Raw genomic sequence first — 57,671 nt, 5'->3', positions numbered from 1 at the left:
GACGGAATCATCGGGAAGCAATTGGCAAGATTGGCAACGCGGCAATCGAAAATGACCGGCTTCTTGACGGCGATCATTTCTGCAATCTTGTCGTCCAGTTCCTTCGGATCGTCGCAATACATGCCGACCGCGCCATAGGCTTCCGCCAGCTTGACGAAATCGGGCATGGCTTCCGTATAGGAGTTGGACAGGCGGTTGCCGTGCAGCAGCTGCTGCCATTGGCGCACCATGCCCATATACTGGTTGTTGAGGATGAAGATCTTCACCGGCAGACCGTACTGGATGGCGCAGGACATTTCCTGAATGCACATCTGGATCGAGGCGTCACCAGCAATATCGATGACCAGCGCGTCCGGATGCGCGACCTGAACGCCGATGGCCGCCGGCAGGCCGTAACCCATGGTGCCGAGACCGCCAGAGGTCATCCAGTGGTTCGGCTCCTCGAAACCGAAGAACTGCGCGGCCCACATCTGATGCTGACCAACTTCCGTGGTGATGTAGGTGTCGCGTCCCTTCGACGCCTCATAAAGCCGCTGCAACGCATATTGCGGCATGATGACATCGTTGGAGTTCTTGTAGGCGAAGGAATTGCGGGCGCGCCAGCGCTCGATCTGCGCCCACCAGTCGGCCGTCTGCGCCTTCTCAACCTTCTTCGGCAGAGCACGCCACAGGCGAACCATATCTTCCAGAACATGGCTGACATCGCCGATAATCGGCACGTCGACGCGAACCGTCTTGTTGATCGAGGACGGGTCGATATCTATATGGATCTTCTTGGAATTCGGCGAAAACGCATTGATGCGGCCGGTAATTCGGTCATCGAAACGCGCGCCGACGCAGACCAGAACGTCGCAATCATGCATCGTCATATTGGCTTCGTAGGAACCGTGCATGCCCAGCATGCCGAGCCAGTTCTTGCCGGAAGCCGGATAGGCGCCGAGGCCCATCAGCGTCGAGGTGATCGGGAAACCGGTCAGCTCGACCAGTTCGCGCAGCAGCCGGGTTGCCTCCGGACCGGAATTGATGACGCCGCCGCCGGTATAGAAAACCGGCTTCTTCGCCTTCGACATCAGATCAATGGCGGCATGAATGGCGTTAAGATCGCCCTGAACCTTCGGCTTGTAGCTCTCGTGCTGGGTGGCGGCGGAGGGCGGCGTGTAGGTGCCGGTGGCGAACTGGATGTCCTTCGGAATATCGACGACGACAGGACCGGGACGACCCGTCTGCGCGATGCGGAAGGCTTCATGGATGATGCCCGCCAGTTCGTTGACGTCCTTGACCAGCCAATTGTGCTTGGTGCAGGGGCGCGTGATACCGACGGTATCGCATTCCTGAAACGCATCGGAACCGATGAGCGTGGTTGGAACCTGGCCGGACAGGCAGACGAGCGGAATGGAATCCATCAGCGCATCCTGCAGCGGGGTGACCGCATTGGTCGCGCCGGGGCCGGAGGTGACGAGCATGACGCCGACCTTGCCGGTGGAACGGGCATAACCTTCGGCGGCATGGCCAGCGCCCTGCTCGTGGCGCACGAGGATATGCTGGATGTCTTCCTGCTGGAAAATCTCGTCATAGATCGGAAGCACGGCACCGCCAGGATAACCGAAGATGTGCTCGACGCCATTGTCCTTCAGCGCCTGCAGAACGATCTCCGCACCTGTCATGCGATTGCTGTTTTCCGTATTGTCCTTATCCGTCATTGCCTGTTTCCATCCCGCTTTGGCTTTGGATATCGAGGAGCCCGAGGGCCTGTTTGAAGACATAAAAAAAGGCCCCTAGAGGAGCCTCGTTCAGCGCATGGGTGCTTTCGCCGGATGGTTACACCATCCTGCCCATGCGCCGTCCCACCACGATAAGTACGTTAAGATTTTTCATGGGCCGGAGTGTTAGCCACAAAAGCCCCAGCCGTCAACGCATATTGCAGGAAAAAATCGCCGTCGCCTTCTTTTATTACCTGAAAGGCTGCTTGCGCGAAATTTTCGAACGCAGCCGATACACATGTTGTTAAGCATAATCTTTTAATATCGAGAACGCAGATACTGCCCGAACCACCGCGATCATCCGCATGTACCGGGAAAAAATGTGAGTAACGACACGTTTCATAGTGCGTCCCGCATGGACGAAAACGAACGGCGATCCGGCCAGCAGCCGGCGAACCGCATGCTGGGCCGCGTCATCGCCTGTAACGGTGCGCATGCCACCATCGCCGCCGAAACGGAACCCGGCACCACCGATGTCTCGCAGCTCTGGTCCGTCGGACGCCTGATCTCCATCGAAATGGGTACGAGCCGTGTCGCAGCGCTGGTCTTTTCCATGCGCACCGGCGAGGACTACTGGGCGGCGGACAGGCCGAACAGGCTGCTGGTCGAGGTCGAACTGGTTGGCGAAGTCTATCGCACCGAGGATGGCAGCGAGCGCTTTTCCACCGGCATCTCCCGTTACCCCTATCTGGGTGCGGTGGCGCATCGCATCCGCACCAGCGATCTTGCCAAGATTTACGACAGCGGCAAGCGCGACGCCTGCACGATCGGCAGGCTGACGCAGGACGACACGATCAACGCCACCATCAGCATTCCCCAGATGCTCGCCAAACATTTCGCCGTCGTCGGCTCGACGGGCGTGGGCAAGACCACCGCCGTCTCGCTGCTTCTGAACAAGGCGATCGAGACCGACCCGAAGCTGCGTGTCCTCATTCTCGATCCGCATAATGAATTCGCGGCCGCCTTTCCCGATCATTCGGTCGTCATCGACACCGATACGCTGGATCTTCCCTTCTGGCTGATGCGCCTTGAGGAATTTGCGGAAGTGATTTTCCGCGGCCGCAAACCCGTACCGGAAGAAATGGATGTCCTTCGCGACCTCGTTCCGGAAGCGAAAAAGGCATTTCGCGGCACCGATGGTTCCGCCGTGCGCCGCACGTCCGACAAGAGCGCGATCACGCCGGATACGCCGGTGCCCTATCGCATGGCCGATCTCCTCGCCCTCATCGACGAGCGTATCGGCCGGCTGGAAGGGCGTGGCGAAAAACCAGCGCTGCGCTCGCTGAAAGGCCGCATTCTCTCGGCCATCAACGACACGCGCTACAATTTCATGTTCTCCAGCAATACGATCAGCGACACCATCCTGGAGACGGTCGCGCATATTTTCCGCATTCCGGGGGAAGGCAAGCCGATTTCGGTATTCCAGCTCTCCGGCATCCCCTCCGAAGTGGTGAATTCGGTGGTCTCCGTCCTGTGCCGCATGTCCTTCGAACTGGCGGTGCTGGCGCGCGGCTCGCTGCATATGCTTGTCGTCTGCGAGGAAGCGCACCGTTATGTACCTGCCGATCCCGAGCGCGGCTTTTTCCCCACCCGGCAATCCATTGCCCAGATCGCCAAGGAAGGCCGTAAATACGGCATTTCGCTCGGCGTCATCAGCCAGCGGCCAAGCGAGCTGGACCAGACCATCCTGTCGCAATGTTCGACTGTTTTCGCCATGCGGCTGTCGAACGAGATCGACCAGAAGATCATTCTCTCCGCCGTACCGAACGCATCGACCTCGACCACCAGCTTTCTGTCTTCCATCGGCAATGGCGAGGCCATCGCCTTCGGCGAGGCCGTCAGTGTACCGATGCGCATGCGTTTCGACCGCGTGGCCACGGCCAAATTGCCGAAAGCGAGCGGCACCATCAGCCATACGAACCATGAAACCCCGGACACGGTCGATCTGAACAACATCGTCACCCGCATGCGCGCCACGGCCAAGCCTGTCATCACCGGCTTCCAGCAAAGCGTCGAAGCAGCCTTTTCCGATCTACCGGAGCCGGCAGCCGCACCACGCGAGACGGACGACATCGACCGCTGGAAGCGGGAACTGGGAACGGCCGCACCGGAGGGATACGAGCCCTACCGCCCGGACATGCTGCCTGGCCGCACGCTCTCCCCATCGCCAAATCCGGCGACACCCGATGCCGCCTCCGGCGCCGTCAACGAATTGCGCAAGGCGAGTTTCCAGATGCAGGCACAGAATGGCCCACCGCCCGGCGATGCACGTCCTTCGCTCCGCGAAAGCCTGCTGAAGAAACCGCTCGGCAGTCTCTACCGGAAAGATTGATGGGCGCTCTCACGGCTGGATACGTGTCCAGTCGTCCCCCATCTGGTTGCGAAACCAGGTCATCTGCCGTTTGGCATATTGACGTGTCGCGGCCGCCGATTTTTCGATCACCTCCGCCTCGCCGATGCGCCCGGCCAGCATATCGGCAATCTGGGCAACGCCGATCGCCTTCATTGCGGTGGCATCGGATGCGAGGTTGAGCGCGAGAAGCGCCTGCACCTCCTCCACCGCCCCGCTATCCATCATCATCTCGAAACGCCGGTTGATGCGGTCATGCAGCACCGGCCTTTCCGGCAGGACGACGAATTTTTGCGCCCGGTCGGGATCGACGATCATCGGGCCGCTGGCGCGCTGAAAATCCCGGATCGACTTTCCGGTCGCGTTGAGCACCTCCAGCGCCCGGACGATACGCTGGCCGTCTCCCGGCTGCAGCATATCCGCCATGGCCGGATCGTGCCGTGCGAGTTCGGCATGGAGCGCAGCCGCCCCCTCCCCGATCAGCCGGGCGCGCAGCCCATCGCGGATGTCATCGGGAATGGCGGGCATATCGGAAAGCCCACCCGTCAGCGCCTTGAAATAAAGCCCCGTACCGCCGACGATGACGGGCAAACGCCCCTGCCCGCGCAAATCCGCAAGCAGGGCGGAAATCTCCCGCAGCCATTCGCCGGTTGAATAGAGACTGCTCGCCGGCACATGGCCATAGAGAAGATGCGGCACGCCCTCCATTTCGTCTTCTGACGGCCGCGCGGTCAGCACCCGCAGCGTGTCGTAAACCTGCATACTGTCGGCATTGATGACGACGCCGTCCCGCTCCCGCGCCAGACGAAGCGCAAGCGCGGACTTGCCGCTTGCCGTCGGGCCGGTTATCAGGATCGCATCAAAATTCTCATCAAGGTTTTTCATCATGGCTCTCGTTGCCACGCTTATCGCCAATCCGTCAAATCCTGTTCTGACACCGGCCCTCGGCGAGGCGGCCGCAAAGGCCGTCAACGCATCGGGCCTTTATTGGCTGGCTGATGGCATCGCCTGCGATATCGCCCTGCCTTCCGGCACCGCAGCCGAACAGGCGCGGAGCGCCATTGCAGCCACGCTTGCCGGCCAGCCAGTCGATATCGTCATCCAGGAACAGGATCAGCGCCGCAAGAAACTGCTGATCGCCGATATGGATTCGACCATGATCGGCCAGGAATGCATTGACGAGCTGGCCGCCGAAGTCGGGTTGAAGGAAAAAGTTTCCGCTATTACCGCCCGCGCCATGAATGGCGAGATCGCCTTCGAACCCGCATTGCGGGAACGTGTGGCGCTGCTGAAGGGCCTGCCTGTCTCGGTTATCGACGATGTCATCGAAAAGCGCATCACGCTTACCCCCGGCGGCAGGGAGTTGATCGCCACCATGAAGGCCAAGGGCTATTACACCGCCCTCGTTTCCGGCGGCTTCACCGTCTTCACCGGCCGCGTCGCCGCCATGCTGGGTTTCGATGAGGACCGCGCCAATCTGCTCGGCGAAGCCAATGGCGAACTTGACGGCACCGTTGCCGAACCCATCCTTGGCAAGCAGGCCAAGGTGGATGCGCTGAACGATATTGCCGCAAAGCTCGGCATCTCGCCGGAAGAGGCGATGGCGGTCGGCGATGGCGCCAACGATCTCGGCATGCTGCATCTGGCCGGCGCCGGCGTTGCCCTGCACGCCAAGCCGGCAGTGGCCGCCGAGGCGCAGATGCGCATAGACCATGGCGACCTGACCGCGCTTCTTTACATCCAGGGCTATCGCAAGACGGATTTTGTCACTCCATGATCATCCGAGAGACGCCACGACTCATTCTGCGCGAGTGGAAGGAGAGCGACCGTGACCTGTTCCGCGAAATCAACGCCGACGAAAAGGTCATGGAGTTTTTCCCCTTCCGCCGCAGCCATGCGGAAGCGGACGCCGTGCTGGAAACCATCAACGGCATGATCCGCGGCAGCGGCTATGGCTTTTATGCCATGGAGCTGCGTGAAACCTGCGAAGTCATGGGCTTCTGCGGTATCTCCCCGGTCATGAACCTCGATCCGCCCTTCCCGGTCGGCACCATGGAGATCGGCTGGCGGCTCGCCACCCGCTTCTGGGGCCACGGCTATGTCACGGAAGCGGCGCAGTCGCTGCTCGTCATGGCCTTCGATGAAAAGGAGACGCCGGAAATCGTCTCCTTCGCCGTCCACGACAACCACCGTTCGACGGCGGTGATGGAGCGCATCGGCCTAAAGCGCGATCCTTCCCGCGACTTCGACCATCCGCGCGTGCCGGAAGACACACATCCGCATCTGCGGCCGCACGTCACCTATGCGCTAACGCTGGAGGAATGGCGGGCGCGATAAGACACCTGCCCGCCAGTTCCCAAGGTCATTTCACGGCGGCATTGCCGCCATCGGCGAACAGAGCGGCACCGGCGACGAAGCTCGCCATGGGGCTCGCGAGGAAAAGCGCTGCCCGCGCAATTTCCGGCGGCTCAGCGATACGTTTCATCGCGTGCAGGCCGGCGGCCCATTCCTTCTGGGCGTCGTCTCCCGCAGCAGCTGTATCGACCCCGCCGGGCAGCAGCGCATTGGCGCGAATGCCATTGATCGCATAGTCGGCGGTAATGCCTTTCACCAGCCCCATCAACCCCGCCTTGGCCGCGCCATAAGCCGCCATGCCCGGTATGCCGGCGCTGGTGCCGACAAAGCTCGAGGTAAAGACGATGGAACCGCCACCCCGCATCAACATCGGCGGAATCTGGTAACGCGCGCCAAGAAAGGCGGAGGTGAGATTGACATTGAGCGCATGATCCCATTCCGCAGTCGAAATCTCCGCCAGCGGTTTCATGGCCCCCACCGCTCCGGCATTGTTGACGGCAATATCGAGGCCACCGAAGACGCTTATGGCCGCATCCGCCAACCGGGCATGGGTTTCGGCAATACCGGCATCGCCGGCAACCGTGTGGACGCAACCGCCGGCCTCACGAATGTCTGCGGCAACCTCATGCAGGGCCTTTTCGCCGCGCGCATTGATGACAACGGCCGCACCTTCGGCGGCAAACAGCATTGCCGTCGCCCGACCGATGCCGGATGACGCGCCGGTGATGATGGCAACCTTGTTTTCGAGTAATTTCATATTCTTGGCCTCCGTTCGATGGAGACCAAGAATTAGAGAGCGGCCGGGATCACAACCACCCGATTCCTGCCTGACCGGGCGGAAAACGCCTTATTCCAGCGGCAGCGCCACGACGCGCAGATTGCCCTGCGCATCGGCCACCATCATATGCGCATTCTTGCGGCCTTCGGATTTCAGGCCGTTGACGCGCACCAGCACGTCGCCCGGCACTTCCATGAAGTCCTGCCCGACCTCGACGATGATATCGCCGGCCTTCATTCCCTTCTGCTCGGCGGGCGAACCCGGATCGACGCTCGCCACCAGCACGCCTTCGACGCTTTCGGCAATGCCCTTTTCGGTGCGCAACTCGTTGCTCAGCACCACGAGATTCATGCCGAGCACGCTTTGCGGCGCCTCGCGCACTTCCGGCGTCTGGTCCTGCGCCTGATCGTCGGCGCCGCCATCATCTTCCGGGGCAACCACACCGCCATCGCCGTCTTCACTCTGCTGATCTTCGGCCGGGGCCTTTTCGTCGGTCGTATCCTGCAATTGCCCAAGCTTGACCTTGACGGTTTCCTCCTTGCCGTCTCGCAGGATTACCACATCGACCTCCTTGCCGACCGGGCTTTCCGCCACGATCCGCAAGAGGTCGCGCATTTCATGAATATCCTTGCCGTCGAATTTCAGCACGAGATCGCCGGCCTGGATCGGGCCGTTCTCTACCGGTCCGCCCTTGGCGACGCCGGAAATCAGCGCACCCTTGGCGCTGTCCATGCCGAGGCTTGCCGCCACATCGTCGGTGACGGGCTGGACACGAACGCCGAGCCAGCCCCGGCGCGTCTCCCCGAACTCGATGAGCTGCTGGACGATATTTTGGGCAAGCTCCGTCGGCACGGCGAAACCGATGCCGATCGAACCGCCGCTCGGGGAAATGATCGCCGTATTGATACCGATAACCTCACCCTTCATGTTGAAAAGCGGACCGCCGGAATTGCCCTTGTTGATGGCCGCATCCGTCTGGATGAAATTGTCATAGGGACCGGCATTGATGTTACGCCCGCGCGCGGAAATGACACCCACTGTCAGCGAGCCGCCAAGCCCGAAGGGGTTGCCGATGGCCATCACCCAGTCGCCGATGCGCATGCTGCGCGAATCGCCGAACTTGACGGCCTTCAGCGGCGTTTTCGGCTCCACCTTCAACACCGAAAGGTCGGTCTTGGTATCGGTGCCGACCAGCGTCGCCTTGAGCTTCGAGCCGTTCGGGAAAATCACCTCGATAGCGTCGGCACCCTCGATGACGTGGTTGTTGGTGACAACGTAGCCGGCCGGATCGATGACAAAACCCGAGCCCAGTGAACTCACCTTTTCGCCACCCTCGGGCTTCTGGCTGTCGAAGTAGTCCTTGAAGAATTCCTGGAACGGTGAACCTTCCGGCAGCTTTGGCGGAACGGGCCCTTTGCCCTCGGTCTTGACGTTCTGCGACGTGGAAATATTCACGACCGCATCGAGAAGCGGCTCGGCGAGATCTGCCACCGATTCCGGCCCATGGCTCTGCGCTCTCGCAGCAACCGGTGCCGTCAGGCTGCCTGCCACAAGCGCGATGCCCGCGACTGCGGCGATGCTGCTGCGAAAAGGCGAAAGAAGGGTCACGGCCATAAGCGTCCTCGCGTTTCAAATAGTCTTGCCCTGCATATATCGGCAAAGCATAAGGCGGAATGATGAAGTGTAAAAATACCTTTTCGTGAACAGGCGGGGGACGCCTTGCCCTTAGCCACAGCATTGGCACGAAAACGGACCAAAAAGAAAGGGCCGGTAAAACCGGCCCCTCCAAAATCATTTTTTCCGCTATCAGTTCGCCGGCGCTGGCGCAGGGGCAGCCGGAGCGGCAGGGGCCGCACCGTCGATATTGTTGAAATAACGGAAGAAGGTCGAGTCCGGGGACAGAACCAGCGTCGTGCCGTTGCCGTTCAGCGCATTGGCATAGGCGGACATGGAGCGATAGAACTCGAAGAAGTTCGGATCGCGCTGGAAAGCCTCGCCGAACACCTTGTTGCGCTCCGCATCGCCTTCACCGCGCAGCACTTCGGACTGACGGCGGGCGTCGGATTCCAGCTCGACGACCTGACGGTCGGCGATGGCGCGGCGGCGCTGCGCCTCTTCGTTACCGCGGGCGCGGATCAGTTCGGCCTCGGCCAGACGTTCCGACTTCATGCGCTCGAAGGTCTGCTGCGAGACTTCCTGCGTCAGGTCGGTACGGCGGATGCGGACATCGACGATGCTGATACCGAGCGATTCCGCATCGGGACGCAGATCGTCACGCACTTCCTGCATCATCGATGCACGTGCGTCCGAAAGCGCCGATTCGAAGCCGCGCAGACCGTAGACCCGGCGCAGCGAGGCGTCGAGACGGGTACGCAGACGCGATTCCGCCGACATCTGGTCACCTGAGACCGTCTGCCGGAAGCGGCGCGCATCCGTGATGCGATAGACCACGAAGGCATCGACCTCGTAGAACTTGCCGCCGGAAACCTGAACGCGAATATTGTCGTGATCGAAGCGCAGCGCCCGGTTCTCGATATATTGTACCCGGTCGGCATCCATGAAGGCGAAGGGCAGCTTGAAATAGAGGCCCGGCGCGGTTTTCACATCCTGGATTTCACCGAAGCGGACAACGATGGCCTGCTGGCGCTCGTTGACGACGAAGATCGACGAGTAACCGAGGAAAAGCACGACGGCGAGGCCGACGAGAATGGCAGAAAGACGGTTACCCATATCAGTTGCCTCCCTGCTGTGCTGCGCCCGGATTGTTGCGCATGATCTCGTTCAGAGGCAGATAAGGCACCACGCCCTGTTTTTCGTCGATGATGATCTTGTTGGAACCCTTCAGGACCTGCTCCATCGTTTCCAGGAACATGCGCTGGCGGGTCACGTCCGGCGCGGTGCGATACTGGTCATAGATGGAGACGAAGCGCTGCGCCTCACCCTGCGCCTCGTTAACGACGCGCGACTTGTACGCATTCGCTTCTTCGAGGATCTGCGCGGCCTGACCGCGAGCGGCGCCGAGCTTCTGGTTGGCGTACTGGTTGGCTTCCTGAACGAAGCGGTCTTCGTCCTGTTCGGCACGCTGCACTTCATCGAAGGCATCGGCCACTTCGCGCGGCGGCGCCGCATCTTCGATCGCCACGGCATTGATGGAAATGCCGGCGCCATAACCGTCCATGGTGGACTGGATGATGGTGCGCACATCCGCCGCAATCGCCTGACGGTTATCGCGGAAAATGTCCTGTGCCGGACGACGGCCGACGACTTCGCGCATGGCGCTTTCGGAAACCTGCTGCAGGGTTTCGGCCGGGCTGTCGACGTTGAAGAGATAGGATTTCGGATCGGAAACCGTATAGAGCACCGAGAACTGCACGTTGACGATGTTCTGGTCGCCGGTCAGCATCACGCCGCTAGACGAAGACGATGAGGCGCGCGAGCCGATATTCTGCTGCTGCTCGGTGACCTTGACGATTTCAACCGTCTCGATCGGCCACAGATGGAAATGCAGACCGGGCATCGAGATTTCGTCCTTCGGGCGGCCGAAACGCAGTTCCACGCCGCGCTCGTCCGGCTGGACGGTATAGATGGACTGGATGCCGAGGAAAACCAGCACGACGAGAACCACGATGGCAACTGCGCCGCCGTTGAAGCCGCCGGGCAGCACATTCTTGAAACGGTCCTGGCTGCGCCGGATGATCTCTTCCAGATCGGGCGGGCCGCCATTGCCGCCGCCACCGCCGCGAGGCCGGTTAGGCCCCTGCCCCCATGGGCCGCCACCGCCGCCCTGGTTGTTTCCTCCACCGCCGCCGCCCCAAGGGCCGCCGCCGCCATTCTGATTGCTCCAGGGCATCAATACCTCTTTATAAAAGCCTCTCCCGGTTCCGTTCGAAAGCGATTGCTCGCGTGCGGCGGGAATATCGACCCGTTATAGGAAGGAGAAGCGTCCGTTTCAACGCAGAGGTGGTAACTAAATACCCAATCAGGGTAAATAGTTCACTTTGACGCGGCTCTTCGCACATAAGTGGTAAACAGAACCGGATAATTGTCCTTTTCCCCTGCGGGAGCAGGGATTTCCTCGGTTTTCTCAAAAACGGCAGGATCGATTTCCGGAAAAAAAGTGTCGCCATCGAGCTTTACCGCGACATGGGTGACGGAAAGTTGATCGGCGAAGGGCATGGCCTGACGGTAAATCTCGCCGCCACCGGCCACGAAGACCTCATTCACACCCAGTTCCGCAGCCTTGCTTGCGGCGAGCTTCAAAGCCTCCTCCAGCGAGGAGACGACATCCACGCCTTGCGGCCGGTAATCGGCATTGCGGCTGACGATTATATGCGGGCGGCCCGGCAATGGACGCTCGCCGACGGATAAAAATGTCTTGCGGCCCATGATGAGCGGTTTGCCCATCGTCATCGCCTTGAAGCGTTTGAGGTCAGTGGAGAGTTTCCACGGCATGTCGAGGTCGCGGCCGATGACGCCGTTTTCGGACACCGCGACGATGATGGTGACACGCGGCTCGCTCATACCGCGATCGGCGCCTTGATGCTTGAATCGGCCTCGTAGTTTTCCAGCGTAAAGTCTTCGAACTTAAAGGCGAAAAGGTCCTTCACATCCGGGTTGAGGCGCATCGTCGGCAGGGCCTTGGGCGTGCGGGTCATCTGCAGCTTCGCCTGCTCGAAATGATTGGCATAGATATGCGCATCGCCGAGCGTATGGACGAAATCGCCCGGCTTCAGGCCGGTGACCTGCGCCACCATCAACGTCAGCAGCGCATAGGAGGCGATGTTGAACGGCACGCCGAGGAAAATGTCGGCCGAGCGCTGATAGAGCTGGCAGGACAGCTTTCCATCGGAAACATAGAACTGGAACAGGCAATGGCAGGGCGGCAGCGCCATCTCGTCCACCAGCGCCGGGTTCCAGGCCGAAACGATGTGACGGCGGGAGTTCGGATTGGTTTTCAGGCCCTCGATCAAAAGCGCGATCTGGTCGACATGGCGACCGTCCGGTGCGGGCCACGAGCGCCACTGCGCACCATAGACCGGACCGAGATCGCCGTTCTCGTCGGCCCACTCATCCCAGATGGAAACGCCGTTTTCCTTGAGATAGGCGATATTGGTATCGCCCTTCAGGAACCACAGCAGTTCATGAATGATGGAGCGCAGATGCAGCTTCTTGGTGGTGAGAACCGGAAAGCCTTCGGAAAGGTCGAAACGCATCTGGTAACCGAACACCGAGCGCGTGCCCGTACCGGTGCGGTCTCCGCGGTCGGAGCCGGTTTCCATCACATGCCGGAGAAGATCGAGATATTGTTTCATGCGTTCTGCCGCCGATTCCCTGATATCAGGGCAATATAATAGCACAGGGCGGCAGAACCAATCATCTAATACGGGCTTATCCCCGTTAAATCAAAGCGACTGGAGCTTGCCCAGTTCCTTGGCGACCAGATAATAAAAGGTCACGCGCGATTTGGAGCGGTCCGCAGCCATGGCCTTGGCAACGGCATCGATTGCCTGATCGGCGGTACCGTCGGTCACGCCGAGCTTCTTGCCGCACCAGCTCGCCTTCACACGTGCAAGCTCTTCCGGATCGGAAGCGGACACCAGCGAGGAATCCCGGTTGCGCAGGGCGATGCCGAGATGTTTGACGATCTTGCCGACCACCGCTTCGTCGGCTGCTGCGTCGTATTTCTTCACATCTGCGAGATAGTCAGTCATGTCCACTCCTTCGTGTGTCCCCGGCCCGGTGTTGCTTCTGATGACCGGTTGCATGGACAATGGGACAGCAATCCCTCGTCGTCAAGAATTGTCTAAAGTGCGGGCCGCAATCACGAAACCTTTTCATGGAATTGTCATCACCCCCCTTTTCTCAGGCGGTCGAAACGCCTATATGAGCCTTGCCGGGGCAACCCGGCTATGGCGATAAACGGTCGGTGTAATAAACCTATTGGACCCGGGGGCGGTACCCGGCGCCTCCACCAAAAACCGGCGGACTTTCATGAAACGAAGGCCGGCTTTTGATGGGGGCGAAATAGGATCGACAAGGGCGTAAAGATCGAACTTTTGCTCGGCATGATACCGCCGTTATCGGGTCACAAGTGTAGTTGCAAACGACAACAACGCTAAGGAATATGCTCTCGCTGCCTAATGGCGGTGCGGGAATTCCGCTCTAAAGTCCTCACGGCTAGCCCCGTGAGGCGGGGTTCGGAGGTACCTGGCAACAGAAACCTCCACCTTCTCCATTTTGCCTGAATTGGTTATATGATAGCTGACTCGCAATCGGCATCGGCTTTTCCGTTGCTGCCGTTCAGGACATTGCGTATACTTGGTCAACGCGTGAGCGTCAGGATCGGAAATGATCCCGGCTCAAGGATTACGCGAAGATTCAAAGTGTTACAGCGTCCTTGGCGCGCAAGCCGCGCCGTGCATTAAAAGACGTTCGAATAAGGGAAAGACAGGACCGCATGGGGCAGGATCATATCCGTTACGACATTCTCGCACAGGATGCCCTTCGCGGCGTTATTCGTAAGGTTTTGGGTGAAGTGGCCGCAACCGGTCGTCTGCCCGGCGACCACCACTTTTTCATCACCTTCCTGACCGGCGCGCCGGGCGTGCGGATTTCCCAGCACCTCAAGGCGAAATATGCCGAGCAGATGACCATCGTTATCCAGCATCAGTTCTGGGACCTGAAAGTAACCGAAACCGGCTTCGAAATCGGCTTGTCCTTCTCGGATACGCCGGAAAAGCTGGTGATCCCCTATAACGCCATTCGCGGTTTCTACGATCCTTCCGTCAATTTCGAGCTCGAATTCGACGTGCCTCTGGCCGAAGAGGAAGAAATCGAAGACGCAGAGATCACCGCTTATCCCGTTTCCCATGAGGCCAAGCCCGCTGCCGCTTCCGAGACGCCCAAATCCGGAGAGGAAAAGAAGGAAGGCTCGGTCGTTTCGCTGGATGCCTTCCGCAAGAAGCAATAACGGCTTTTACGCAGCGCTTACGAAACCCGAGGAGACATATCCCCATGGCGGCCGATATCGTCAATCTGCGTCAGTTTCGCAAACAGAAAGCCCGTAGCGAAAAAGAAAAGCAGGCGGAACAGAACCGCCTGTCCTTCGGCCGCACCAAGACCGAAAAAAATCTTACCTCGGCCCTGAACGAAAAGGCCGAAAAGGCGCTCGATCAGGGGCGGCTCGAAAAAAACGATGACGGGACCGGCAAAGACTGACGGGCCAGCCGGACGCCGCGGATTTCGGGACTATCGGAAAAGAATCGCAAAACAGGGACTTGCCGGGGAGACATGATTCAGACCTCCAACCGGTTTCACCGGAGACCGATCTGATGATCCGCAAGCACTCCGCGACGTTGCACGGCCACCGCACCAGCATTTCACTCGAGGATGCCTTCTGGGACGAGCTGAAAACCATTGCGGAAAGACGCAAGATCAGTTTCGCGGCCCTGCTTGCCGAAATAGACGACAACCGCTCCGCCGACAGCAATCTGTCCTCGTCACTGCGGGTTTATGTGCTGAACTGGCTGAAAACCCGCTGAGGTTTTCCCGGCGTCAGTAAAGGTGGATGCCTCTATCCGGATTTGTCCCCCGGACTACAAAAATTACTGCCAAAAACTCGTAACGCCGTGAAAGCATTCATTAAACATTGGCGGCCTAGTCTGCGCTGCAAGGCATTTCCCGTATTGCGTAGCCTTGCTTTCAAATACTGTTTCCAGACCTTTGCCATCCCTCACATCCACCGCAAAGCGTTCCCGGGTTTCCGCCATCAGGGAACGAGTTTACCGTGAGATTCTAGACTCATGCTCGAGGATGATGCAACGTTCCGGGACAGGTTTCCCACTTTCGCAATATGAAGGCCGATCAGCCCTCCCCTGCCCGCAAGCTCACGGCGTCGCGGGAGCATTTTCCGGCGCCAGTTGCCGGATGGCATTTTCCGTCGGAGGCACCACCAGAACCGGCGCGGATTGCCGCTCGGGCGTCGGCTGTTGCCCCTGTTCCTGCTGTTGCTGTTGCTGTTGCTGCTGCAACCGCTCCTGCTGTTCCTTTTCCTGACGCAGACGTTCTTCGGCTGCCGCCTTCAAACGCGCCTCTTCTTCGGCCTTGGCCTTGGCTTCCGCCTCCGCCCGTTCCTTCTCGGCCTGCCGCTCGGCCGCCTGCGAGCGATAAAGCGCCACTTCGCGGCGCAGGCGCTGCTTTTCGAGAACGCTGGCCTGCATGGCCTCCACTCGACGGCGTTCCTTTTCGAAAGCCCGGAGCGACAGGTAATTGCTGAGCGCCGAAACGTCGGTCGTCAAAGCCGGCGCGGCAAGCGGACCGTTATAATTCAGGCGCACCGAAGGCTCGGCCCCCGCAACCGTTTCGGTGCCGGGATTGAACATGAGATCGAGATCGCCGTTCACCGTCGAAGCCGCAAGATCAACCGTTGCATCGGCCGTCAGCGTTACCGGATCGATCCCCGCACGCAAATTCTTGAAATGAAGCGCGCCGCCATTCAGCGAGAACGGCAAGGCCACATCGCCTAGACCGATTTCACCCTGCCACAGGCTCTGGTCCACCAGCGGCCGCACCTTGGGCGCGTCGATCGGCTGCTGCAAGCCATCGGCCGCCTGCAGGATCGGCGGCAGGGTACCGGGATTTAACCCCTTCAGCACCAGCCCACCGACCCGGATTTCACCCGAGCCGCCTGCCGATTTCAGCATTTCACCGACGCTCTTGCCGGTCGATTCGGCCGTCAGGTCGATGGCGACCCGGCCTGCCGCAACCGGCCCGTTGGCATTCGCCCACAGGATCGGCTCCGGATTGGCGTCGGTCACCGCGATCTTGGTGCGGAAAATGCCCGCCCCCTCGCCCGTCGACATGGCGAGCCGTCCCGTGAGTTTGCCGCCCATGAAGGTGCCGGTAACTTCGTCGAGAGAGAGGCTGCCCGCATCATGCGTGACCTTGGCCGAAACACCCGTGACCGTGCCGAAAGTGCCGGCCTCGAAGCTCTCCGCTTTCAAGGCAAGCGAAGCCTTGAGCTGCGGGAAGGCGGCCATGGCCAGAGGCTTGGCGTTGAGCGCCCCGGTTTCCGGATCGATCACCGGCCCATAGATCGCATCACCCAGCCAGGCGAGATCGGCGGTTCTGACCGCAAGATCGCCGGTGACGGGATAGGGCGCGGCGCGCTGGAAGGTCAGATTACCCGAGAACGGATTTCCGCCCGCCTGCCCGCCTATCGAGGAAAGCGCGATCTTCTGCCCATCCACCGCCACTTTCGCGTTGGCCTTCAACGCCATGCCGCCGCCAAGCTGCGGCAGACCGACGGCATTCATGATGAGATAGGGCTCGATGTCGGCGCTTTCGAGCGCCACGTCGGCGCTGCCCTCACCGAAATTGGCGGATGAAACGGCAAAGGAACCGTTCATCGAAAAATGCGTGCGCTCCGTCGAGAAGCGCAGTTCCGTTTGGGCGGGCGAGCCGAGCGTGCCGTTGAGCTTGATGGACAAAAGGCCCTCGCCATCCGCATCAAAGGGCAGCGGATCGAGCCCCGCCTGCCCGAACAGGATGGCCGTCGACTGGTTTTTCAGAACCGCTTCCAGCGACATGGCGGTATCATCGGTGATCGACAGGAAATCCGGCATCTTGGCCACGGCCGACAGCCGGCTGCCATTGACCGTGCCGGAAACGGCGACATTGGCGCCGCCATTTTCGCTATTGACGGAAACGTCCATTGCCAGGTCGGAATTGGCGTACCACGGCGCACTCGCCGCCAGACGGCTGAGGAATGGATGGTTCGGCAACTTCTGCTGCAGCATGGTGAAGAACGGCTGCATATCCGCCGCATGCAGGTTCACCGTGCCCTTGCCCGCATATTTCAGCAGCGAACCCTGCAGCTCACCCCTTGCCCTGACTTCCGCACCGGCGATGTCTCCGGCCGTCATGTTCTCCAGCGAGAGAACGCCGCCCGCCATGGTGAAGGCGGTCTCGACATGATTGGCGGTCACACCGGCCATGTTGAACCGGTCGGCCTTGAATTTCGCGGCAATGCGGTGGTCGAGCACGGAACTGCCGACCTGATCGCCAAGCGCCAGACTGCCGAGCGCCTTCAGCGCATCGAGATCGATTTCATTGCCGGCAAGATCGATGGAAAGATTGGAAGTCTTGCCGTCGGAGCGCCGCTCCAGCTCCCCCTTCAGCGACGCATCGCCGACTGCAAGCTCCAGATTGTCGAAACGCTGGTTGAGCGTCGTCAGCGAGACATCGGCGGAAAAACCGGCGGCATTGAGCTGGCGGATCGCCGGATCGACGGAACCGGAAAGCCAGTTCGCCAGACCCGAGGGCTGATTGGAAGCGAGAAGCAGATTGCCGTTGAAGGCAGGGCCGCCGAGAAGCGTCAGCGACCCCTTGGCTTCGAGCTGCGTCCGGCCCGGCAGGGTCGCAACCGCATTCACCACCTGCCAGCCGCTGCCTTCAGGGCGCACATCCAGCCTGATGTCGCGAATGGTCGTATCATCGGAAACGAGCGCCGGAAGGCTGATGCTGGCCTTGCCCGGCACCGGCGGCACCGGAATGCGGGCCACCATGGCCGCAAAGGCCTCGATACGCTGGCGCACCGAGGCGGTGGGCTGGCGCGAGGTCTTGCCAGCCTGCACGACGGGCGGCGCAAAGCGAGCGACATCGATCTGCTGGCCATCGGCCGTCAGCAGGAATTCCGGCTTGGCGCCGGTATCAAGCGTCGCTTCCCCTGTCACGACATAGGGATTTTCGCTGCCGCCGAGCTCCATTCGGTAGCTCGGTATGCGCACGCTTTCATTGGTGAGTTCAAAGCTGCCGCGGGTGCGGGGCGAGGAAAACAGCGATTGTCCGGCCTGCTGCTTCTGCTTTTCGTCTTCGCGGAAACTGAAGGAGAAAGAACCGCTATAGGCCGGCTTTCCCGCCGTTGCGGCAATTGCGCCATCGAGATCGACCTCGACCGGGTGTTCGTCCGGCACCAGCCGCATCCTCAGCCCCATGCGGCCGGCGGCATAATCCGGCTCGCTGCTGGAGAGCGAGAAGGAGCCCGGATGTCCGTCGACGGCGGCGCGTCCCTCCGCCTTCCATGGCCCGGCCAGCGAATTGGCGGACATGTCGGCATTGAGACCGGTCACGACACGGTTGCGGCCGGATTGCTCATCGATGAATTCGATCTGCCCGCCTTCGATCTGTACGCTTTCCAGAACCACGGTGCGGGCGGGAATTTCCGCCCGGCTGCCACGCATCCAGTCCAGCGTGCCGTCCTTAAGCAGCCTTATCTTGGCCTTGGGTTCCTCGATGCGCATGTCGAAGATACGCGCCTCGCCCGAGAGGAAAGGCGCAAGCTCGGCATCCATGGAAAAACGCGCGACCTGAATGAGCGGCGATCCATCCGCATCCGTTCCGGCGCGCACATCATGCAATGTTACCGAAGGAAAAGGCAAGATACGGGCTTCGACGCGGCCATGCACCACCACCTTCTTGCCGAGAATACGGCTTGCCTGATCCTCGAAATCGCGGCGGAAATCCGTCCAGTCGACGAAATAGGGAATAAGCAGTGCCGAAAACAGCACCACGGCCAGCAGTCCGCCCAGAAAAACCAGAATACGTCCGAGCACTGACCTGCATCTCCCTTCGCGAACGCTGCAAACCTATTCTTTTCTGCCTTAACGGCAAGCAGCCTTTTGTACCAATCAAATATGAGAATGATCAGACAAGCCGGAACAACTTGCCCGGATTGAAGATGTTATCGGGATCGAGCGACGTTTTGATGGCGCGCATGAGATCCAGTGCATTGCCGGCCTCTTCGGCGAGGAAACTCATCTTGCCCTGGCCGATGCCGTGTTCACCGGTGCAGGTGCCGTCCATGGCGATGGCGCGGCGGTTGAGACGGGCGACGAAGGCTTCGGTTTTCGCCACACTTTCCGCGTCCTTGCCATCGAACAGAATAAGGACGTGGAAGTTCCCGTCGCCCGCATGGCCCACGATGGGTGCCAGAAATCCGTTTTCCTGAATATCCCGCTGCGTTTCCACCACGCAATCCGCGAGCCGCGAAATCGGCACGCAGACATCGGTGGAAAGCCCGTCGAGATGCGGCGCGAGCGCGCGGGAAGCCCAGTAGGCATCGTGCCGCGCCTTCCAGAGCTTGTTGCGCTCGGCAGCGTCGCTCGTCCAGCGGAAGTCGACGCCGCCGCATTCGGCGGCGATCTCGGCGAACTGCTGTGATTGCAGCGCCGCCGTTTCCTCGGTGCCGTGGAACTCCACAAAGAGTGTCGGTTTCTCGGCGTAGTTCAGACCAGAATAGGCGTTGCAGGCCCGCACCTGCACTTCGTCCAGCAATTCGATGCGGGCGACCGGAACCCCCATCTGGATCGTCATGATGACGGCATCGCAGGCCGCCTTGATGCTGTCGAAAGTGCAGACCCCGCCGGCGATCTTTTCCGGAATACCCTGAAGCCGCAGCGTAACGGAAGTGATGACGCCCAGCGTCCCCTCGGCACCCACGAAAAGCCGCGTCAGATCGTAACCCGCAGATGATTTGCGGGCGCGGCGGGCGGTGCGGATTTCCTCGCCATTGGCGACGACAGCCGTGACGGCCAGCACATTGTCCTTCATCGTGCCGTAGCGCACGGCATTGGTGCCTGAAGCCCGCGTCGAGGCCATGCCGCCGATGGAGGCATTGGCGCCGGGATCGATGGGGAAGAACAGGCCGGTATCGCGCAGATAGACATTGAGGTCCTCGCGCGTCACGCCAGGCTCCACCGTCACGTCAAGATCTTCGGCATTCACCTCAATGATGCGATTCATCCGGCTGAAATCGATGCAGATTCCGCCATTCGGAGCATTCACCTGCCCTTCCAGCGAAGACCCCGTTCCGAAGGGAATGACCGGCACCTTGTATTGCGCGCAGACCTTTACCACGGCCTTCACATCGTCCGCACTCTCGGCGAAAACGACGCCGTCAGGCGCCTGCAGCGTCAGATAGGTGGTGCTGTGGCCGTGCTGTTCGCGAAACGCCTGTCCAGTCTGGAGCCTGTCGCCAAGCTGTTCCTTCAGCACCGCGAGTGCCGACGCGATGCCCTCTTCGTTCCGCTTTCCCGCCACCACATCTTTCAGCGCCATCGTCCGTCTCCACCGCAACATCTGCCCGTAAAGGATTCGATCCGTTACGAAATTCCGTCAGGTGGTATGGGATAAGGTTAACGCTTTGTCCAGCATCGCGATTGCGCCAAACACTGTTTCGCGGCAACCGTTTTTATTCCGCCGCCAGCAGCGGCTTGTCCTCTTCCAGCGCCTTGCGGCGGGCGGCAAGTTCAAGCTCGCGGTGAAGACGGATTTCCTCATCCGCCTGCGGTTTCGCGAAGCGGGCGATCAGCAGGTAGGAGACCGGCGTGATGTAAAGCGTCACCAGCGTCGCAAAACCGAGGCCGCCGACGATGACCCAGCCGAGCGCGATGCGCGCCTCCGCGCCCGCACCCTGCGCCAGCACCAGCGGCACACCGCCGAGAATGGTCGCAATCATCGTCATCATGACAGGGCGCAGACGAATGCTGGTAGCCTTTTCAATGGCTTCCCGCACGGTTGCGCCCTGATCGCGCAGATGATTGGCGAATTCCACGATGAGAATACCGTTCTTGGCCATCACCCCGACAAGCAACACAAGCCCGATCTGGCTATAGACGTTGAGGCTTGAACCGGTAACGAGCAGCGCGATGACCGCGCAGGCAAGGCCTAGCGGCACCGTCGTCATGATGATGACCGAGCTCAGCACGCTTTCGAACTGCGCAGCAAGCACGAGGAAGATGATGGCGATGGCAAAACCGAAGGTCAGCAACATGCCGCTCGAATTTTCCTCGAGCGTCGCCGCTTCGCCCAGCGGCAGCAGGCGTGCGCCGGCCGGCATGACGGATTGCGAAAGCTCATTCACCTTTTGCAGCGCCTCACCCAGCGAAACGCCGTCCTTGAGATTGGCGGTAAAGCCGACGGAGGGAAGCTGCTGCTCGCGGTTGAGCTGCGGCGCAACCGCATTTTCCTTCAGCGTGGCGATGACCGACATCGGCACGATCTTGCCGTCGCCCGTCTTCAGGAAGACGTTTTCCAGATCGGTCGGATCGTTGATCGGCCGGGTGGAGGACAGGAGCCGCACCGGGATCGCATCGCCATCCACGAAGACGTCGACAATCGAGCGCCCTTCCAGCAGCGACTGCATGGCGCGCGACAGGCCGGTGATATCGATGCCGAGATCCGACGCACGCTCGCGGTCGATGGAGACGGAGATTTGCGCCTGATTGGGTTCATTGTCGAAACGCGGCGTATCGAACAGGCCGCTTTCCTCCATGGAAAGCAGCAATTTCTGCGTCGCCTCGGTCAGCGCCGCATAGTTGCTGCCAACCATCGCCATCTGCAGGCCGTTACCGGCACCGCGAATTCGGAGGCTGTTCGGCTGCATTGCATTGCCGCGCAGTGCCGGCACCCTGTTGGCGGCGGAGGTGACATCGGCGGCAATCTGGTTCTGCGTGCGCTCACGGTCGGCCCAGGGCGCAAGCGTCAGCACCATGAAACCGGTATTGGACGAGCCGTTCATGCCGGTGATGGAGTAAATATTGCGGATTTCACCGCTGTCGCGCAGCGGCTGCAGGTTTTCTTCGATCCGCTGCAACTGGTCGCGGGTATATTCGAGGCTGACGCCCTGCGGCGCGGTGACCCGCATCATGATCGAGGCGCGGTCCTCGCGCGGCGTCAACTCGTTCTGGATCATGCCGAAGGCGATCCACGACAGGCCGGAAAAGATCAGCGCCACGACGATGACGATCAGCGGATTGTTGAGGCAGGCGGAAAGTGTCGTTTTGTAGGTGGAGGCAAAGACATTGCCGAACCAGGCAAGCGGCCCCGTCGGCTCCTTCAACCCCTCCTTCAGCATACGCGAGGCGAGCATCGGGCAGAGCGTCAGCGCCACGATGGAGGACAAGCCCACCGCGAAGGCCAGCACGAAACCGAATTCGCGGAACAGGCCGCCAAGCTGGCCCGGCAGGAAGGAGAGCGGAATGAAGACGGCGGCAAGCGTCGCCGTCGTCGCGATGACCGCGAAAAAGACTTCCTGCGTGCCGAGAACGGCAGCGGCGCGCGGCCCCATGCCTTCCGCCCGTCGGCGCACGATATTTTCCAGCACGACGATGGCGTCATCAACCACGAGACCGGTCGCCAGAACGATGGCAAGCAGCGTCAGAATATTGACCGAGAAGCCGACCATATAGATGGCGACAATGGTGCCGATAAGCGCCACCGGCATGGTGATTGCCGGAATGAGGGTCGCACGCCAGTCGCGCAGGAAGAGATAAAGCACGACGACGACGATGATCGCCGAGAGACCGAGCGCCAGCTCGACCTCATGCAGCGCGCCTTCGATGAAGACGGCATCGTCACTGGTGACGACGATACGCGTACCTTCGGGCAGATTGGCCGACATGGCGTCGACGGCGGCCTTCACGCCGGTCGAGATGCTGAGCGTGTTCGACTGCGCCTGCCGGATGACACCGAGACCGACACCCTGCACGCCGTTGGAGCGCAGCGAGGTGGATTCATCATCCGCGCCCAGCATGACGGTCGCGACGTCCCTGAGGCGGATATTGTTCTTGATGAGAAGGTTGGAGAAATCTTCGGGCTTCGTCAGGCTGGCCGTGGCACGCACGACGATGTCCTGCGTCGTGCTTTTCAGCGACCCCGCCGGCACGTCGAGGGCTGCGCTGGCAAGCGCGTTTGAAACGTCGGTCACCGTCAGACCACGGCTCGCCAATGCCGCCTGATTGAGATCGACCCGGAAAACCTTTTCCTGATCGCCGTAAAGCTCCACATCGGCCACGCCGTCGACGGCAGCCAGACGGTCGATGATCTCGTCATCCACCAGCTTGGTCAGGTCTTCCATGCTGAGCGTGGAGGAAGTGACGGCAAGGCGCATGATCGGCTGGCTGTCGGAATCCGCCTTGATGATCTGCGGCTCGTCGGCATCGTCAGGCAACTGGTTGGTGACGCGGCCGATGGCGTCGCGCACATCGTTGGCGGCAACCGCCAGATCGACATTGTCGCCGAATTCCAGCGTCACGCGGCTGGTGCCGAATTGCGAGTTGGACGAGATGGACTTGACGCCGCTGACCCGCGCCACCGCACCTTCGATGGTTTGCGTCACTTCCTGATCGATGGTTTCGGGCGCCGCCCCCTCATAGGTGGTCCTGACGCTGATCGTCGGCCGGTCGACGTCAGGCAGTTCACGCACTTCAACGCCCACCAGCGCTGCAAGGCCGGCAACGACCAGCAGCGTGTTGAGAACCGCCGCCAGAATCGGCCGGCGCACGAACAATGCCGTAAAGGCGAGCTTGGAATCCTGCCCGGAGGGTGGCTGCGTCGTCATTGGCTGGCAACCTCTTCAGGCTTCGGCTGGTTGCCAACGCGGACCGCGCCGCCTTCCCTCACACGCTGAAGGCCCTCTATCACGACAGGTTCGCCATCCGCCAGCTCCGCCTTGACGAGAACGGCATCGGGATTGCGCTGCACGATCTGCACCCGCACTTTGTTCGATTTATTGTCGGCCACGCGCCAGACGTAAGAGCCTTCCGCATCCCACTGCACGGCGAGTGGATCGACCGAGGCATAGGTTTCCCCGGCAAAACGCATGGTGACGCCGAAGGACATGCCCGCCCTCAACTCGTCCTTCTCATTGCCGAATTTCGCCCGGATACGGATCGTGCGGCTTGCCTCATCGACGCGGTTGTCGACGGCCTCGATCTCGCCCTTGAAGGTCTCACCCGGCCGGGAAATGGACGTCGCCTCCACCGGCATGCCGACCTTGATCGCGGTTGCGAACCGCTCGGGAGCCCAGAAATTGACGAGAATTTCTGAACGATCATCGATGCTGACGATGGTTGATTGCGTGGTGACGTTATCGCCGATATTGGCGGCGACGATACCCGCCACACCCTCTATCGGCGCAACGATGTCGCGCCGCTTGAGATTGAGTTCGGCCGTGCTCAGCGCAAGCTTGGCGGCTTCCTCGGCAATCTGCGCATCCAGCACATCGAGGCGGGAGACGGATTTCAGGTTCTTGTAGGAATTGGATTTTTCAACGGCGCTGCGCAGCGCCACCTGCGCCTTGTCGCGCTCGATCACCTGCTCTTCATCGTCGAGCCGCGCCAGCACCTGCCCCTTCACGACACGAGCGCCGGACGACGTGCGAATTTCAGAAAGCGTGCCGGAAGCCTGCGGCATGACGACAACCGACTGGATCGCCTCGCCATTACCGATGGCGTTCAGCCGGTCATTGACCGTGCCTTTCTTCACCGGGGCCGTCACCACCAGTGTGGCGTTGCCGTTGCGGCGCGCACCGCCGGCGTTTTGACCCGAACCGGGCGTAGCGGCGGCAACCTCGACGGCGCTGGCAGGCGTTTTGCCAAGCCCCATGCTGGCGAGCACATTGCGGGCTTCGGGCGAATAGAAGCCCCAGAGACAGAGCCCCGCTCCCACCACGGCAACACTGACACCCACCTGTTTCCAGACCCGCATATATTTCTCCGGTTGATCCGCGCAGCATAAAGCATTCCCGAAAATCTGCGTTCCGGGACAGATGCAGTATTCCTGCTTGGCTGAGGCAAGGCAACGCACAAATCCGTTCCTTACGTAATTGTAATTTGGGCGCAATTGCCGCCAGAAGCAGCCAATCCGCAATCCATCCGTGCATTCCTGTCGCAAATATTCGCCATTGGGCTAATCTGCGCCCTCGATACGCCATAACCGGAGGGAGCCATGAGCACCGTGACGAAGACCGAAAACCCGGAAACCGACCCGCGCGTCAAGGCGGTGTTCGATGACATCCGCGCCACCCGCAAATCGGATTTCATCAACAATATGTGGCTCTACCTCGCCTTCGATGCCGATCTGCTTGAACAGACATGGGGTGAGGTCAAGGCGGTGATGGCGACACCTTCGGCGCTCGATCCCGTGGTGAAGGAAATGCTCTATATCGCCGTTTCCGTCACCAATGGCTGCTCCTATTGCGCCCATTCCCACACGGCAGCAGCAAAAGCCAAGGGCATGACCACCGAACAACATGCCGATTTGCTGCGCGTCATCGCGCTTGCCGCCAAGACCAACCAGCTTGCGGTGGCGTTGCAAGTGCCCGTTGACCCCGCTTTCGACGCCGACAGGCAGACATGAACGAAAAAAATGCCTTGGAATGGGCGTTTTGACGGTTGATACCGGAATAAAAGCAGAACACGGTTCTGGCCTTTATATCCCGAATCACTACATTGGGCCGCATGAGCAACAGTTTTGACGATATGCCGTTCTTCGATGAGGAACCCGCCGCACCGCGCAGGGCAACGAACAATGCCGGTGCGGAAAGCGGCGGCGGGCTTGGCATTGCCGCCCGCGCCATGGCGGCGCGCGATCAGACGCGTGCTGCGCCCGACTATCTTTCCGGCCTCAACCCGGAACAGCGCGATGCCGTGGAAACGCTGGACGGACCAGTTCTCGTGCTCGCCGGCGCCGGCACCGGCAAGACCCGCGTTCTGACCACCCGCATCGCCCATATTCTGGCCACCGGCCGCGCCTATCCAAGCCAGATTCTTGCCGTGACCTTCACCAACAAGGCTGCCCGCGAGATGAAGGAGCGTATCGGCGTTCTCGTCGGCGGCGCTGTCGAGGGCATGCCCTGGCTCGGCACCTTCCACTCCATCGGCGTCAAGCTTTTGCGCCGCCATGCCGAACTCGTCGGCCTGAAATCGGACTTCACCATTCTCGATACCGATGACGTGGTGCGGCTGATCAAGCAGCTCATTCAGGCCGAAGGGCTGGACGACAAGCGCTGGCCGGCGAAGCAGTTCGCCGGCATGATCGACGGCTGGAAAAACAAGGGCCTGACGCCGCTGGACATTCCGGAGGGTGACAGCCGCGCTTTCGCCAATGGCAAGGGCCGCGAACTTTACACCGCCTATCAGAACCGCCTGAAAACGCTGAACGCCTGCGATTTCGGCGACCTTCTGATGCATCCGATCAGCATCTTCCGCCGCCACACCGATATTCTGAAGGAGTATCACCAGAAGTTCCGTTACATTCTGGTGGACGAATATCAGGACACCAATACGGCGCAATATATGTGGCTGAGGCTGCTTGCCCAACGCGCCAAGGGCGAACCGCAGAACGTCTGTTGCGTGGGTGACGACGACCAGTCGATCTATGGCTGGCGCGGTGCGGAAGTGGACAATATCCTCCGCTTCGACAAGGATTTCCCCGGCGCCAAGGTCATCAAGCTCGAGCGCAACTACCGCTCCACCGAGCATATTCTCGGCGCGGCCGGCCATCTGATCGCCCATAATGAGGGCCGTCTCGGTAAGACGCTCTTCACCGAACGCAGCAGCCCGGATGACGAAAAGGTCGTGGTGCATGCCGCCTGGGATTCCGAGGAGGAAGCCCGCGCGGTCGGCGAGGAAATCGAACAGCTTCAGCGCAAGAACCATAATCTGAACGACATGGCGATCCTCGTTCGCGCCTCCTTCCAGATGCGCGAGTTCGAAGACCGTTTCGTGACGCTTGGCCTCAATTACCGCGTCATCGGCGGCCCGCGCTTTTATGAGCGCCTCGAAATCCGCGACGCCATGGCTTATTTTCGCGTTGTCTGCCAACCAGCCGATGACCTGGCTTTCGAACGTATCGTCAACACGCCCAAGCGTAGCATTGGCGAAACCACCAAAAGCGCCCTACATGCCTATGCCCGCGCCCGCGATATTCCCATGCTGGCGGCAGCAGCTGACCTCATCGAAACCGACGAACTGAAGCCACAGGCGCGTAAGGCGCTATTCGATGTGGTGCAGAATTTTCGCCGCTGGCAGGGCCTCTTGGAAAATACCGAGCACACCACGCTTGCCGAGCAGATTCTCGACGAAAGCGGCTATACCGCCATGTGGCAGGCCGACAAGACGGCCGAAGCGCCCGGACGGCTTGAGAACCTGAAGGAACTCATCCGCTCGATGGAGGCCTTCGAGAGCATGCGCGGCTTCCTCGAGCACGTCGCCCTCGTCATGGATGCAGAGCAGAACGAAAATCTCGATGCCGTCTCCATCATGACGCTGCACTCCGCCAAGGGTCTGGAATTCGACACCGTCTTCCTGCCCGGCTGGGAAGAAGGCCTGTTCCCGCACCAGCGGGCGCTGGACGAAGGCGGGCGCTCCGGTCTGGAAGAAGAACGCCGCCTCGCTTACGTTGGCATCACCCGCGCCAAGAAGCTCTGCCATATCTGGTTCGTGTCGAACCGGCGCATTCACGGGCTGTGGCAATCCACCCTGCCCTCGCGTTTCCTCGATGAATTGCCGCCCGCCCATGTGGATGTCGCGGCGTCCGACAGCAGTTACGGCGGTTATGGCGGACGCGGGGGCTACGGCCAGTCGCGTTTCGACAAGGCCGATCCTTTCACCAACAACTATTCCACCCCCGGCTGGAAGCGCGCGCAGCAGAACCGCAGCGACGCCACCCGTGACAATTGGGGCACGCGCTCCGGCCATGCGGTGGAACGGATCGGTTATGGCGAAAGCGGCCCGCGCACCCGCACGATCGACGGCGAACTGGTGGCGAAATCCGTCGCCGACACGCCATCGAAATTCTTTGTTGGCGACCGCGTCTTCCACCTCAAATTTGGCAATGGCAACATCGCCGCCATCGAAGGTAACAAGCTGACGATCGACTTCGACCGCGCCGGGCAGAAGCGCGTGCTGGACGGATTTGTGGAAAAGGTCTGATTCGGCAACCATGAGTGCCTGAAGGGTGCTTTTTCCATAGCCCGCGTCATGCCGTTGCAATAAAGGAGTTGCAATGGGGAAGTGGAACAGGCGAGGACAGCTTTGCATATATTACCGAAAAGCCAGCGCAGGCTCGCCGTTTTCCTGATCAATATGGACAGCGCCACCAAACGCCTCGCGGATATGACCGCGCGCCTCGATGCCATGGGGCTCAAGGCGGAGCGTGTCCCCGGCGTCAATGGCAGGGAACTGAATTACCCCATCCCGGAATTCAGCGAGATTTCCTACATGCTCATGCATGGCCGCCGCACCTCGCCGCCGGAAATCGGCTGCTATCTCAGCCATGTCACCTGCGCCAATAAATTCATGGCGGGCGATGCCGATATCGCACTCATCCTCGAGGATGACGTGGTCTTCGACGATGATTTTCTCAACGCCATCGACGAGGCGGTGCTGAATGGCGGCGACTGGGATTTGCTGCGGCTCACGACCGTCAGCAATGGCCGCAAATTCCCGTTCCGCCAGCTTTCCAATGGTCGCTCGCTCGCCATTGCCATCACGCGGGAAAAAGGATCGGGAGCCTATCTCGTCAACCGCCGCGCCGGAAAATGGATATCGAAGCTGATCCCCATGCGGCTCGCTTATGACATCGCATTCGATCTGGAATATCTCGCAGGGCTGAAGGCGGCCTTCCTCTACCCGCTCTGCGCCACGCAGGATGCGGATGGGGAAAGCCAGATCCAGAACAATCTGCGCATCTACCGCCTGCCGCGCTGGCGCTATTTCACCGTTTTGCCCTATCGCGCCTATCTGGAAACCAGCCGGTTCCTGCTGCGCGGCATTCGCTTCGCAGTCGCCAAAGTGTCCGTTGCGATGGAGCGCGGCAAAGGCAAAACCGCCCCAGCCGGTCGTTGATCGATCCGTCTTATACTTCGCCGGGCGTGAAGCCGACGAGGTAGACCGCCGCGATCACGGCTGCGAAAATGAAAATAGAAATGACGAAAATCGTCATCCGGTTCAATGGTTTGCGCGTCGTCTTCTTCATGGTGGAATAATGCGTGGCCGCATCGCTTGTTCCGCAACGCACAGGATAATGTCGTCTAAAACCGTGAGCCGGCGCAATTCGATTCCGCTTCAGGCACATATGGGCTAAAGCTCGTCTCCATCTTCAGCTTTCCGGCCCGCCATGACAGACACGACGCATCCACGCCTCAACCCGCTGCATCTTGCCGCCGCCTTCGCCAGCGGCTGCCTTTTGACATTGATGGTGCATTTTAACGGTCAGCTTGCCCATTACGGCAATGCGCTGTTTTCCTCCTGGACGGCGCATGGCACCGGCACGGTGGCGGCGCTGATCTATCTCGCCATCATGCGCCCGAAGAAAGAAGTGGGCGCAGCGGAAAAACCGAAAGCGCCGCTCTGGGCCTATTGCGGCGGGGTCGTGGGTGCGGCCATCGTCATCCTCACCTCCACCGCCGTCAATTCGCCGCTGGCGCTTTCCGGCACCATTGCGCTCGGGCTTGGCGGACAGGTGATCTTCAGCCTCCTGGCGGATCTTTTCGGCCTCTTCGGCCTGCCCAAAAGAAAGCCGGACCTGCGGGACATGGCGGCGGTGGCGCTGATCCTGTGCGGCAGCGCACTCATCATCCTTGTCGGGAGAACGGCATGATCGTCTGGATCGCCATGGCCTTTACCGGCGGCGTCTTCGTGGCGCTGAGCCGCCAGATCAACGGCCGTCTCAGCCTGTCCAACTCACCGCTCATCGCATCGTTCTGGAACCACATTGTCGGTTTTGCCGTACTGACGGTCATTGGCCTCATCGTCGGCGGCCTCATTCCGCCGGGCGCCGCCGATGCGCCCTGGCTTGCCTTTATCGGCGGGCCGATCGGCGTCGTCTTCATCGCTTCGGGAAGCTGGCTCATTCCGCGCATCGGTGCGGTCAATACCGCCCTTCTGGTCATCAGCGGCCAGATGGTTTCAGGCGTGGTTCTCGATCTTTTCGGCGATCATCCGCCGAAACTCTGGGCAAGCGCACTCGGCATTCTGCTTATCCTCGCCGGCATGGTGCTGACACAGCGGCGCGGTCGCTAGAGCATTTCCAGCAAAAGTGCGCAGCGGTTTTACATCAGGAAAATGCGGAAAGCTCAGGAATCGCTGCCGCGCGAAAACATGCCGAGCAGGGTCTTGCCGCCGCTTTTACCGCCGCTGCTTGCAAGTGTCGGCCGGTTGCCGTTCAACTTCGGCACCACCACCATGCGCTTGACTTCGCCGCGCTTGAAGGCCGCAAGGAAGCGCGGGTAATCCCGAAACACCACGCAGCCATTCGATTCACCGCGTTTCGCCAGCATGTAGGTATGCGCCAGAAGACCGTCGCGGCCGTGCGGGTTGACGCCGTTTTCGGGCGTCAGGCGAATGGCCTCGACGCCATGGAACCGCGCCTCGCGCATCGTCAGACGATAGCTGGAAGGCGGCGTCGAACCGCGCATTCTCACATGCACGTAATCGGGGTTGTCGCGCATCTTGCCGATGCCGGAATGCGCTTCGAGCTTCTCGCCATTCGGCATGTGCACCACGCCGGAGGAAATATCGTAGATCGCCGTGCCGTTGCCGCGATCCGGCCACGGAACCGCATCCATCTTGCTCGGCTCACGCATCGGATTGTCAGGTTTTGCAAAGGCGAGCATGGCGCCGGTGCTCTGCTTCGGCGGCGCAGGCGCGCGAAGGGGAACCGGCGCATCGAAAGCCGGTGCCGAAGCGACGTCGGGAACATGGCCCTCGGTCTTGGACGATGTCGCGGGACGCGGTGACGGCTCAACCGTCTGAGCCATCGCCACCTCGGGACGGAAGCTCGGCAGCGGCACATCATCGGGCAGCAGGCTGCTTGCCTCTTCCTCGATCTGCGGCCGCGCCAGCGCCACTTCAAATGCCGGGTGCTGCGGAACGGCGCTCTGATAGGCAACCTCGGAGGTGCGACCCAGCGCCGAATCGACGATCGCCGACGGCTTGAGCGCGGCAAGCTGCTTCACGGTCGCCTGCCCCTTGGCATTGGCAGCCGCGCCGAAGCGCTCACTGAATTCCTTCGCGCCGATCTCGGGCATGATGCCGGCGAGGCGAACCGCCTTCTGCTGGCCATGGCTGTGGTCGCTCAGGCGAGAAAACTTGCGCACGTGAATATCCCGCGCGGCCGCGTGGGCAATTGCCGTCTCAGTGGAAGCGAATCGCGTCACCAGTGTCTTTTCAAACTGCCCGACACCATGCGAAGCGGCGGCCATGCTGTGCAGCGAGGCAAAGGCGGCGAAGGCGAAAAGGCCGGCAAAGGCGCCGCCGCCGAGAAGGGCGGACATTCGGCCGAACGCAAAGGATTTGCCTCTCTTGACGGAAGACGAACCGGCAAGGCCGGCGCCATTATAGGCCGCAGCAGAAAACGCCATGATACTCGTTACTCGAACCGTTCACGCACACCCGGCCGACGCCGGAGGGATTTTGGGACATCCGAAGGGCGGGCAAACACCACGCCGGTTTCGGAACTGACTGGTTCGAAGCATGACGAATTATGGTAACCAAAGTGTTTACGAGTCCCTGCAAAAATAATTCGTTAAGGTCTGCGCATTGTAAGGCGAAGGCAAAACAATGACTTGCGCCGAGACTGCGTGCATCCGCACTGCATCTTCCCGGGAAATGCCCCTCAAAGGGTCGTCATCGGCCTAAAAATTTCCGTCGCCGCATTGTCAGGTAAATTCCGACTTGGCCGGAAATTTGCTGCAATTGCGGCAGGACTGCGACAGGGCAAGCCCCCTGCCCAAACACCCGTGCCTGCCGGAGAGGTCGAAAGGGGCTTGATCCGTTAAAGCCGGCTTGGCATCCTGCCCTGAAAAGGGAGGCACATCATGAAGGCGCTGCTGCTCATCGATATCCAGAACGGTTTTTGCCCGGGCGGCAATCTGGCCGTTGCCGATGGCGACAGGGTCGTGCCCATCGCCAATGCCCTGATCGACAATGGCGGCTACGATCTCATCGTCGCCTCGCAGGACTGGCACCCGGAAAATCACGGCAGCTTCGCCTCCCAGCATCCCGGCAAGAAACCCTTCGACATGGGCGAACTCTCCGGCAAGCCGCAGATGATGTGGCCGGACCATTGCGTGCAGGGCACGCCGGATGCGGAATTTCATCCCGACCTCAAGACGGACGCCTTCGATTATATTCAGCAGAAGGGCGAAAACCCCGCCGTCGACAGCTATTCCGCCTTTCGCGACAATGATCAGGGCGCGACGACGGGACTGGCCGACTATCTGAGCCGTCAGGGTGTCACGCAACTCGACGTCTGCGGCCTTGCCACCGATTATTGCGTCAGTTTCTCGGTGCTCGATGCCCTCGACATGCTGCCCGGTGTGAATGTCCGTTTCATCGAAGATGCCAGCCGTGGCATCGATCCGCAGGACATCAAGGCCGCGATTGCGACGATGCGGGAAAAAGGCGCGGCCATTCTCAAAAGCCGCGACATCTTGCGGGACTAGTTTAGCGCGGCTTCGGCTTCTCCAGCACGTCGATATCGCCTGCTGCATCCTCAAGGCGTCTCAGGATCGCGGCATGCGCATCCCTGAGCCCCTCATTATAAAATGCATGCCCCAGCTCCTCGGCCAGAAAATCCACGAAGATTTCCGCCTGCAGATGGCCGATCTCGGCTTCGGTCTCCCGGGCAAGATAGTCCCGGATGCGTGCGGCCAGGGCGGCCTTTTCCTGCTTTTCCAGCATCGATCTTCCATCGTCTGACTGTTGAGGGGTCCGGGAGGAAGGCGGTGAAACCATCCGTCCGGCACCGGCCATATGGGGCGTTACCGTAACGGAAGCTTCAAGGGAATCAATCGATCCATTCATGCAATTCGTTTGCCAGCCGGGCGGGACGGCGATAGAGCGGCGGGCAAGGAGTTTCCAGAAATGTTCAATGCAGATTTTCGCGAGGGATTGAAGAGCGGTTTCCCGATCGCCCTCTCCGCCGCCCCCTTCGGTGCGCTGTTCGGCGCGGTCGCAGTCGATAACGGGCTGAGCGTCACCGAGGCCACGATCATGAGCGGCACCGTCTATGCGGGCGCGAGCCAGCTCGTGGGTATCGAATTGTTCGGCCAGAAGGTTGCCCCCTGGCTGATCGTTCTATCCGTTTTCGCCGTCAATTTCCGCCATATCCTCTATTCGGCCGCCATTGCCCGGATGATCTCGAACTGGTCTTTCCTGCAAAAAGCCGCAGGCTTCTTCGTGCTGGTCGATCCGCAATTCGCCGAATCGGTCAGGAAATACGAAAATACCGGCACGGTCGGCTTTTCCTGGTACATGGGCTTTGCAGCGCCGGTCTACGTGCTGTGGCTGGCCATGACCATTCTCGGCGCATCGCTCGGCAATATGGTCGGCGATCCAAAAGCCATCGGTCTCGATGTGCTGCTGCCGATCTATTTCATGGGTATGGTCTTGAGCTTCCGCCAGCGGGAGAATTTCTACCCTGTCATGCTGGCAAGCGCGGTGGGCGCAACGGTTGCCTATCACATCGTCGGCTCGCCGTGGCATGTCAGCCTCGGCGCCGTCGCCGGAATTCTCGTCGCGGTCCTCTATCCGCCGAAGCCGAACGGCCCGGCGAATTCTGAAAGCGGGGTGGAAACGCCATGAGCGACATGCTGCACGCCGATACGCTGATCCTGATCGCGCTCGCCGCCATCGCCACTTATCTCACCCGCATCGGCGGTTATGTGCTGATGACGCGGATGAAATCCATCCCGCCGCGCATGGAGGCGGGACTGAACGCCGTTCCCGTAGCGGTTTTGACCACGCTTGTCGCACCCGCCTTTTTCGAAGGCGGATACGAGGTGAAGATCGGCATGGTGGCAGCGCTTCTGGTCTGCCTGCGCTTTCCCGGCCTGACGATGCTGGCCGTCGGCTGGGCCATCGTCATCGCCATCAGGCATTTCGGGCTGCTTTAAGCGACCCGCTCCAATGGCTTCGTCGCGGCAACGAGCCACGCCTTAACCTCCTCGTCGGTGATCAAGGGAGAAAGCTTCTCCAGAACCCCGGCGTGATAGGCGTTCAGCCAGTCCAGTTCTTCATCGGTCAGGAGAGCAGCGACGACCAGCCTGCGGTCGATGGGGCACCAGGTCAGCGTTTCGAAGGAGAACATCGGCTGGTCGCCGCCGGCCACCTCTTCCGCCTCGCGTACATAGATGAGGTTCTCGATGCGGATGCCGAAAGCGCCGGGCCGGTAATAACCCGGCTCGTTTGACAGGATCATGCCGGGCAGAAGCTCCTGTGTCGAAAGCCGCGAAATGCGCTGCGGCCCCTCATGCACCGAAAGATAAGAGCCGACGCCGTGGCCGGTGCCATGGGCGTAATCCGCTCCCGCCTTCCAGAGCGCAATGCGCGCCAGCGGATCGAGATCGCAACCGCGCGTTCCCTTCGGAAACCGTGCAGTGCTGATGCCGATCATGCCTTTCAGCACCAGTGTGAAGAAACGCTTCTGCTCTTCCGGCACCGTGCCGATTGCAACGGTACGGGTAATATCCGTGGTGCCGTTGACATATTGCGCGCCGGAATCGACGAGGAACATCTCGCCGTCCGCAAGTGTGCGGTCGGTATCGGTGCTGACGCGATAATGGATGATGGCGGCATGTTCGCCGGCGCCTGAAATCGTATCGAAAGACACGTCCTTGAGCGGGTTTTGCAGCCCCTGCCCCACCTTGAACCGAGCGGCCTCCAGCGCCTTGACGGCGGCGATTTCGGTGACGCTGCCCGGTTGCTGGCGGTCCAGCCAGCAGAGATATTCGACCATGGCCGCGCCGTCCTGCACATGAGCGGCTGCCGAGCCGGCAAGCTCCGCCTTGTTCTTGCGCGCGCGCGGCAGGCGAACGGGATCGGCCTCCTCGATAAGCGAGCCGCCCGCCGCCGTGATTGCGCCGGTCAGCGCCACCGGAGTCAGATCCGCATCCACCATGACGCGGCCCTTGGCGCTGGCAATGGCATGCAGACGGTCAGCGATCTTCGACGGCGGCAATTGTGTCGCGAGTTGCGCCAGATAGGCCTCGGTCTCGATGCCGGTCTTACGCTTGTCGAGAAAAATATCCGCCCTGCCATCGGCGTAGATGATGGCGCGGGCGAGCGGATGCGGCGTATGCGGCACGTCATTGCCGCGAACATTGAAAATCCAGGCGATGGAGGATGGATCGGTAACCAGCAGGGCATCCGCGCCTTTTACCGAGACCGTCTCCGCCAGCGAGGCGATCTTTTCCTTCGCCAGCCTGCCGGTAAAGGCCTCTGGCTGGATAACGACGGGTTCCAGCGGCTCGGAGGGACGGTCCTGCCACAGGGCATCGAGCGGATTCTTTTCCAGGAGAACGACCGAACCGCCCTTGCCGGCAAGCACCTTTTCCAGCCGCTTCAACTCCGCGCCGGTGTGCAGCCATGGATCGATGCCGAGCCGGAAACCCTGTGGAGCATGTTCGGCCAGCCAGACGGAGGGCGGCGCGCCAACCAGATCGCCGCCGCTGAAGACCGATTGATCGACCTGCGACTTGAGCTGCGTCGTATAACGGCCATCGACGAAAACCACCGCCTCCGTGCGCGTCACCAGCGCAATGCCGGCGGAACCGGTAAACCCCGTCAGCCAGGACAGGCGCTCGGCGCACTCCGGCACATATTCCCCCTGATATTCATCGGCGCGCGGCACCAGAAAACCGTCGATACCAAGGGCATCGAAACCGGCGCGCAGCGCCTCGACGCGGGCCTTGCCAAATTGCGGCGCGGATTTGTTTTCGAAGGTCTGGAACATGGGCGTCTTTCGGGAACTGTCATGGAGAAAAGCTGCAAGGTGCGCCGTCAAATCATTGGCGCGTAACGACAATGCCACGCGGACAAAGCCGGTTTCAAGCCATATATGACAGACCGGATTGCGGCGATAAATTGTGCACATTTTGCGAAATAAGTAATACTCAAGGCAAAGTGACATGCGATAAATGCATATCTACCCTGAGATATCCCCTCTAACTAAACAAAAACACATCGCTTATCTTCAGATCAACACAGCGAGAGAGACACTCTCCTGGCAAACAAGGATTTGAAGCAATGGCAAAATCTTTCCTCCGCACCGCCTTCGATCGCGTCGTTGAAGCACGCGAGCGTCAGGTCAGCCGCCATGTCAACGCAGCCCTTCTGAACCTCGACGACAAGTCGCTGGAAGCGCTCGGCATGAACCGCGCCGATCTGCGTCGCAAGGCAAACTCCAGCTACGTATTCTGATGACGTCCGGCGCGGCGATCCTCCCTCCACCGCGCCGAACAGGAATACGTCGACCCGCTTGAGCAAGCTCCTCCCATGCTCGCGGGTTCCCAGGCGGCGCGAAAGCGCCGCCTTTTCTTTTGCCCGAAAGGGATGCTGCCGCTGGTTCAGTCTTTGCGCAGATGCAGCGTGACCCAGCCATTGCGCCAGATGGTGCGGATATGGGAAAGCCGGGCGCCATTATAGGCGGAAAGCACCTTCCAGCGCTGCGAGGCCAGAATGCCGGACAGGATGACGGTGCCGCCGGGCGCCAGATGCGTGACGAGCTGCGGCGCCATCTTGATGAGCGGCCGGGCCAGAATATTGGCGATGATGAGATCGAACGGACCATGCTTGCGGAAGGCGTCCGAGTGGAAGCCCGGCGCGGTCTCCAGCGCCATCCCGGAGACGATGCCGTTCAGCCGCACATTCTCCTTCGCCACCTTGACGGCGATGGGGTCGATATCTGTCGCCAGCACGGGAATGGGGCGCATCTTGCGCACCGCAATTGCCAGAACGCCGCTGCCGGTGCCAAGATCGAGCGCGTTGCGCACGGTGCGCGCCCGCAGAACCTCCTCAATCATCTCAAGGCAGCCGGCCGTCGTGCCGTGATGGCCGGTGCCGAAAGCCTGTCCGGCCTCGATTTCGATTGCCAGATCGTTCGCCCGCACCTTGTCGCGATCATGCGCCCCATGAACGATGAAACGCCCTGCCCTGACCGGTTTCAGCCCCTCGAGCGACTTTGCGATCCAGTCGACATCCGGAACGGTCTCCTTCTCGATGACGAGATCGGGAAAGGCCGGAGCAAGCAGGGCGCTGACACGCTCGCGGAACTCTTCCTCCTGCTCGGCCATCAGATAGACCGAAGCTTCCCAGATATCGCGCTTCTCATCCACCTCGGTCGTGGCAATCGCGACATCCTCCTCGCCGAAATAGTCCGACATGAGATCGAGGATTTCACCCGCCTGGATTTCGGTCGTGGTGACGTAAAGTCGGATTTCGCTCACGGCGGGCTGCTTTCTCTGGATTAGGTTATTGTTCTTGCCTTTGCCACAAAACCTCGGCCAGTCCAATAAGCCCCGCGCAATTATGCCGCCTCTATCAGCCCTTCAGAAGATTCTGAAGCTTTTGCTCGGCAACTTCCGGGTTTTCGCCATAAGCAATGGTGCCGGAAAAACGGCCATTGGCATCGAGCAGGATGACGGACGCCGTGTGATCCATGGTGTAGTCGCCATTCGGATCCTTCTCGTCCACCGGCACCTTCTTGGCATAGATGCGGTAGCCCTTCAGCGTTTCGGCAATCTTGTCGGCCGGGCCGGTGATGCCGGTGATACGCTTCGAGACGTTGGAGACGTATTGCTGCATGATCTCAGGCGTATCGCGCTCGGGATCGACGGAGACGAAATAGGCCTGCAGCTTGTCGCCGGCCGGGTCCACCTTCTCCATCCAGCCGTTCAGCTCGAAAAGGGTTGTCGGGCAGACTTCCGGGCAATGGGTGAAACCGAAGAACAGCGCTGTCGGCTTGCCCTGAAAGGCCTTTTCGGTGATCGGCTGGCCGTTTTGCGCCGTGAGTTGGAAGGGCACGCCATAGGCCGTCTCCACCATTTCATTACGCGTCTTCGTCATTTCGATCGTCAACCAGCTGACGACACCGGCGAGAACGAGCACGACGGCCCACAATACGATGCGAATATTTCTCATTGTCCAATCCTACCCCGAAAGCCGGCGGCATATCGCAGGCTTTGGCAGACAGATAACGAAAGGCGACGGGGACGGCAAATCAACTGGGCGTATTTGCGGGAACCGCGCTGATTTGTCACAAATCCGCAGCCGGAAAACCCGTCACAGGCACCAGGCGATGCCGCTCTGCACCGTGGACAGGAAAATATCCGTGCCGTGCCGCACCCAGCCGTCAAAGGCAAGAAGCACGATGGCAAGCGAGGCCACAGCGGCAAGACTAGCCAGAATAAACTTCAGCGGATGGGAAACGAGTGCGTTCATATGCCCATCATAACCTGTTTGTGTGAGCGCGAAAACCGCCAAAATACTGGGTTTTGCCGGCGAGACCGGCGCAAATGTTAGGGAAAGTTTAAAATCTTGCTGTGCATTATGACCATAGCGGTTTTTAAGCCTCGACATGATGTCTCCCGGTCCATTCTCCGGCCACCGCATAAAGCTCAATCCTGCGCGGGCCTGTTAGAGAGCCATCAGAGGAAACCTGCCGTCATGTCCAACGCCATCAAGCAATCCGGCGCATATCTCGAAATCGTTTCCTTCCATCTGGGCGATCAGGAATTCTGCATCGACATCATGGCGATCCGCGAAATCCGCGGCTGGGCGCCGGTTACGCCGATGCCGCACACCCCGCCTTATGTTCTCGGCCTCATCAACCTGCGCGGCGCCGTCATTCCCGTCATAGACATGGCCGGCCGCCTCGGCATGAAGATGACCGAACCCTCCGAACGCTCTGCCATCATCGTCACCGATATCGGCGGCAAGCTGGTCGGCCTGCTGGTGGAACAGGTCTCCGACATGATGACCATCCGCTCCGAAGACCTGCAGCCCGCGCCCGATATCATTCCGGAAGAACAGCGCAGCTTCTGCCGCGGCATCGTGGCGCTGGAAAAGAGCATGGTCTGCTTCCTCAACCTCGACACCGTGATTGCGGACGAGCTGGCACGCGAAGCGGCCTGATCCAGGCATCTATAACGCAATTGAGAGGGGCAGGCCTTACGGCTTGCCCTTTTGCCATGTGACCTGCTGGTTATAAAGCGGCACCGTGGAAATCGCCATCTTGGCCGAACCGTCGGTCAACTCCCGCGCATGCACCAGATAGATCAGCGTGTCATTGGCCTTGTCATAAACGCGGCTGACGACGAGCTTCTTCCAGACCAGTGACATGCCCTGCCGGAACACTTCTTCTCCGCCCTTTGAGAGATCGATATCGCCGATCTCCACCGGTCCAGTCTGGCTGCAGGAAATGGCGTTGTTGGAAGGGTCTTCGAACCAGTTGCCGTTCTTCAGGCGGTCGATGACGCCGCGCTCGAAATAGGTCACATGGCAGGTCACGCCCTTGATCTTCGGATCGGCGATCGCCTCGATGACGATGTCATTGCCGATCCAGTCGACGCCGACCTCGCCCACCACCTGCGAATGCGCAGCTGTCACCGGAAGCAATGCCAGAAAGCCCGCAAACAAACCCGACAGAGTTTTCATCGTCATCGCATCTTCTCCGTTACGCTGTTTCAAACATAAGTGCGCGGAACGGTTACGCAACCCGGGAGACGGCGCGTTTTTTCATGCTGCAGGGCTGGTAACCGGTGGAGGTGAGACGCCCCGCGACCATGCCGATCTTTTCCGGCAGTTCGCGAATATGGGCAACGCGCAAGGCCTTGGCCGCCGCAATCGAAGCGGCCGCGCAGACGACGGCATCCTCGGCGGCATTGTGATGCACGAAACGCAGCTGAAGGTGATGGGCGATGACATTCAGCTTGTGCGACGCCAGATTGGGCCAGACATGCCGGGCGATCTTGACGCTGCACAGATAGGAAAGATCGGGATAGGATTGCCGGTATTTATCGAAAGACGCCCGCATGACGCTGAAATCGAAGGCGGCATTATGGGCGATCATGGTGGCCCCGTGGAAGTCGTCGATAAACTCCTCCATCACCTCGGGAAATTCCGGCGCATCTTCGACATCGGCCGGGCGGATGCCATGCACGGCGATGTTGAAGGGCGAAAACCGCATGTCCTTCGGCCGGATCAGCCGTTCCTCGACGCGAACGATCTCGCCGCCCTCTATCCATGCAAGCCCGACGGAGCAGGCGCTGCCCCGTTCCTCATTGGCGGTCTCGAAATCGATGGCGATGGTTTTCAAAAGTGATTCCCGTTGTTTCATTCCGGCATAGACCGGATTGACGTCAAAGAGAACCGGCCTCGGCAGAACCCGCTTCCGAAAGCATCCAGTCGATGAGCGTCACCAGATCGGGATTATCCAGCATGCGCCGCGGATAAACGAGGAAATAGGCGAGCGTGCTGGCCATGTCCTTGCCAAAAGGCGCAATCAAAGCGCCTTCCGCAAGCTCGCGGGAAACCAGCGAACGCCGGGTCAGCGCAATGCCGTGCCCGGCCTTGGCCGCATCCAGCGCACCATTGCTGTCGATGAAGACAGTGCCGCCGGAGGCATCCACGTCCGATGCTCCCGCCGCCTCCAGCCAGCGCCGCCATTCATTGCGGTTTTCATCGTGCAGAAGCGGAATGGATTTGAGATCCCCCGCCTCCTGAAGCGGCCCATATTTCTCCAGAAGCTGTGGAGAACAGACCGGCAGAGTGCTGTCATCGATGAAGCGGATGCTCTCCAGCCCTTCATACCGACCGAACCCGTGCCGTACCGCCAGATCGACGTCGTCCCTCGAAAAATCCACCAGCCGGTTGGTCACGCTGATGCGGACATCCACCTGTGGATGTTGCTGCTGGAAGGCAGGCAATCGTGGCATCAGCCATTGCACGGCGAAAGTGGGCGTGCAGCTCAGCGTCAGAACCGTGATCTCGGAGCGCGCCGTCAGTTCCGCCGTCGCCTCCCGCATCATCCGGAAGGCGGTGCGAAGCGCGCCGTAATAACGCTCCCCTTCACGCGTCAGCTGGATGCTGCGCGGTTTGCGGAAGAACAATTGCACGCCAAGGCGCGCCTCCAGCTCCCGGATTTGCAGGCTGACCGCACCGGGCGTGACATTCAACTCATTGGAAGCAAGCGTGACGCTGCGATACCGTGCCGCGGCCTCGAAGGCCTGCAACCCTTTCAAAGAAGGAAGCTCGGCTGCCATGGTTTAGCTCACCTCAATTATCGAACGAGAAACAATCGTTTGAAAACATCATAAAACAGGGAGTAAATAGACGCAACAAGACCTGAAACGCAGTGAAAACCACCTATTTCCAGTTTGAGCTAAACTCAACCGATATCGGGTGGATGGCGGCGAACCCGCCTGCGATCATGTCGATACTCATGCTTTTGGGAGATGACGATGGCGATACAGAAACAGATGGATGCCGGCGAATGGGCGATGCTCGTCGCGCTTTCGCTTCTCTGGGGCGGATCGTTCTTTTTCATCGGTGTCGCCGTCAAGGAACTGCCACCCGTCACCATCGTCACGCTGCGCGTCAGCCTGGCGGCAATCGCGCTTCTCATCGTCTGCCGCATCATGGGCCTTCGCCTGCCGCGTGAATGGGCGGTGTGGCGCGCCTTTTTCGGCATGGGTCTGCTCAACAACATCATCCCCTTCTGCCTGATCGTCTGGGGCCAGACCCACATTGCCAGCGGACTAGCCTCAATCCTCAATGCCACCACGCCCCTCTTCACCGTCATCGTCGCCCATTTTCTGACCGCCGACGAGAAGATGACCGGCAACAAGCTCACCGGCGTGTTGATCGGCTTTGCCGGCGTGGCGACCATGATCGGCCCGGCCGCCTTCACCGGCTCATCCGGCCTCTGGGGCCAGATCGCCATTCTCGGCGCGGCCATCTCCTATTCCTTCGCGGGCATATTCGGCCGCCGTTTCAAGGCCATGGGCGTACCGCCGCTGATGACCGCCACCGGCCAGATCTCCTCTTCGACACTGATGCTCATCCCGGCCGCCCTTCTTATCGATAAACCATGGACGCTCGCCATGCCGGGCCTCGGCACCTGGGGCGCACTTGTCGGCATCGCCCTCTTGTCGACAGCGCTCGCCTATCTCATCTTCTTCCGCATCCTCGCCAGCGCCGGCGCCACCAACCTCGCCCTCGTCACCTTCCTCATTCCCGTCAGCGCCATACTGCTCGGTTCGCTGCTTCTCGGCGAGCAACTGGAGATGAAGCACTTCGCCGGCATGGCGATGATCGCCGCCGGTCTTGCCGCGATCGACGGCAGGCTGCTTTCCAGATGGCGTCAGCCCCGCGCGAGGCCGCAGTGACGGCAGGAGAGCTGAGGTCGCTCCGACAAAAGGTGGCCCCACGTTCCTCGTCCTGAAATTTCCGGGACTGAACGTAGCCTTGCCGTCTTGACGCTGAGCGACGCCTCTGGCCTTATGCCCGCCATGATCGGTTTTGCTATCCATATGCACCTCACCGCAACCATTCGCCCCGCAGGGCGTGTGGCGGTATCGGCGCGTTAGTCAGTCGGTCATCCCGTCCACCACCCTGCCGCATATTGGCAGGGTGCGGTGTTTCCGCTCTGCCTCGGCTGAAAAACGAAGGAGAGCAGACATGCCGGATTTCGATATTTCCCCGCCACTCGACCCCGACGCGCACTGGCCCGAAGGCCTGTGCATTCGCGCACGCACGCCGGCAGATGCGCCGGGGATAACAGCACTGCACAATATGGCCGGATATCGCTACGGGACGCTGCGCTGGCCGCATCACACTCCGGAAGATATTCGCAAGGGGATCGAAACCCAGCCGGCCAACAGCTTTGCGCTGATCGCCATCCTCGACGGCAAGATCGTCGGCGATATCGGCCTGACGCGCCACAGCAACCGCCGGGCGCATGCGGGCAGCATCGGCATGGGCGTCCATGACGCCTATAACGGACGCGGGATCGGCAGCGCCATGATCGGCGAAATCCTCGCCATAGCCGATCGCTGGCTGGACCTGAAACGGATCGAACTGACCGTTTTCACGGACAATGAACCGGCGCTGGCGCTTTATCGCAAATTCGGCTTCGAGGTCGAGGGACACCTCAAATCCTTCGCCTTCCGCGACGGCGAGTATATCGATGCCTATTGCATGGCGCGTCTGCGATAGCGGTTCAGACGGCTGCGGAGTGATCCGCAAACACTTCCCGAATGGTCCGCCGCGACCATTCGGCCATTTTGTCGTTACGTCCACGCTCCGCATCCAGCACGATAAAAGCCTTCCACAGCGCCCAGCCACGCCCGCGCTGCCATGTCGCCTCATCCAGCTCCAGCGCCTGACGAAAAACGGCGCGGCTTTCCGCATCGAGCACATTCCACGCGAGGATGAGATCGGAAGACGGATCGCCGACGCCGGAACTGCCGAAATCGATGACGGCCGAAAGCCGGCCGTCCTTCACCAGCAGATTGCCCTCGGCAATATCGCCATGCACCCACACTCCCTGCTTCCGCCAGTGGCTCGAAAGTGCAAGCTGCCATATCTCCATGGCCAGCGCCTGATCCACCTCATCGGCAAGCCGCACCGCCGAAGCCTTCGCCTCCCCGTCATAGACCGAAAGCGAGCCGCCGCGATGGAAATTATGCGCGCCTGCGGGCGGGCCATCCGAAGCATCCACCCCGTGCAATGCTCTTAAAAACGCGGCAACATCGACGGCGATGGTTGAAAGATCAACGCGATCCAGACCCCGGGCGAGCGGTTCGCCCTCAAGCCAGCGATAGACGGACCAGCGGAACGGATAACCCTGTCCCGGCTGCCCGAGCGCCAATGGCGCAGGAATCGGAAAAGGCAGGAGCGGCGCAAGCGCCGGCAGCCACCGATGCTCCTTCTCCACCTGCGCAACATACCGGGCGGCACTTGGCATGCGGATCAGCATCTCATTGCCAAGACGAAAGCTGCGATTGTCCCAGCCGCTCAGCTCCACCGGCCGGATATTTAACCCCGCCCATTGCGGAAACTGGCTGCCTACCAGCGCCCGGACCTGCTCTGTGCTGACGACAATGCGGTCATCCATGCTGTGCTCTCCGTGTCCGGTGCAAAGCTCTAGCGGCAGAGAACAACATTGCCATGACGGTGTATCAGCCGCCGATCAGGGCCAGCCACTCGTCCTCGTCCATAGTCTGCACACCCAGTTCCGTCGCCTTGGCAAGCTTGGAACCCGCCCCCGGCCCTGCCACCAGAATATCGGTCTTTTTGGAAACCGAGCCGGCCACTTTCGCGCCGAGGCTTTCTGCCCGGGCCTTCGCCTCGTCCCGGGTAAATTTCTCCAGCGAGCCGGTAAACACCACCGTCTTGCCCGCCACCGGACTGCCATCGGTCGAGGGCTTCTCGGCTTCCTTCGGGCGAAGCTCCCGTATCAGCCGGTCGATGACATCGAGATTGCGCGGCTCCTTGTAGAATTCGACGATGGCGCGGGCCACCACTTCGCCGATGCCGTCGATGCTGTTGAGTTCGGCCCAGGCATCGCTCGCCGGGTCGGCTGCCGCCTTCATGCTCTCTTCGAAATGCTCGTAAGTCCCATAGGAGCGCGCCAGAAGCTTCGCCGTGGTCTCACCCACATGGCGGATGCCGAGCGCGAAGATCAGCCGGTGCAGATCAATCTCGCGGCGGGCATCGATGGCGTCGAACAGCTTTCTGACGCTGACCTTGCCGAAGCCGTCGATATTCTCGAGCTTGGTCAGATGCGACGCTTCCTGCCGCGCCTTGAGGGTGAAAATCTCAGGCGCAGTCTTGATCGAAAGCGCCGGATCATCACTTTCGAAAAAGAAATCGATCTGTTTGGTGCCAAGCCCTTCGATATCGAAGGCATTGCGCGAAACGAAATGTTTGAGATGCTCCACCGCCTGCGCCCGACAGACGAAACCGCCCGTGCAACGCGTGACCGAATCGAGCTTGCCGGTTTTCTCATTACGCTCCCGCACCGCATGGCTGCCGCAGACCGGACATTTTTCCGGGAATGGATATTTCACCGCATCAGTAGGGCGCTTTTCCAGAAGCACATCCAGCACCTGCGGAATGACGTCACCGGCGCGCTGGACGATCACCGTGTCGCCGATACGGATATCGTGGTCCTCCGGGCGTATGCGCTCGCCGCTATTGCCGATGCCTTCGATATAATCGGCATTATGCAGCGTCGCATTGGTGACGACGACACCGCCGACGGTGATCGGGGTGAGACGCGCCACCGGCGTCAAGGCACCGGTGCGCCCCACCTGGATTTCGATATTCTCAACCGTGGTAAACGCCTGCTCGGCCGGAAATTTATGGGCGGTGGCCCAGCGCGGGCTGCGCGAGCGGAAGCCCAGCCGTTCCTGCAGATCGAGCCGGTCGACCTTATAGACCACGCCATCGATATCATAATCGAGATCGGGCCGTGCGACGCCTATTTCATTATAATGCTCAAGCAATTGCGCGGCAGAGGTGAATCGCTTCATCAGCGGATTGACCGGAAATCCCCAGTCCCGGAATTTCTCCACGATGCCATATTGCGTATCTGCGATCCGCGCCGGCTGGCCGCCCTTCGAAACCTCGCCCAGCGCATAGGCGAAGAACCGCAGCTTGCGTTTCGCCGTCACATTGGCGTCGAGCTGGCGCAGGGAACCGGATGCCGTGTTGCGCGGGTTCACATAGGTCTGCTTGCCTTCGGCCTCCATCTGGGCATTAAGCGCCAGAAAGTCGCTCTTGGCCATATAGACCTCACCGCGTACTTCCACCACATCGGGCGCATCGGCGGGCAGCTCGTTCGGAATTTCCTTGATGGTCCTGATATTGGCGGTGACATTTTCACCGGTGGTGCCGTCTCCGCGCGTCGCCGCCGTCTTCAGCCCGCGGTTCTCATAGCGGATCGACATGGAAAGCCCGTCGATCTTCGGCTCGGCGGTGAAGGCGATGGAATCGTCCGGCAGATGCCCGAGGAAGCGATAGACGGAACTCACGAAATCCCGCAAATCCTCTTCCGAAAACGTGTTGTCGAGCGAAAGCATCGGCCGCGCATGCACGATAGGTGCGAAGGTCGGAAGCGGCGCGAAGCCGACTTTTTTCGACGGGCTGTCGGCCCGCACCAGCGCCGGGAAAGCTGCTTCGATGGCATCGTTGCGCCGCTTCAGCGCATCATATTCGGCGTCCGTAATCTCCGGCGCATCCTTGCCGTGGTAGAGCGCATCGTGGCGGGCAAGCTCGGCCGCCAGAAACGCAAGCTCGGAAGAGGCTTCAAGCTCGGTGAGGTTTTCGACGGATTTCTGGTCTTTCGACATGACGGCCTCTTTTGCGAATTACCGAACGCTTTTAGCCGAAATAACAAACATTAAAAACAGTTTTGCCGCTGGACTCACAAGCCGGATTCGCTCTCGCAACGCTATCGGTAGCCGTCAGTCCTTGGCCGCTAGCAGGCGAGCCGCCGCAGCCCTCGCCTCGTCCGTCACCGACGCGCCGGCGAGCATCCGGGCAATCTCTTCGGTGCGGTGCTTCGGCTCCATGGTGGCCACGCGCGTGGCGATGCGCTCGCTGCCGTCGCCGGATGGGCCCTTGGAAATGAGAAGATGGGTCGCCGCCCGTGCCGCCACCTGCGGCGCATGGGTAACGGACAGAACCTGCACGGTTTTCGACAGGCGGCGCAGCCGCTGGCCGATGGCATCCGCCACCGCGCCGCCGACACCCGTATCGATTTCATCGAACACCAGCGTCGGTGCCGAACCGCGATCTGCCAGCGCCACTTTCAGCGCCAGCAGAAAGCGGGACAATTCGCCACCCGAGGCCACCTTCATGATCGGTCCCGGCCGTGTGCCCGGATTGGTCTGGACGTGGAATTCAACCGTGTCGATGCCGTCGGCCGTCGCCTGTTCGGCATCGGAGGTCACCTCGACGGTAAACCGCGCCCGCTCCAGCTTCAGCGCCGGCAGTTCTGCCATCACCGCATTGGAAAGCGCATCCGCCGCATGGCGGCGTTTTTCGGAAAGCGATTGCGCGGCACGGTCGAAATCAGCCTTCACCAAGCCGAGATTGGCCTCGAGCTTGCCGAGCTGTTCTTCGCCGGCATCGAGATCGGCGAGATCGGCCACCATTTTTTCGGCGAGAGCCGGCAAGTCCGGCACGGCAACGTTATATTTACGCCCGGCAGCGCGCAGCGCGAACAGCCTTTCCTCCACCCGCTCCAGCTCACGCGGATCGAATTCGGTGCGGCGCAGCGCCGCCTCCACTTCCATCTGCGCATTGGAAAGGCTGTCGAGCGCGGCGTCCAGCAATTGCACCGTGTCTTCCAGCAATCCCGGCGCTTCATGGCTCTTGCGCTCCAGACGCCGCATCATCGAGGCGATGACAGGCACGGGCGAGGCATTGCCGTTCAGAAACTCGCTTGCCTCGGCGATATCGCCGGCAATGCGTTCGGATTTCTGCATCACCGCCCGGCGTTCGGCCAGCTCGTCCTCTTCACCGTCGCGCGGCGAGAGCGTTTCCAGTTCCTCGACGGAAGAGCGAAGGTAATCCGCCTCGCGCGCTGCCGCCTCCACCTTGGCGCGGTGCGTCTTCAGCGCACGCTCGGCATCCTTCCAGGTGCGGTAGAGGCCCTGAACGGCACGAGCCTCATCGCTCAGCCCGGCAAAGGCATCCAGCAGCGTGCGGTGTGCATCGGTATCGACAAGCGCGCGATCATCATGCTGACCATGGATTTCGACCAGCAATTGCCCGAGTTGGCGCATCATTTGCACGCTGATGGCCTGATCGTTGATATAGGCCTTGGTGCGACCGTCAGAGGATTGCACCCGGCGGAAAATCAGGTCGCCATCGTCGTCGAGACCGTTTTCACGCAGGAGAAGCCGTGTCGGGTGATTGTTCGGGACTTCGAAAGTGGCGGTCACCTGCCCCTTCTCTTCCCCGTGCCGCACAAGGCCGCCATCGCCACGCCCGCCAAGCGCGAGCGAGAGACTATCGAGAAGAATGGATTTGCCCGCACCCGTCTCGCCCGTCAACACGGAAAGGCCCGCCTCGAAACCGAGGTCGAGCCTTTCGATGAGAACGATATCGCGAATCGAGAGCTGGACCAGCATGGCCTATGCCCCGTCTCAGGCGCCGATGAGCTTCTTGCCGGCGCGCGAAATCCAGGACCCCTTGTTTTCCCGCGGCTCCAGCCCGCTGCCCTTCAGCAGCTTGTAGGAATCCGAATACCATTGGCTGTCAGGATAGTTGTTGCCGAGAACGGCGGCCGCGGTCTGCGCTTCGTCCACCAGGCCCATCGCATAATAGGCTTCCGTCAGACGCGCCAGCGCTTCCTCGATCTGGTTGGTGTTCTGATACTGCTCTACGACGATGCGGAAACGCGAAACGGCGGCGAGATATTCCTTGCGCTCAAGATAATAACGGCCGACCTGCATTTCGCGGCCGGCGAGCTGGTCGCGGGCGAAACGGATCTTGGCCTGTGCGTCGGCGACATATTCCGAATCGGGATAGTCGTTGACGACCTTGTTCATCGCCTCGACGGTGCGCTGTGCGGCGCGCTGGTCCTGCGTGACGTCGGAAATCTGCTTCGAATAGGCAAGTCCGATCATGTACTGAACGTAAGCGGCATCCTTGGAGCGCGGATATTGGCGCAAGAACCGGCTGCCATTGGTAATGGCCACATCGTTCTTGTTGGTGCGCGTGGCAATGAAGGTCTGCATCACCAGCGCCTTCTGGCCCCATTCGGTGAAGGGGTACTGCTTGTCGATCGCCTCGAACTTGCGTGAGGCTTCCGTCATGTTACCGGCGTTCATGTTGGCAAGCCCCTGCTTGTACAGAACATCCGGCGGATCGGTCTCGACGCCGAGCTTGGTGATGTCGATATCCGGATCGGACTGGCAGGCCGTGACGGCGACACTCGCGCCGACCAACATCAACGAGACGGCGATCCCCCGCATCGTACCCTTCATTGCACCAGACCCTACATGCTTCATTCGACAGTTCCCACTTCCCGCGCAAATACATAAGCATCGGCTTTGCACTGGCGTTCTAGCCATAAAAGCATCCGCAGGGCAACGCAATGATGACGCATTAACGCATTTTTATGGCATCGACCCGTGCAATCGCATGAATATCAGGCGATATTACGCAACTTCTTGTTCCCATCACGAAAAAGCCGCCCCAAAGGGAGCGGCTTTTTCTGTCAATTGATAGCCTGCGAAGGAATTCACGCAGACCAGGGTGCGAATTCCGGCATGTTGACCGCAACGAATTCGCGGGCGCGTACCATCTGGTTGCGGGCAGCCGGCGCTTCGACGATCTCATAGGCGGTGCGGTCGCTCAAAAGCGCCTTCAGCGCATTCGCATTGACCTTGTGGCCGCCGCGATAGGAGCGGTAGCAGCCGATGAACTGCGCGCCGGCAAGCGCCAGGTCGCCCACGGCGTCCAGCGTCTTGTGACGGACGAATTCGTCCTTGGCGTAACGCAGGCCTTCCATGTTGATAACGCTGTTGTCGTCGGAGATGACGACCGAATTCTCAAGCGAGGAACCAAGCGCATAACCGGCGGCCCACAGGCGCTCCACATCACGCATGAAGCCGAAGGTGCGGGCGCGCGACAGCTCGTTCTTGAAGCTCTCCGCCGTCAGGTCGCCCTTCCAGGACTGCTTGCCGATCAGCGGCGTATCGAAATCGATGTCAACCTCGAAGCGCGTACCGTCATAGGGACGGAATTCCGCCCAGGAGGCGCCCGAATCGATGCGCACCGGCTTGGTGACGCGAATATAACGGCGCTTCACGCCGAGGCTCTTGATGCCGACCGATTCGATCGCTTCGATGAAAGGTGCAGAGCTGCCATCCATGATCGGCGCTTCCGGACCGTCGACTTCAACGATGAGGTTATCGAGGCCCATGGCGTAGATGGCGGCCATGACGTGCTCGATCGTCGCAACCGACTGGGAAAGCGAACGGCCGAGCACGGTGCACAAGTCGGTATTGCCGACATTGGCCGAAACCGCCTTCAACTCGGTAACGCTGCCATTGTCATGAAGGCGATGGAAGACGATGCCCGTTCCGGCTTCTGCGGGCTGGAAGGTCATCGAAACCGGATTGCCGGAATGCACGCCAATGCCTTTGAGCTGAACAGCATTTGCGATAGTTGTCTGAAATCCGAGCAGTCCGATAGTCATGCGAATATGCCTTGTTTTGCAAACCGCGCCGCTTGAGCGCCGTTCAAGTTTTCGAGCCGGTCTGGCAACCGGCCAAGTCCGTATTTTCCTTTACCCAGCCTCATACATACGCACATGTAGGTGCCACTACAAATCACTGTTCGTTTCGGATTGTTACACGCGTAAACCTTTGAAAATACGAATTAATTTAGTGTTAATAACGTAAAATAAACAAAACGCCCGGATCGTGAAACCCGGGCGTTCGAAGAGGCGGATGGAATCGCCCTTAGTTGGACTGGCGGCGCAGGAAGGCCGGGATTTCCAGCTGGTCGTCGTCGTGGTGGCTGGCCGAAGAGGGCGTTGCGCGGCCGTGGTCGTCAAGCTGGCCACGACGCGGTGCGTAGAGGCTGGCTTCCGGCGAAAGCGGCGCGCGGCGCTGCTGCGGCGCCATGCTCGGCGCATCCATCATGTCGGACGGAACTTCTTCTTCTTCGCGACGACCAAGCGAGTTGGTGATGCGCTTCAGGAGACCCATCGGGCCACGCTCTTCCTGGGCAGCAGGAGCGGCATGGGTGCGATGTTCCATCTCGGCCTTGACGACCGGCGGGAAGTCTTCGACCTTCGGCATGCGAACCGGCTCGGGCTGGCGGGCAACCGGTGCGGGTTCCTGATAGACAGGAGCCTGCGGCGGCTGCATGCGCGGCGCCGGAGCGGCAACCTGTTCCGGAGCATGATAGACGGGCGCCGGAGCGACCGGTGCCGGAGCGACCTGCTGAACCGGCTGGGCCGGACGGAGAGCCGCCGGCGCTTCAGCCGGAGAAGATGCGAACAGCTTGCTCTGCGGACGGAAATCCTGAGCCGGCTGCTGGTGTGCGGCGAAACCGAGTTCGCGTTCCATTTCGGCTTCTGCCGAACGGATGGTCTGGGCGATCGGGTCTACGGCCTTCTGTGCCTGCGATACTGCTGGAGCAGGCTGAACTGCGGCCGGAGCGGAAGCAACGGCCGCGGAAGGACGGATAAGCGGCTTGGCAACGGCTGCTGCGGCACGCATATCGGCAACGTTCTGTTCGCCGACGCCTGCAACGCGGTCGATGCCGGTCGCAACGACGGAGACGCGGATGAGACCTTCCAGAGCTTCGTCGAAGGTTGCGCCGAGGATGATGTTCGCATCCGGATCGACTTCTTCGCGGATACGGGTCGCAGCTTCGTCGACTTCGAACAGGGTAAGGTCGCGACCGCCGGTGATGGAGATCAGCAAGCCCTGTGCACCCTTCATCGAGGTTTCGTCGAGCAGCGGGTTGGCGATTGCCGCTTCCGCAGCCTGCATCGCACGGCCCGGACCGGAAGCCTCGCCGGTGCCCATCATCGCGCGGCCCATTTCACGCATGACCGAGCGAACGTCGGCGAAGTCAAGGTTGATGAGACCTTCCTTCACCATCAGGTCGGTGATGCAGGCAACGCCGGAGTAGAGAACCTGGTCGGCCATGGCGAAGGCGTCGGCGAAGGTCGTCTTGTCGTTGGCAATACGGAAGAGGTTCTGGTTCGGAATGACGATCAGCGTATCGACGGACTTCTGCAGTTCCTCGATGCCCTGTTCGGCAAGACGCATACGGCGGCCGCCTTCGAAGTGGAAAGGCTTGGTGACGACGCCGACCGTCAGGATGCCCTTGTTGCGGGCGGCCTGTGCGACGACGGGAGCAGCACCCGTGCCGGTGCCGCCGCCCATGCCGGCGGTGACGAAGCACATGTGGGTGCCGTTCAGGTGGTCGATGATCTCATCGATGCATTCTTCAGCGGCAGCGCGGCCGACTTCCGGCTGGGAACCGGCGCCGAGGCCTTCGGTGACGTTGACGCCGAGCTGAATGACCCGATCTGCCTTGGTCATGGTCAGTGCCTGGGCATCCGTGTTGGCGACGACGAAGTCGACGCCCTGAAGGCCGGCCGTGATCATGTTGTTGACAGCGTTACCACCACCACCGCCAACACCGAAGACGGTGATGCGTGGCTTCAGCTCTGTGATATCAGGCTTCTGCAGCTGTATCGTCATTTTAACATTCCTTCTTTCTCTGGCCGCATCGCCCCGCTGGCCGATTCTTGAAAACTCAACTCTGAAACCTCCGGCTTACGCCACGAGGCCACTCAAAAACTCTCTTTCAGCCATTGCCCCACCCGGGCTATCCGGCCGCTACCGTTACCAAACGGCGAGAACATTCCGCCTTGCGCCGCATGAATTTCGATGTCCGCCACCTGCGGATAGATCATCAGTCCGCAGGCGGTTGAAAATGCCGGTCCCTTTGCCGCGACCGGAAGACCGGCGACCCCCATGGGGCGGCCGATACGAACGTTGCGAGCAAGAATGCGCCGTGCCGTTTCCGGCAGCCCCGTCAGCTGGCTTGCGCCGCCGGTCAGGACGACGCGCTTGCCGACAATCGGGCTGAAGCCGGACTTCTGGATGCGATCACGGATCAATTCCAGCGTCTCTTCGATACGTGCCCGTACGATACGGGTGACCAATGCTCTTGAAACTTGCGATGGTTGATCGCGATCATCTTCGCCAATCGGCGGGATCGAAATCATGTCGCGCTCATCCGCGCCATTCAGCAAAGCCGAACCATGCACCACCTTCAGTCTCTCTGCATCTTCGATTCGTGTCGAGAGGCCACGTGCAAGATCTGTCGTAACGTGATGGCCGCCAAGGCCGATCGCATCGGTGTGAATGAGGCGGCCTTCGGCGAAAACCGAGATCGTCGTGGTGCCGCCGCCCATGTCGATGGCCGCGCAGCCGAGTTCGACTTCATCGTCCACCAGCGCTGCAAGACCGCTGGCATAGGGCGTCGCTACCATGCCTTCCACGGAAAGATGCGCACGGTTGACGCAAAGCTCGAGGTTCTTCAGCGCTGTGCGCTCGACCGTGACCACATGCATGTCGACACCGAGAAGATCGCCATACATGGAGAGCGGATCGCGAATGCCGCGCTCGCCATCCAGCGAGTAACCTGTTGGCAGCGAATGCAGGATGGCCCGGTCCTGACGCATGGATTGCTGGCTTGCCGCCACCAGAACCTTGCGCAGATCGCTTGCTTCCACTTCCTGCCCGCCGAGATCGATGCTCGCGGTATAGATATCGCTTGCCAGCCTGCCGGCCGAAACATTGACGATCAGGCTGTCGACGGTAAGCCCCGCCATGCGCTCGGCCGCATCAACGGCGAGACGGATAACGCCTTCCAGCGCGTCGAGATCGGCGATCACGCCGGATTTCACACCGCGCGACCGCTGATGGCCGATGCCGATGATTTCGACCTTGTGGGTGCGGCCGGGCAGGATTTCGCTTTCCTGGCGCGGCGTCAGCCGGCCGATCATGCACACGACCTTGGTCGAGCCGATGTCGAGCACCGAAACGATGTGGCTGCGTTTGGAAGAAAGCGGCTTCAGGCGAGGCAGGCCGAAATGGGAAGAACCGAAAAAGCTCATGTGTTCTTCTCCGCCTTCTTGAGAGCCTTGGTGCGCGCATCGACAGCGGCCTGACGGCGTTCCGTGGCGCCCTCGGTCAGCTGGATCGTGGTGCGGTCCGCAAGCCGGAGATCGACGGCGGCGACATCGCGCGACAGCACCTTTTCCTCGAGATCGAGCCGCGCCAGCAATTGCAGCGCCTGCGGCAGGTTTTCTTCCGGCAGCTTGACGACGATGCCGTTATCGAGATGCAGATCCCAGCGACGGCCGGCAATGCGGACATAAGCGCGGACACGGTTGCGGATTTCCGGCCAGTCGGCCAGCTGCTCGACGAAACCGGCAGCACCCGTTTCCGCGTCACGGCCGACGAAGAGCGGCAGGGCGGCGAACTTATTGTCCCGCAGCGGCGCAATCACGCTGCCGCTTTTTTCGATCAGCGACAGTTCCGTTCCATGCTGCCAGATGCCGAAGGCCTGACGCTCCTTCAGCCGGACTTCCACGGTCTTGGGGTACACCTTGCGGATATCGACATCTTCCACCCAGGGAAGCTGCACCAGCTTGCGGCGCGCCGCATCGATATCGAGCGCGATCAGCGAGGTGCTGCCATCGAGGCCGAGAAGCTGGAACACTTCGATTTCGGAGGTCTGCAGATTGCCGGAAACCTTCACGTCCTCGACCGCAAAGCCTGCTGCCGACGTCGTGGTCTGGGTAACGATATTGGTGTGCCCGCCGAGCGACATGCCGTAAAGCCCGGTCACCGCGTAAAAGGCGACGGCCGAAATCGTACCGGTATGGGCGGGAATGTGAATGCGTCCGGTCGCAAGGCTGACACCGAAACGCACGAAGCGACGCAGGGGACGCGGCAATACCATGCGGTCGTCGGCGCTGGCCGCCGCCGCGAATTGTTCGCGCTTTTTTGCCGTCGACTTTTTGCCGATCACCGCAAACACGAAGCGTCCTCCACCATCCAGCTGACAAGGTTACCAAAGGAGCGGCCAGCATGAGCCGCCATTTCCGGCACCAGGGAGGTCGGCGTCATGCCCGGCTGCGTATTCACTTCAAGCCAGATAACTTCGCCATCTTCTGAGAAACGGTCGTCGTAACGAAAGTCTGAACGGCTTACGCCACGGCATCCGATCGCCCGATGCGCCATAACCGCCAGTGTTTGAATTTTTTGGTAAATTTTCGGTGAAATTTCTGCGGGAATGACATGTTTCGAGCCACCAGCCGCATATTTCGCATCATAATCATAGAAATTGTGACCGAGCGGCACCACTTCGGTGACGCCCAGCGCCTCACCGTCGAGTACACCGCAGGTCAGTTCGCGGCCGTGAATATAGCGCTCGACCATGACCTGATCGCCGTAGCGCCATTCCGAAGAGGTGAGGATTTGCGGCGGATGCGACTGGTCTTCCTTGACGATCACGACGCCGAAGCTCGAACCTTCACGCACCGGCTTCACGACATAAGGTGGTGCAAGCGGATGTTCGCTGGTGAAATCGAAGCGGTTCATGACGCGCTCGGCAGCCACCGGGATGCCGGCAGCAGCGGCAACCTTCTTGGCCTGCGCCTTGTCCATGGCGAGCGCGGAAGCGAGCACACCGGAATGGGTATAGGGAATGGCGAGATATTCGAGAATGCCCTGAATGGTGCCGTCTTCGCCAAAGGGACCGTGCAGCGCGTTGAAGGCGACATCCGGGCGCAGCTCGGCAAGCACAGCGGCGATATCGCGCCCCACATCGACCCGGGTGACCTTATAGCCCTCGTCTTCCAGAGCCTGCGCGCAAGCGTTGCCCGACGACAGGCTGACCGGCCGCTCCGACGAAAATCCACCCAAAAGAACAGCTACGTGCTTGCCGCTCATCGAACCCTCTGACACCAACTCTCCGTTACGAACCACGCTCCGAAACCACCGAATTTGACGAACGGTGATTCTGGCACATGACCCTTGAGATCAGTTAAACGCCATTAAGGTTAATGAATCGTTTACTTTCGTTAACCGCCGCGTCCAACGTGCCGAGTTTCGTTAAAGAATCAGCACCGATCCGGATTCCCTCCTTGGAATCAGAGAGTTGCATGGATTGCAACATGCAGGTTTTCAATGATCGGAAATAAAACGATGCTCGCGCGCCTGCCGCCCATCGATAAAGGCAAGGCCGAAACGTTAACAGACGGGATTATTCCCCAGGGAAAATTATCTGGCGTTTCAGCGTTTTAAAACCGCGGCCTGAATCAGTCTCTCAATCGCCAAAGCATCCCCGGGAGGCATAACCATACGTATCGCACTGATGGATCACATTATCTGCATTATTTCTTTTTTAGCATTCCATAAGAACAAAAATTGCGTTAACGCAGTCGTCGCCTCCCAAGGCATGACATTGCAATCATCCAAAATGGAACCAATACCATGACCGACGCGATATCTCCGGTATCGCCGACCGCTGACACTTCGAACGTTGTAAAGACAAATTCGCCTGCACGAGTTCTCACTGCCAGCCTGGTCGGCACGACCATCGAGTTTTTCGATTTCTACGTTTACGCCACGGCCGCAGTGCTCGTGTTCCCCACTTTGTTCTTCCCGAACAATGACCCGATGACGGCGCTTCTGGCGTCCTTCGCCACCTTCTCCATCGCCTTTTTCGCCCGCCCGCTCGGTGCTGTGGTCTTCGGGCACTATGGTGACCGCGTTGGCCGCAAGACCACGCTTGTCGCGGCGCTGCTGACCATGGGCGTCTCGACTGTCGTGATCGGCCTGCTGCCATCCTATGAGACGGCAGGCGTTCTGGCGCCGCTGCTGCTCGCACTTTGCCGCTTCGGCCAGGGTTTCGGCCTCGGTGGCGAATGGGGCGGCGCCGTCCTGCTCGCCACGGAAAACGCACCTCCGGGCAAGCGCAGCTGGTACGGCATGTTCCCGCAGCTCGGAGCACCCGTTGGCCTGTTCCTTTCGTCCGGCGTGTTCTGGATCCTGCTGCACTTCATGTCTCAGGAAGCGCTTCTGAGCTGGGGCTGGCGCATTCCCTTCGTCGCTTCGATCATCCTGATCGCGGTCGGCATGTGGGTTCGCCTGTCGATCACCGAAACGCCCGATTTCCAGAAGGCAATCGAAAAGGAAGAACGTGTGGCCGTACCGGTCGCGGAACTGTTCCGCAACCACAAGCGCAGCCTCGTGCTCGGCACCTTCGTGGCGCTGGCCACCTTCGTGCTCTTCTACATCGGCACCGCCTACCTTCTGTCCTACAACGTCAAGGTCCTGAAAATCCCGTTCCTCGACGCGCTGGAAGTGCAGATCCTCGGCTCCATCGTTTTCGGCATCTTCATTCCGATCGCCGGCAAGCTCGCCGAAAAATTCGGTCGTCGTGAAATCCTGATCCTGACGACGGTGCTGATCGGCCTGTTCTCGTTCCTCCTGCCAAGCCTGATGTCCGGTGGCGAAGGCTCGATCTTCGTCTTCGCGGCTCTTGCCATGATGCTGATGGGCATGACCTACGGCCTGATCGGAACGGCGCTCGCCGCCCCCTTCCCGACCCGCGTGCGCTACACCGGCTCGTCCATCACCTTCAACATGGCCGGCATCTTTGGCGCATCGCTGGCGCCCTACATCGCCACATGGCTGCAGGTGAATTACGGCATGGGGTATGTCGGCTATTATCTCTGCGTATCGGCGCTCATCACGCTCGCCTGCATTCTTCTGTCCCGCAAGGACGAAGTCTGATCCGAACGGATTGCCAGACATTAAAAAGCCCGCGAAACCTTCGTTTCGCGGGCTTTTGTTTGCCTGTTTTAACACTTACGCCACGGCCTGGCGCCGCTCCACATGACCGGTCATGCAGACGCGATTGCGCCCTCCTTCCTTTGCCCGATAGAGCGCCAGATCGGCATTGTGCATGACCTTGTCGAAAATGTCGGCGTCGCCGCGAAACGCCACGCCAATCGAAATCGTCACCGTGATCCGCAAATCCTGATACTCCACCGGGGTGGTCTCGATGGCTGCGCGAACCCTTTCGCACATCTGCAGAAAGGCGAGCGGGCTGGTTTCCTGCACAACGACAAATTCCTCGCCACCCAGGCGGGCGACATGCGCAGAAGAATCGAAATGCTCCCTTATCCTGCGGGCGACGTTCGAGATGACGAGATCACCGGCAAGGTGGCTGTATCT

Annotated in this window: 51 protein-coding genes and 1 other RNA gene (2 of these 52 only partly in view); 20 read left to right on the top strand and 32 right to left on the bottom strand. The window is 60.5% G+C overall.

The genetic code is table 11. The features are described 5' to 3' along the window. A protein-coding gene (locus tag BTE54_RS06960; RefSeq protein WP_035239227.1) for an acetolactate synthase 3 large subunit crosses the window boundary here: on the bottom strand, positions 1–1,700 show its 5' portion. 94 nt of this gene lie to the left of the window's left edge; the window shows 1,700 of its 1,794 coding nt (coding positions 1–1,700); its start codon is at positions 1,698–1,700; the stop codon falls past the left edge of the window. Between the two features lie 382 nt (positions 1,701–2,082). Here BTE54_RS06960 and BTE54_RS06955 point away from each other — a divergent pair, with 382 nt between their 5' ends. Beyond that, positions 2,083–4,092 (top strand): ATP-binding protein, encoded by a 2,010-nt coding sequence (locus tag BTE54_RS06955; protein ID WP_078051875.1) that lies wholly within the window; start codon positions 2,083–2,085, stop codon positions 4,090–4,092. 9 nt (positions 4,093–4,101) lie between these two features. Here BTE54_RS06955 and miaA read toward each other — a convergent pair whose 3' ends face one another. Further along, positions 4,102–4,998: a tRNA (adenosine(37)-N6)-dimethylallyltransferase MiaA gene (miaA, locus tag BTE54_RS06950; RefSeq protein ID WP_078051874.1), complete on the bottom strand. Its 897-nt coding sequence runs from the start codon at positions 4,996–4,998 to the stop codon at positions 4,102–4,104. On the opposite strand from miaA, the gene serB reads away from it, so the two are divergent. Then, a complete protein-coding gene (gene serB, locus BTE54_RS06945) occupies positions 4,997–5,887 on the top strand; it encodes a phosphoserine phosphatase SerB (protein ID WP_078051873.1) in 891 nt (296 codons plus the stop codon). The genes miaA and serB overlap by 2 nt on opposite strands. Further along, complete coding sequence (locus tag BTE54_RS06940) at positions 5,884–6,447, top strand: GNAT family N-acetyltransferase (RefSeq protein WP_065655842.1); 564 nt, start codon at positions 5,884–5,886, stop codon at positions 6,445–6,447. Before serB ends, BTE54_RS06940 begins: the two co-directional genes overlap by 4 nt. 25 nt (positions 6,448–6,472) lie before the next feature. Here the strand turns inward: BTE54_RS06940 and BTE54_RS06935 are convergent, their stop codons facing one another. The 7 genes from BTE54_RS06935 to BTE54_RS06905 all read right to left on the bottom strand — a co-directional run bounded on the left by BTE54_RS06935 (position 6,473) and on the right by BTE54_RS06905 (position 12,954). Beyond that, on the bottom strand, positions 6,473–7,222 hold the full coding sequence (locus BTE54_RS06935) for an SDR family oxidoreductase (protein ID WP_078051872.1): 750 nt from the start codon (positions 7,220–7,222) through the stop codon (positions 6,473–6,475). A 90-nt stretch (positions 7,223–7,312) separates the two neighbouring features. Continuing rightward, on the bottom strand, positions 7,313–8,857 hold the full coding sequence (locus tag BTE54_RS06930; protein WP_078051871.1) for a Do family serine endopeptidase: 1,545 nt from the start codon (positions 8,855–8,857) through the stop codon (positions 7,313–7,315). Positions 8,858–9,049: 192 nt separating this feature from the next. Then, positions 9,050–9,973, bottom strand: a complete 924-nt coding sequence (locus BTE54_RS06925) for a protease modulator HflC (RefSeq protein WP_020812048.1) — start codon at positions 9,971–9,973, stop codon at positions 9,050–9,052. A gap of 1 nt (position 9,974) precedes the next feature. Continuing rightward, on the bottom strand, positions 9,975–11,093 hold the full coding sequence (gene hflK, locus BTE54_RS06920; RefSeq protein ID WP_003522368.1) for an FtsH protease activity modulator HflK: 1,119 nt from the start codon (positions 11,091–11,093) through the stop codon (positions 9,975–9,977). A 143-nt stretch (positions 11,094–11,236) separates the two neighbouring features. After that, positions 11,237–11,764, bottom strand: a complete 528-nt coding sequence (locus BTE54_RS06915) for a dihydrofolate reductase (protein WP_078051870.1) — start codon at positions 11,762–11,764, stop codon at positions 11,237–11,239. Next, a complete protein-coding gene (locus BTE54_RS06910) occupies positions 11,761–12,555 on the bottom strand; it encodes a thymidylate synthase (RefSeq protein WP_059756713.1) in 795 nt (264 codons plus the stop codon). Before BTE54_RS06910 ends, BTE54_RS06915 begins: the two co-directional genes overlap by 4 nt. Positions 12,556–12,645: 90 nt before the next feature. Beyond that, the gene (locus BTE54_RS06905) at positions 12,646–12,954 is read right to left on the bottom strand and encodes a DUF2853 family protein (RefSeq protein WP_003522365.1); all 309 of its coding nucleotides are present in this window, start codon (positions 12,952–12,954) and stop codon (positions 12,646–12,648) included. A 142-nt stretch (positions 12,955–13,096) separates the two neighbouring features. Here BTE54_RS06905 and ssrA point away from each other — a divergent pair. The 4 genes from ssrA (at position 13,097) to BTE54_RS06885 (ending at position 14,784) form a co-directional block, all read left to right on the top strand. Continuing rightward, positions 13,097–13,471, top strand: a transfer-messenger RNA (tmRNA) gene (gene ssrA, locus BTE54_RS06900). 229 nt (positions 13,472–13,700) lie between these two features. After that, a complete protein-coding gene (locus BTE54_RS06895; protein ID WP_020812051.1) occupies positions 13,701–14,213 on the top strand; it encodes an SspB family protein in 513 nt (170 codons plus the stop codon). Between the two features lie 44 nt (positions 14,214–14,257). Continuing rightward, positions 14,258–14,461: a DUF4169 family protein gene (locus BTE54_RS06890; protein WP_003522363.1), complete on the top strand. Its 204-nt coding sequence runs from the start codon at positions 14,258–14,260 to the stop codon at positions 14,459–14,461. 113 nt (positions 14,462–14,574) lie between these two features. Beyond that, positions 14,575–14,784, top strand: coding sequence for a ribbon-helix-helix domain-containing protein (locus tag BTE54_RS06885; RefSeq protein WP_003522362.1), 210 nt, complete (start codon positions 14,575–14,577; stop codon positions 14,782–14,784). Positions 14,785–15,129: 345 nt separating this feature from the next. Here the strand turns inward: BTE54_RS06885 and BTE54_RS06880 are convergent, their stop codons facing one another. The 4 genes from BTE54_RS06880 to BTE54_RS06865 all read right to left on the bottom strand — a co-directional run bounded on the left by BTE54_RS06880 (position 15,130) and on the right by BTE54_RS06865 (position 24,790). Beyond that, positions 15,130–18,855 carry an AsmA-like C-terminal region-containing protein gene (locus BTE54_RS06880; protein WP_078051869.1) on the bottom strand — a complete coding sequence of 1,242 codons (3,726 nt, stop codon included), beginning with the start codon at positions 18,853–18,855 and terminating at the stop codon, positions 15,130–15,132. A 91-nt stretch (positions 18,856–18,946) separates the two neighbouring features. Then, a complete protein-coding gene (locus BTE54_RS06875) occupies positions 18,947–20,359 on the bottom strand; it encodes an FAD-linked oxidase C-terminal domain-containing protein (RefSeq protein WP_078051868.1) in 1,413 nt (470 codons plus the stop codon). A gap of 133 nt (positions 20,360–20,492) precedes the next feature. Continuing rightward, positions 20,493–23,642, bottom strand: coding sequence for an efflux RND transporter permease subunit (locus BTE54_RS06870; RefSeq protein WP_003522359.1), 3,150 nt, complete (start codon positions 23,640–23,642; stop codon positions 20,493–20,495). Continuing rightward, positions 23,639–24,790, bottom strand: a complete 1,152-nt coding sequence (locus BTE54_RS06865; RefSeq protein ID WP_078051867.1) for an efflux RND transporter periplasmic adaptor subunit — start codon at positions 24,788–24,790, stop codon at positions 23,639–23,641. The genes BTE54_RS06870 and BTE54_RS06865 overlap by 4 nt, the downstream gene beginning before the upstream one ends. 240 nt (positions 24,791–25,030) lie before the next feature. Here BTE54_RS06865 and BTE54_RS06860 point away from each other — a divergent pair, with 240 nt between their 5' ends. The 5 genes from BTE54_RS06860 to BTE54_RS06840 all read left to right on the top strand — a co-directional run bounded on the left by BTE54_RS06860 (position 25,031) and on the right by BTE54_RS06840 (position 30,108). After that, positions 25,031–25,441, top strand: a complete 411-nt coding sequence (locus BTE54_RS06860) for a carboxymuconolactone decarboxylase family protein (RefSeq protein ID WP_078051866.1) — start codon at positions 25,031–25,033, stop codon at positions 25,439–25,441. Between the two features lie 101 nt (positions 25,442–25,542). After that, positions 25,543–28,017, top strand: a complete 2,475-nt coding sequence (locus BTE54_RS06855; protein WP_078051962.1) for a UvrD-helicase domain-containing protein — start codon at positions 25,543–25,545, stop codon at positions 28,015–28,017. A 102-nt stretch (positions 28,018–28,119) separates the two neighbouring features. Continuing rightward, positions 28,120–28,932, top strand: coding sequence for a glycosyltransferase family 25 protein (locus BTE54_RS06850; RefSeq protein WP_078051865.1), 813 nt, complete (start codon positions 28,120–28,122; stop codon positions 28,930–28,932). A 271-nt stretch (positions 28,933–29,203) separates the two neighbouring features. After that, positions 29,204–29,686 (top strand): DMT family transporter, encoded by a 483-nt coding sequence (locus BTE54_RS06845; RefSeq protein WP_065655829.1) that lies wholly within the window; start codon positions 29,204–29,206, stop codon positions 29,684–29,686. Beyond that, the gene (locus BTE54_RS06840) at positions 29,683–30,108 is read left to right on the top strand and encodes a DMT family transporter (RefSeq protein WP_078051864.1); all 426 of its coding nucleotides are present in this window, start codon (positions 29,683–29,685) and stop codon (positions 30,106–30,108) included. Before BTE54_RS06845 ends, BTE54_RS06840 begins: the two co-directional genes overlap by 4 nt. Before the next feature lie 53 nt (positions 30,109–30,161). Here BTE54_RS06840 and BTE54_RS06835 read toward each other — a convergent pair whose 3' ends face one another. Then, entirely contained in the window at positions 30,162–31,448 is a 1,287-nt protein-coding gene (locus tag BTE54_RS06835; RefSeq protein ID WP_078051863.1) for a DUF2778 domain-containing protein, read from the bottom strand. Positions 31,449–31,904: 456 nt separating this feature from the next. Between BTE54_RS06835 and pncA the strand changes: the two genes are divergently transcribed. Further along, positions 31,905–32,531 carry a bifunctional nicotinamidase/pyrazinamidase gene (gene pncA / locus BTE54_RS06830; protein WP_078051862.1) on the top strand — a complete coding sequence of 209 codons (627 nt, stop codon included), beginning with the start codon at positions 31,905–31,907 and terminating at the stop codon, positions 32,529–32,531. 1 nt (position 32,532) lies between these two features. Here pncA and BTE54_RS06825 read toward each other — a convergent pair whose 3' ends face one another. Then, positions 32,533–32,769 (bottom strand): DUF2164 domain-containing protein, encoded by a 237-nt coding sequence (locus tag BTE54_RS06825; RefSeq protein WP_078051861.1) that lies wholly within the window; start codon positions 32,767–32,769, stop codon positions 32,533–32,535. A 183-nt stretch (positions 32,770–32,952) separates the two neighbouring features. Here BTE54_RS06825 and BTE54_RS06820 point away from each other — a divergent pair, with 183 nt between their 5' ends. Next, on the top strand, positions 32,953–33,672 hold the full coding sequence (locus BTE54_RS06820; RefSeq protein WP_078051860.1) for an AzlC family ABC transporter permease: 720 nt from the start codon (positions 32,953–32,955) through the stop codon (positions 33,670–33,672). Beyond that, entirely contained in the window at positions 33,669–33,983 is a 315-nt protein-coding gene (locus BTE54_RS06815) for an AzlD family protein (RefSeq protein ID WP_004430802.1), read from the top strand. The genes BTE54_RS06820 and BTE54_RS06815 overlap by 4 nt, the downstream gene beginning before the upstream one ends. Here BTE54_RS06815 and BTE54_RS06810 read toward each other — a convergent pair. Then, positions 33,980–35,821 carry an aminopeptidase P family protein gene (locus BTE54_RS06810; protein ID WP_078051859.1) on the bottom strand — a complete coding sequence of 614 codons (1,842 nt, stop codon included), beginning with the start codon at positions 35,819–35,821 and terminating at the stop codon, positions 33,980–33,982. The genes BTE54_RS06815 and BTE54_RS06810 overlap by 4 nt on opposite strands. 293 nt (positions 35,822–36,114) lie before the next feature. On the opposite strand from BTE54_RS06810, the gene BTE54_RS25045 reads away from it, so the two are divergent. Next, complete coding sequence (locus tag BTE54_RS25045) at positions 36,115–36,288, top strand: hypothetical protein (protein WP_020009313.1); 174 nt, start codon at positions 36,115–36,117, stop codon at positions 36,286–36,288. A gap of 146 nt (positions 36,289–36,434) precedes the next feature. Here BTE54_RS25045 and BTE54_RS06800 read toward each other — a convergent pair whose 3' ends face one another. The 3 genes from BTE54_RS06800 to BTE54_RS06790 all read right to left on the bottom strand — a co-directional run bounded on the left by BTE54_RS06800 (position 36,435) and on the right by BTE54_RS06790 (position 38,445). Then, a complete protein-coding gene (locus BTE54_RS06800; protein ID WP_078051858.1) occupies positions 36,435–37,313 on the bottom strand; it encodes a 50S ribosomal protein L11 methyltransferase in 879 nt (292 codons plus the stop codon). Positions 37,314–37,407: 94 nt separating this feature from the next. Next, on the bottom strand, positions 37,408–38,007 hold the full coding sequence (gene sco / locus BTE54_RS06795; protein WP_003522341.1) for a cytochrome oxidase assembly protein Sco: 600 nt from the start codon (positions 38,005–38,007) through the stop codon (positions 37,408–37,410). Positions 38,008–38,148: 141 nt separating this feature from the next. Then, entirely contained in the window at positions 38,149–38,445 is a 297-nt protein-coding gene (locus BTE54_RS06790; protein WP_223215538.1) for a hypothetical protein, read from the bottom strand. A gap of 87 nt (positions 38,446–38,532) precedes the next feature. Between BTE54_RS06790 and BTE54_RS06785 the strand changes: the two genes are divergently transcribed. Continuing rightward, positions 38,533–39,000: a chemotaxis protein CheW gene (locus tag BTE54_RS06785; RefSeq protein WP_003522339.1), complete on the top strand. Its 468-nt coding sequence runs from the start codon at positions 38,533–38,535 to the stop codon at positions 38,998–39,000. Between the two features lie 36 nt (positions 39,001–39,036). On the opposite strand, the gene BTE54_RS06780 is transcribed toward BTE54_RS06785, so the two are convergent. Genes BTE54_RS06780 through gcvA form a run of 3 tightly spaced genes read right to left on the bottom strand, consistent with a single transcriptional unit; the run spans position 39,037 to position 41,129 of the window. Further along, a complete protein-coding gene (locus tag BTE54_RS06780) occupies positions 39,037–39,528 on the bottom strand; it encodes a CreA family protein (protein ID WP_035220532.1) in 492 nt (163 codons plus the stop codon). Positions 39,529–39,574: 46 nt separating this feature from the next. Further along, positions 39,575–40,183, bottom strand: a complete 609-nt coding sequence (locus BTE54_RS06775; protein WP_035220530.1) for a 3'-5' exonuclease — start codon at positions 40,181–40,183, stop codon at positions 39,575–39,577. Positions 40,184–40,226: 43 nt separating this feature from the next. Continuing rightward, positions 40,227–41,129 carry a transcriptional regulator GcvA gene (gcvA, locus tag BTE54_RS06770; protein ID WP_065655819.1) on the bottom strand — a complete coding sequence of 301 codons (903 nt, stop codon included), beginning with the start codon at positions 41,127–41,129 and terminating at the stop codon, positions 40,227–40,229. 198 nt (positions 41,130–41,327) lie between these two features. Between gcvA and BTE54_RS06765 the strand changes: the two genes are divergently transcribed. Together BTE54_RS06765 and BTE54_RS06760 are read left to right on the top strand one after the other, a co-directional pair. Next, entirely contained in the window at positions 41,328–42,254 is a 927-nt protein-coding gene (locus BTE54_RS06765) for a DMT family transporter (protein WP_198939092.1), read from the top strand. A gap of 292 nt (positions 42,255–42,546) precedes the next feature. Beyond that, the gene (locus BTE54_RS06760) at positions 42,547–43,083 is read left to right on the top strand and encodes a GNAT family N-acetyltransferase (protein WP_078051857.1); all 537 of its coding nucleotides are present in this window, start codon (positions 42,547–42,549) and stop codon (positions 43,081–43,083) included. Between the two features lie 4 nt (positions 43,084–43,087). Here BTE54_RS06760 and BTE54_RS06755 read toward each other — a convergent pair whose 3' ends face one another. From BTE54_RS06755 to BTE54_RS06715, 9 genes are all read right to left on the bottom strand, one after another. After that, the gene (locus tag BTE54_RS06755; RefSeq protein ID WP_078051856.1) at positions 43,088–43,984 is read right to left on the bottom strand and encodes an aminoglycoside phosphotransferase family protein; all 897 of its coding nucleotides are present in this window, start codon (positions 43,982–43,984) and stop codon (positions 43,088–43,090) included. A gap of 64 nt (positions 43,985–44,048) precedes the next feature. Beyond that, positions 44,049–46,223 carry an NAD-dependent DNA ligase LigA gene (ligA, locus tag BTE54_RS06750; protein WP_078051855.1) on the bottom strand — a complete coding sequence of 725 codons (2,175 nt, stop codon included), beginning with the start codon at positions 46,221–46,223 and terminating at the stop codon, positions 44,049–44,051. A gap of 114 nt (positions 46,224–46,337) precedes the next feature. Then, on the bottom strand, positions 46,338–48,011 hold the full coding sequence (recN, locus tag BTE54_RS06745) for a DNA repair protein RecN (RefSeq protein WP_078051854.1): 1,674 nt from the start codon (positions 48,009–48,011) through the stop codon (positions 46,338–46,340). Positions 48,012–48,026: 15 nt separating this feature from the next. Then, a complete protein-coding gene (locus BTE54_RS06740; RefSeq protein WP_003522209.1) occupies positions 48,027–48,893 on the bottom strand; it encodes an outer membrane protein assembly factor BamD in 867 nt (288 codons plus the stop codon). A 233-nt stretch (positions 48,894–49,126) separates the two neighbouring features. Next, a complete protein-coding gene (gene lpxC, locus BTE54_RS06735) occupies positions 49,127–50,086 on the bottom strand; it encodes a UDP-3-O-acyl-N-acetylglucosamine deacetylase (protein WP_003522208.1) in 960 nt (319 codons plus the stop codon). A gap of 265 nt (positions 50,087–50,351) precedes the next feature. Beyond that, positions 50,352–52,112: a cell division protein FtsZ gene (ftsZ, locus tag BTE54_RS06730; RefSeq protein ID WP_078051853.1), complete on the bottom strand. Its 1,761-nt coding sequence runs from the start codon at positions 52,110–52,112 to the stop codon at positions 50,352–50,354. A 92-nt stretch (positions 52,113–52,204) separates the two neighbouring features. Next, positions 52,205–53,536 (bottom strand): cell division protein FtsA, encoded by a 1,332-nt coding sequence (gene ftsA / locus BTE54_RS06725; RefSeq protein WP_063950569.1) that lies wholly within the window; start codon positions 53,534–53,536, stop codon positions 52,205–52,207. After that, on the bottom strand, positions 53,533–54,456 hold the full coding sequence (locus tag BTE54_RS06720; RefSeq protein WP_271040151.1) for a cell division protein FtsQ/DivIB: 924 nt from the start codon (positions 54,454–54,456) through the stop codon (positions 53,533–53,535). Before BTE54_RS06720 ends, ftsA begins: the two co-directional genes overlap by 4 nt. Continuing rightward, a complete protein-coding gene (locus BTE54_RS06715) occupies positions 54,453–55,379 on the bottom strand; it encodes a D-alanine--D-alanine ligase (RefSeq protein WP_059756663.1) in 927 nt (308 codons plus the stop codon). Before BTE54_RS06715 ends, BTE54_RS06720 begins: the two co-directional genes overlap by 4 nt. A gap of 543 nt (positions 55,380–55,922) precedes the next feature. Here BTE54_RS06715 and BTE54_RS06710 point away from each other — a divergent pair. Next, a complete protein-coding gene (locus BTE54_RS06710) occupies positions 55,923–57,227 on the top strand; it encodes an MFS transporter (RefSeq protein ID WP_078051851.1) in 1,305 nt (434 codons plus the stop codon). A gap of 75 nt (positions 57,228–57,302) precedes the next feature. On the opposite strand, the gene BTE54_RS06705 is transcribed toward BTE54_RS06710, so the two are convergent. Continuing rightward, positions 57,303–57,671 carry the end of a GGDEF domain-containing protein gene (locus tag BTE54_RS06705; protein ID WP_078051959.1) on the bottom strand. It continues 441 nt past the right edge of the window, so the window shows 369 of its 810 coding nt (coding positions 442–810); the start codon falls outside the window, past its right edge; its stop codon occupies positions 57,303–57,305.

This window comes from Agrobacterium sp. YIC 4121, from assembly GCF_002008205.1.
GTDB lineage: Bacteria > Pseudomonadota > Alphaproteobacteria > Rhizobiales > Rhizobiaceae > Agrobacterium > Agrobacterium leguminum.
The sequence above is the reverse complement of the archived record's forward strand: the minus strand, read 5'-3'. Positions and strand labels throughout refer to the sequence as shown.

Coding starts and splice junctions, on each gene's coding strand:
- gcvA (WP_065655819.1), bottom strand. CDS start 41,129: ATGGCAGCCGAGCTTCCTTCTTTGAAAGGGTTGCAGGCCTTCGAGGCC.
- BTE54_RS06910 (WP_059756713.1), bottom strand. CDS start 12,555: ATGAAACAATATCTCGATCTTCTCCGGCATGTGATGGAAACCGGCTCC.
- recN (WP_078051854.1), bottom strand. CDS start 48,011: ATGCTGGTCCAGCTCTCGATTCGCGATATCGTTCTCATCGAAAGGCTC.
- BTE54_RS06865 (WP_078051867.1), bottom strand. CDS start 24,790: ATGCGGGTCTGGAAACAGGTGGGTGTCAGTGTTGCCGTGGTGGGAGCG.
- BTE54_RS06870 (WP_003522359.1), bottom strand. CDS start 23,642: ATGACGACGCAGCCACCCTCCGGGCAGGATTCCAAGCTCGCCTTTACG.
- BTE54_RS06925 (WP_020812048.1), bottom strand. CDS start 9,973: ATGGGTAACCGTCTTTCTGCCATTCTCGTCGGCCTCGCCGTCGTGCTT.
- BTE54_RS06835 (WP_078051863.1), bottom strand. CDS start 31,448: ATGGCGTTTTCTGCTGCGGCCTATAATGGCGCCGGCCTTGCCGGTTCG.
- BTE54_RS06940 (WP_065655842.1), top strand. CDS start 5,884: ATGATCATCCGAGAGACGCCACGACTCATTCTGCGCGAGTGGAAGGAG.
- BTE54_RS06715 (WP_059756663.1), bottom strand. CDS start 55,379: ATGAGCGGCAAGCACGTAGCTGTTCTTTTGGGTGGATTTTCGTCGGAG.
- ftsZ (WP_078051853.1), bottom strand. CDS start 52,112: ATGACGATACAGCTGCAGAAGCCTGATATCACAGAGCTGAAGCCACGC.
- pncA (WP_078051862.1), top strand. CDS start 31,905: ATGAAGGCGCTGCTGCTCATCGATATCCAGAACGGTTTTTGCCCGGGC.
- BTE54_RS06905 (WP_003522365.1), bottom strand. CDS start 12,954: ATGACTGACTATCTCGCAGATGTGAAGAAATACGACGCAGCAGCCGAC.
- BTE54_RS06895 (WP_020812051.1), top strand. CDS start 13,701: ATGGGGCAGGATCATATCCGTTACGACATTCTCGCACAGGATGCCCTT.
- ligA (WP_078051855.1), bottom strand. CDS start 46,223: ATGTCGAAAGACCAGAAATCCGTCGAAAACCTCACCGAGCTTGAAGCC.
- BTE54_RS06825 (WP_078051861.1), bottom strand. CDS start 32,769: ATGCTGGAAAAGCAGGAAAAGGCCGCCCTGGCCGCACGCATCCGGGAC.
- serB (WP_078051873.1), top strand. CDS start 4,997: ATGGCTCTCGTTGCCACGCTTATCGCCAATCCGTCAAATCCTGTTCTG.
- BTE54_RS06840 (WP_078051864.1), top strand. CDS start 29,683: ATGATCGTCTGGATCGCCATGGCCTTTACCGGCGGCGTCTTCGTGGCG.
- miaA (WP_078051874.1), bottom strand. CDS start 4,998: ATGATGAAAAACCTTGATGAGAATTTTGATGCGATCCTGATAACCGGC.
- BTE54_RS06760 (WP_078051857.1), top strand. CDS start 42,547: ATGCCGGATTTCGATATTTCCCCGCCACTCGACCCCGACGCGCACTGG.
- sco (WP_003522341.1), bottom strand. CDS start 38,007: ATGAGAAATATTCGCATCGTATTGTGGGCCGTCGTGCTCGTTCTCGCC.
- BTE54_RS06790 (WP_223215538.1), bottom strand. CDS start 38,445: ATGTCGAGGCTTAAAAACCGCTATGGTCATAATGCACAGCAAGATTTT.
- BTE54_RS06915 (WP_078051870.1), bottom strand. CDS start 11,764: ATGAGCGAGCCGCGTGTCACCATCATCGTCGCGGTGTCCGAAAACGGC.
- BTE54_RS06855 (WP_078051962.1), top strand. CDS start 25,543: ATGAGCAACAGTTTTGACGATATGCCGTTCTTCGATGAGGAACCCGCC.
- BTE54_RS06710 (WP_078051851.1), top strand. CDS start 55,923: ATGACCGACGCGATATCTCCGGTATCGCCGACCGCTGACACTTCGAAC.
- BTE54_RS06930 (WP_078051871.1), bottom strand. CDS start 8,857: ATGGCCGTGACCCTTCTTTCGCCTTTTCGCAGCAGCATCGCCGCAGTC.
- BTE54_RS06875 (WP_078051868.1), bottom strand. CDS start 20,359: ATGGCGCTGAAAGATGTGGTGGCGGGAAAGCGGAACGAAGAGGGCATC.
- lpxC (WP_003522208.1), bottom strand. CDS start 50,086: ATGACTATCGGACTGCTCGGATTTCAGACAACTATCGCAAATGCTGTT.
- BTE54_RS06935 (WP_078051872.1), bottom strand. CDS start 7,222: ATGAAATTACTCGAAAACAAGGTTGCCATCATCACCGGCGCGTCATCC.
- BTE54_RS06820 (WP_078051860.1), top strand. CDS start 32,953: ATGTTCAATGCAGATTTTCGCGAGGGATTGAAGAGCGGTTTCCCGATC.
- BTE54_RS06815 (WP_004430802.1), top strand. CDS start 33,669: ATGAGCGACATGCTGCACGCCGATACGCTGATCCTGATCGCGCTCGCC.
- BTE54_RS06740 (WP_003522209.1), bottom strand. CDS start 48,893: ATGAAGCATGTAGGGTCTGGTGCAATGAAGGGTACGATGCGGGGGATC.
- BTE54_RS06890 (WP_003522363.1), top strand. CDS start 14,258: ATGGCGGCCGATATCGTCAATCTGCGTCAGTTTCGCAAACAGAAAGCC.
- BTE54_RS25045 (WP_020009313.1), top strand. CDS start 36,115: ATGGCAAAATCTTTCCTCCGCACCGCCTTCGATCGCGTCGTTGAAGCA.
- BTE54_RS06765 (WP_198939092.1), top strand. CDS start 41,328: ATGGCGATACAGAAACAGATGGATGCCGGCGAATGGGCGATGCTCGTC.
- hflK (WP_003522368.1), bottom strand. CDS start 11,093: ATGCCCTGGAGCAATCAGAATGGCGGCGGCGGCCCTTGGGGCGGCGGC.
- BTE54_RS06780 (WP_035220532.1), bottom strand. CDS start 39,528: ATGACGATGAAAACTCTGTCGGGTTTGTTTGCGGGCTTTCTGGCATTG.
- BTE54_RS06860 (WP_078051866.1), top strand. CDS start 25,031: ATGAGCACCGTGACGAAGACCGAAAACCCGGAAACCGACCCGCGCGTC.
- BTE54_RS06785 (WP_003522339.1), top strand. CDS start 38,533: ATGTCCAACGCCATCAAGCAATCCGGCGCATATCTCGAAATCGTTTCC.
- BTE54_RS06885 (WP_003522362.1), top strand. CDS start 14,575: ATGATCCGCAAGCACTCCGCGACGTTGCACGGCCACCGCACCAGCATT.
- BTE54_RS06810 (WP_078051859.1), bottom strand. CDS start 35,821: ATGTTCCAGACCTTCGAAAACAAATCCGCGCCGCAATTTGGCAAGGCC.
- ftsA (WP_063950569.1), bottom strand. CDS start 53,536: ATGAGCTTTTTCGGTTCTTCCCATTTCGGCCTGCCTCGCCTGAAGCCG.
- BTE54_RS06755 (WP_078051856.1), bottom strand. CDS start 43,984: ATGGATGACCGCATTGTCGTCAGCACAGAGCAGGTCCGGGCGCTGGTA.
- BTE54_RS06845 (WP_065655829.1), top strand. CDS start 29,204: ATGACAGACACGACGCATCCACGCCTCAACCCGCTGCATCTTGCCGCC.